Below are 56,003 nucleotides of genomic sequence, written 5' to 3'. Positions count from 1 at the left end.
TGTTCGGGCCCATGTGGATCCCCGCACCAATGCGCGAGAACTCCGGGGCCTGTTCATAGATATCGACTGTGAAGCCGGCCTGCTGCAACAGCGTGGCGGCGGCAGCCCCCCCGAGACCTGCTCCGACGATGGCGATTTTTTGCGTGGTTGGCATGGCGCACTTCCTTCGTGTTTCGTGAATCTTCGGTAAGGGTCTGACGATCGAGCGTAGTCACTCATTCGCGTTTTTAAAGTGTATACGCTGAAAAAATTAAAAGTGAACTGCTTTTTGAAAAATAACTGTGCGACGTCGTAAATGGGTATGTCACCCACGGTAACCCTTTAATTAGTGGGATTGTGTGTATGGGTAACAAACTGGCTTGGGTATTGCAGTCGATCTGAATTTGATGTCTGATCGTATTTAATGAGTGTGTACGCTTTAAAAATTGCACTAATCTGAAGCGCGATGCCTTTCGATGGTGCGTCTGGCGAGATGCCTGATGCCCCGCCTCAAACGCCAGGAGAAAAGAAATGCCGGTAAGCGATTGCGAATTGACCCAGATGTTCGAGCACGTGCTGACACTGTCGAAAGTGGACGCGACCCAGAGCGTGGCGGTGCTCAAGAGCCACTACTCCGATGCGCGCACCGTGCGTGCGGCGATGGAGGCGGCGCAGCGCCTGGGGGCCAAGGTGTACGCGGTGGAACTGCCGTCGTTCAACCATCCCAAGGCCATGGGCAATGACATGACCGCCTACTGCGGTGACACCGCGCTGACCGGCAATCTCGCCGCGCAACGGGCGCTGGAAGCGGCGGACCTGATCGTTGACACCATGATGCTGCTGCACTCACCCGAGCAGGAGCAGATCCTCAAGACCGGCACGCGGATCCTGCTGGCGGTCGAACCCCCGGAAGTGCTGGCGCGCATGCTGCCGACGGTGGCCGACAAGGAGCGGGTGCTGGCGGCCGAGCAGGTGTTGAAGGCGGCGCGTTCGATCCATGTGAAGTCACGGGCGGGCAGTGATTTCCGCGCGCAGCTTGGGCAATATCCGTCAGTCACCGAGTACGGTTTCGCCGACGAGCCGGGGCGTTGGGATCACTGGCCCAGCGGCTTTCTGTTCTCCTGGCCGAACGAGGAAACCGCCGAGGGCACGCTGGTGATCAACGTCGGCGACATCGTGCTGCCGTTCAAGAACTACTCCCGGGAGCGCATCACTCTGGAGATCGAAAAGGGCTTCATCACCGGCATCCACGGGGGCTTCGAGGCCGAGTACCTGCGCGACTACATGAAGTATTTCAATGATCCTGAGGTGTACGGCATTTCCCACATCGGCTGGGGTTTGCAGCCTCGCGCCCAGTGGACGGCCATGGGCCTGCACGACAAGAACGACGGCATGTGCATGGACGCCCGGGCGTTCTACGGCAACTTCCTGTTCTCCACCGGCCCGAACACCGAAGTCGGCGGCACCCGCAAGACGCCATGCCACCTGGATATCCCGTTGCGGCATTGCGATATCTATCTGGATGATACGGCGGTGGTGGTGGGCGGGGATGTGGTGGCGCCCGAGGCCTCAAAAGCCTGAGGCATATCCCTGTAGGAGCGCGCTTGCCCGCGACCGCGGTGTGTCAGGTAAATCATCGCCGTTTGACACACCGCTGTCGCGGGCAAGCGCGCTCCTACAGGGCAATCGAGATTCCCCTGCAAGCCCGCAACCGTTAATGTACCGCCCATGTTAAAGCCGCCGAACGAGCCACCCGTGTCCACTGACAACCCCTCCAACAATAATGCGTCCTACACCTTCTCCGAGCAGGTCGGCCACCTGCTGCGCAAGGCTTATCAGCGGCACCTGGCGATCTTCCAGCAGAACGTCGGCGATTCGCAGCTCACCGCCGTGCAGTTCGTCACCCTCTGCGCACTGCGCGATCACGGCCCCAGCTCGCAGACCGAACTGGTCAAGGCCACTGCGGTGGATCAGGCCACCATTCGCGGGATCGTCGACCGGCTCAAGGCGCGCGACCTGATCAGCCTCGATCCCGACCCGCAGGACCGGCGCAAAGTCATCTGCAGCCTGACCGACAGCGGCCTGCAACTGGTGCAGGAAACCGTGCCCCGCGCGGCGCAGATCAGCGAACTGACCCTGAGCCGCCTCAACCCGGCCGAGCGGGTGGCGGTGTTGTTTCTGTTGCGCAAGTTGATCGACGAACCCGAAGAATAAAGCCTACGCCCCGTAGCAGCACGGCTTGCCGGCGGGGGCGGTGTATCCGTGACGAATCAGTCGCCTGACACGACGCCCCCGCCGGCAAGCCGTGCTGCTACGGATAAGGCGCGGGTAATCATTCCATCGGCACAAACTCCCGTTTCCTACATCCATTTCCCCACTGGCACGCTTCCTGCTCTCTTTTCATGAAGTAACCACTTCATCAAAAGCCAGAGACGGGCGGTAACACATGGGGAAGGCGATATGAGCGAGCCGCTGGCGGGGGAGAGGACCGTCGCGCTGAGGGTCAACGGTCAGACCGCGACGGTCACGGCGATGGCGGACACGCCGCTGCTGCTGATCCTGCGCAATGACCTGCAGCTCAACGGCCCCAAATACGGCTGCGGCCTTGGGGAGTGCGGCGCGTGCACGGTGATCGTCGATGGGGTCGCCGCACGTTCCTGCGTGTTCCCCCTGGCCGGCGCCGAAGGTCGGGACATCACCACCCTTGAAGGCATCGGCTCGCGCCAGTGCCCCCACCCGGTGCAACAGGCGTTCATCGACGAGCAGGCCGCGCAATGCGGCTACTGCATGAACGGCATGATCATGACCGCCAAGGCCTTGCTCGACCGCAACCCGCATCCCAGCGAGGCCGAGGTCCGCAACGAACTCTCGGCCAACCTCTGCCGTTGCGGCACCCACATCGAAATCCTGCGCGCGGTCATGCGGGCCGCCCGTCACCCGCTTTGAACCGGATGCACTCATGACCCAGACCACGCCCACTCGCGATTCCTTCCTGGCCAAAGACGGCGTGCTGCTCATCGTCGACGACATCCTGCCGCCCTCCGGCCCCGTCGCCAAAGGTGGCACGCCCACGGTCAAGCCCAAGGAACTGGGGCTGTTCATCGCCATCGATCAGGACAGTTCGGTGTATGCCTTCAACGGTCACGTCGATCTGGGCACCGGGATTCGCACCTCCCTGGCGCAGATCGTCGCTGAAGAGCTGGACCTTGGGATGGATCAGGTGACCATGATTCTGGGCGACACCGAGCGCGCGCCGAATCAGGGCGCGACCATCGCCAGCGCCACCCTGCAAATTTCCGCGATCCCGCTGCGCAATGCCGCCGCCGAGGCGCGCCGCTATCTATCGCAGGCGGCGGCGCAACGCTGGGCGCTGGACGCGGCCTCCCTGGTGATTGAACGCGGCACGATCAAGGCACCGGACGGACGCCACTGCCGATTTGGCGAGTTGCTGACGGGCGAGCATATCGAGTTGCGCATCTCCGGCAACGCACCGCTCAAACGGCTTGAAGACTACAAGCTGGTGGGCACCGTCGCCCCCCGCGTGGACATTCCGGCCAAGGCGACCGGCGAATTGACCTACGTTCACGACATGCGCCTGCCCAACATGCTCCACGGCCGGGTCGTACGCCCGCCCTACGCCGGATATGACACGGGAGCGTTCGTGGGCACCAGCCTGCTGGAGGTGGACGAGTCGTCCATCGCTCACATCCCCGGCATCGTCAAAGTGGTGGTGCTGGGGGATTTCATCGGCGTGGTGGCGATGCGCGAAGAGCAGGCGGCCAAGGCTGCGAAGGAGCTGAAAGTCAGTTGGAAGCCATGGCAGCATCAATTGCCGGACATGAGCGATGTAGAGCAGGCCATTCGCGACAACCCGAGCATCAAGCGGGTGGTGCTGGACAAAGGCGATGTCGATGCGGCACTGGCCGGTGCCAGCGAGCGGATGACGCGCACCTATCTGTGGCCCTACCAGCTTCACGGCTCCATCGGACCCTCCTGTGGGTTGGCGGACTACACGCCTGACGGCATTCGCGTCTGGTCCGGCTCGCAAAACCCACACATGCTGCGGGTGGATCTGGCCTGGCTGCTGGAATACCCCGAAGAGCGGATCGAGATCATTCGCATGGAGGCCGCCGGTTGTTACGGGCGCAACTGTGCGGACGATGTGTGCGCCGACGCGGTGTTGCTGTCCCGTGCCGTGGGCTTGCCGGTCAGGGTGCAACTGACCCGCGAGCAGGAGCACGCGTGGGAGCCCAAGGGCACGGCGCAATTGATGGAAGTCGATGGCGGCATCAATGCCGACGGCGGTATTGCCGGTTATGACTTCACCACCAGCTATCCGTCCAACAACTCGCCGACCCTGGCGCTGCTGCTGACCGGGCGGGTCGAGCCGGTGCCGGTGATGTTCGAAATGGGCGACCGCACCTCGATCCCGCCCTATGACATCGAGCACATGCGCGTGGCCATCAACGACATGGCGCCCATCGTCCGTGCCTCGTGGATGCGCGGCGTGTCGGCGTTGCCCAACACCTTTGCCCATGAGTCCTACATCGACGAACTGGCGTTTGCCGCCGGGGTCGATCCGGTTGAATACCGCCTGCGTTACCTGCACGACGAGCGCGCCGCCGAACTGGTGCGCTCCACCGCTGCGCGGGCCGACTGGTCGCCCCGGACACAGCCGATGCAGATCCCCGAACAAGACGGCGTGTTGCGCGGGCGCGGGTTCGCCTACGCCCGTTACATTCACAGCAAGTTTCCGGGCTTTGGTGCGGCGTGGGCGGCGTGGGTGGCCGATGTGGCGGTGGACAAGCACACCGGCGATGTCTCGGTGACGCGGGTGGTGATCGGCCACGATGCCGGGATGATGGTCAACCCGGCCGGGGTGCAGCACCAGATTCACGGCAACGTCATCCAGTCCACCAGTCGCGTGCTCAAGGAGCAGGTGACGTTCGAGGAATCGACCATCGCCAGCAAGGAGTGGGGCGGCTACCCGATCCTGACTTTCCCGCAGGTGCCCAAGGTCGATGTCATGATGATGCCGCGCCAGGCCGAGCCGCCCATGGGCGCGGGTGAGTCGGCGTCGGTGCCCAGTGCGGCGGCCATCGCCAACGCGATCTATGACGCCACCGGCATTCGTTTTCGCGAGTTGCCGATCACGGCGGAGCGGGTGTTGGCGGCATTGAAGAATGCCGGTGACGAGTCCAACGCCAACCCGCCCGAGTCACCCAAAGCCAGGCGTTCGAAATGGCTGTTCGGCTCGTTGTTCGCAGCCTTCGGGGCGGTGCTGGGCATGGCGGCAACGGCATTGCCCTGGCGCGCCGAAATCGCCCCGATCACGCCGCCCGCCGCAGGCACCTGGTCGGCGGCGACCCTGGAGCGCGGCCGTTTGCTGGCGTCGGCCGGGGATTGCGCGGTGTGCCATACGGCGCCCGGCGGAGTGAAAAATGCCGGCGGCCTGGCAATGCAGACGCCGTTTGGTACCCTTTACAGCAGCAACATCACCCCGGACCCGGAGACCGGCATCGGCAACTGGTCCTATCCTGCCTTCGAACGGGCGATGCGTGACGGGATCAGTCGTGATGGCAAACACCTGTACCCGGCATTTCCCTACACGGCGTTTCGCAATATCGACGATGCCGACATGCAGGCGCTGTATGCCTACCTGATGTCCCAGGCGCCGGTCAGGCAGGTGCAGCCGGCCAATGACATGCAGTTCCCGTTCAACATGCGGCCCTTGATGGCGGGCTGGAACGCGTTGTTTCTGCGCAAGGGCGAGGTGCAGTCCAGGCCTGAACAGAGTGCGCAGTGGAATCGCGGGCAGTACCTGGTCAACGGGCTGGGGCACTGCGCAGCGTGTCATTCGCCGCGCAATTTCATGGGCGCGGAAAAGGGCGGCACTTCGTTTCTGGCCGGCGGCATGGTCGATGGCTGGGAGGCGCCGGCGCTCAACAGCCTGTCGAAGTCGCCGACGCCCTGGACTGAAGACCAGCTGTTCAACTACCTGAGCACCGGTTATTCCGACGCCCATGGCGTGGCGGCGGGGCCAATGGGACCGGTGGTGTCCGAGTTGTCGAAGCTGCCCAAGTCGGATGTGCGGGCGATGACAGTGTATCTGGCGTCGCTCAATGATTCGGCGCAGGCGGCACCGCAGACGGCAACAACGGTACAGCCAGTTGTTTCTGCGCAGTCCTTGAGCAACGGCCGGCGGGTGTTCGAGGGTTCATGCCAGGGCTGTCACGCCGACGGCGCAGGGCCGAAGCTGTTTGGCGTCAGCCCGTCGCTCGCCAGCAACTCCAATGTGCACAGCGCATTGCCGGATAATCTCATCAAAGTGATCCAGCAGGGCATCGCCAACCCGGCCACGCGGGATCTGGGTTACATGCCGGGATTCAAGGACAGCCTGAGCGATACGCAGATCAGCGACCTGGCCGCCTACCTGCGCAGCCGCTTCGCGCCGAATGAGCCGCAGTGGACGGGATTGCCGGAAAAAGTCGCGTACCTGAAAGCCAATCCCGGTACTCATTGACTACCACAATCCCCGTAGCAGCACGGCTTGCCGGCGGGTGCGGTGTGTCTGCGACGAAAATGTTGTCTGACACACCGCTCCCGCCGGCAAGCCGTGCTGCTACGGAAGTGATTCGCTCGCAGGCACCACCCGCACCCCGCGCACCACCAGATCCTGAATGAACGCCAGCCAATCCTGGCGCTGTCCCTGGCCGCCCATGTCCTGGCCCAGAAACGAGGTCAGGGTGTGCAGGTTGGAGTTATAGAAATAGCAGAGCGATGCGATCATCAGGTAGACGTGCTTGAGGTCGACGTCACTGCGAAACAGGCCCTGCTGCTGGCCGGCCTCGATGATCGGCTTGAGCACGCCCACCGCTTCTCCCGACAGGCGGCGCAGCTCGCTGGACTGCTTGGCGTGCTTGCCCTTGTGCAGGTTTTCGATGCTGAGGATGGCGACGAATTCCGGATGCCTGACGTAGTAGTCCCAGACGAACGCCACCAGTTGCCGCAGGGTTTCGACGGGCGTGGCGGGGTCGAGTTGCAGCTGGCTTTCGGCCTGGTTGAACTGCTCGTAGGTGTGCTCCAGCACTTTGACGAAGAGTTTTTCCTTGCTGCCGAAGTAGTAGTAGATCATCCGGTCGTTGGACTCGGCCTCGGCGGAAATCTTCTCGATACGCCCGCCCGAATAGCCATCGCGGGTAAAGACCGTGATGGCCGCCTTGAGGATGCGCGCCCGGGTTTCTTCGGCTTGCTGGGCGCGGACGCCAGTGTTCTTGCTCATGGCGATCAGAGGATTCGGTACAGCAGGCGTTCGACCCGCACGCGGCTGACCCGGCGCAGGAAGGTCCGCACGCCCAGCGGGTACTCACTCAGGGTATCGAGCTCATCGAACTTGCCGACGCGGTGGGTGTTGCGCATCAACAGCGCAAGCTCGCCAGCGCGCGGCTCGAGCCATTCGCCCTTGGGGTCGTCGATCAGCACGGCGTTTTCCAGATCCAGCTGGAAGGCGCGGGGGTTGAGGTTGTTGCCGGTGAGCAAGGTATAGCGCTCGTCCGACCACAGGCCCTTGAGGTGGAACGTGTTGTCGCCGTCCTTCCACAAATGAATGTTCAGGTCGTGCCTGGCCACCGAATTCTGGTGCTTCTGCATGAAGCGGCGCAGGCTGATTTCGTACAGGTACGGCAGCGCGGAAATGACCTTGAACGGCTCCTGGGGCGGGATGAAGAAGTCGTTGGCGGTCTTGTCGCCAATGATGATGTCGACCTTGACCCCACGCTTGAGCGCCCGGTTGATCTCGCGCTTGACCACCAGCGGCATGTTGAAATACGGCGTGCACAGGGTCAATTGATGGCGGGTGGCGGCGATCAGGTCGCACAGCACTTTGCTCAGCGGGTTCTTGTTGCCGATGCCCAGCAGCGGGATCAGGCGCATTTCACCGTTTTCCCGCACGCCTTCGTTGATGTCGTAGCTGGCGCGCTTGAGGCGCTGGCGGAACTGGCGGATTTCCCCGCGAATGCTGCGCGAGGCCGGCGGGGAGGGCAGGTCCAGGCGATGCACGGCGTCAGATGGCAGGATCTGTTCACGCACCAGGCGCAGGAACGAGTCGGCCAGCTCACGATTTTCCAGCAACTGGTAGCGATCCAGGCGGTATTTGCCCAGCTTGTGCAGGTAGACGTTGTTGATGCTGGCACCGGTGTAGATCACGCAGTCATCGATGATGCTGCCCTTCAAGTGCAGCACGCCGAACAGCTCGCGGGTCTGCACCGGCACGCCATAGATCGGCACTTCGTGCTCGTGCTCGAGGTTCTGCGCCTGGTACCACGCCGAGTTGCCCGCCTGTTTGCCGGCACCGATCAGGCCCCGCTGGGCGCGGAACCAGTCCACCAGTACGACGATTTCCAGCGCCGGGTTGGCAGCCTTGGCAGCGTACAGCGCGTCGAGGATTTCCTGGCCGGCTTCGTCCTGCTGCAGGTACAGGGCAACGATGCAGATGCGCCGGGTCGCCTGGGCGATCTTCTCCAGCAACACGCGCCGATAGTCGGCCGCGCCCGGCAGAAGGGTGATGGCCTGGCTGGACGATTCAAAGCCGCGCAGCGCTGCAAGGGTAGAGCGTCGGAAGGGAGCCCGCATAAGCCTCTCGATGGGTCGAATCAACAGCGCACGAGCTTACACCAGAGTGCGCCTATTGGTGCCTTTGGCAGCAGCTTCGTTGAGTTGTTCAGCGGATTTTCAGGAAAAGGCCGGCCCACTCTCGACTGTAGGAGCGCGCTTGCCCGCGATTGCGGTGTGCCTGCGACAATTGTTTTGCCTACACACCGCTGTCGCGGGCAAGCGCGCTCCTACGAGGGACATCTGTCTCTAGACCTTCAACACCAGCTTGCCGTTGTTCTCGCCTTTGAACAGCATCTGCAGCGTTTCCGGAAAGGTCTCCAGCCCTTCAACCACATGCTCTTTGCTCTTCAACTTGCCCTGAGCCAGCCAGCCGGCCATTTCCATGCCCGCGCGGCCAAAGTGCTCGGCGTGATCCATGACCACGAAGCCTTCCATGCGCGCACGGTTGACGAGCAGCGACAGGTAGTTGGCCGGTCCCTTGACGGCTTCCTTGTTGTTGTACTGGCTGATTGCACCGCAGATCACCACCCGTGCCTTGAGCGCCAGGCGGGTGAGCACGGCGTCGAGGATGTCGCCGCCGACGTTGTCGAAAAATACATCGACGCCTTTCGGGCATTCGCGCTTGAGGGCGGCGTGGATGTCTTCGCTCTTGTAATCGATGGCGCCGTCGAAGCCGAATTCCTCGATCAACGTTTTGCATTTGTCCTGGCCGCCGGCAATGCCAATCACGCGGCAGCCCTTGATCCTGGCGATCTGCCCGGCAACGCTGCCCACGGCGCCCGCCGCACCGGAAATCACCACGGTGTCACCGGCTTTTGGCTGGCCGATTTCCAGCAGGGCGAAATACGCCGACATGCCGGTCATGCCCAGTGCCGCCAGATATACCGGCAGCGGCAGCAGCTTGGGATCGACTTTGTGAAAGCCTTTCGGCTCGCCAACGAAGTAATCCTGAACCCCCAGAACACCCTGAACGTAATCGCCCACGGCGAATTTCGGGTTGTGCGACTCAACGACCTTGCCCACACCCAGCGCGCGCATCACCGCACCCAGTTCGACTGGCGCAATGTAGGACTTGCCTTCGTTCATCCAGCCGCGCATGGCCGGGTCCAGCGAGAGGTATTCGCTCTTGACCACGATCTGGCCGTCCGTGGCTTGCCCGACAGGTGCGGTCTGGAAAGTGAAATCATCGCGGCTGGCAGTGCCAACCGGACGGCGGGCCAGGAGGAATTGGCGATTGTTCAGGGCGGTCATGGCAGGTTCCTGGATGAATAGGGAAACGCCAGTGATAGACCGCCAATGCCATTACGGCAAGCAATGACTGTTCTACGAATGCGCGTCGATAGAGTTCGATGATGCGCACCTCGGGCAACATCACCACAACCGATGATGATGCAAACGCCCGTTTGATAGTGCTGACGGCCGCCTCCAGCCCATGACTAAACTGCCCTCCATACCCGTACGCGCTGCGTATTCCAACAATAAAGGACGACTCCATGAGCATGACGTTTGCAGGCAAAGTGGCCCTGGTCACCGGCGCTGCCGCAGGGATTGGCCGCGCCACGGCGCTGGCCTTCGCCGGACAGGGTTTGAAAGTGCTGGCGGTGGATCTGGACAGCGATGGCGGGGAGCAGACCGCCGAGCTGATTCGCCAGGCCGGTGGTGAGGCGCTGTTCCTGCGCTGCGACGTGACCCGCGAGGCCGAAGTCCGGCAAATGGTGAGCGACGCCGTGCAGGCCTATGGCCGGGTCGATTATGCGTTCAACAATGCCGGGATCGAGATCGAGAAGGGCAAGCTGGCCGAGGGCAGCGAGGCAGAGTTCGACGCGATCATGGGCGTGAACGTCAAGGGCGTATGGCTGTGCATGAAATATCAGTTGCCGGTGATGCTGGCCCAGGGCGGTGGCGCCATCGTCAACACCGCCTCGGTGGCGGGCCTGGGGGCGGCGCCGAAGATGAGCATCTATGCGGCGTCCAAGCACGCGGTGATCGGCCTGACCAAATCAGCGGCCATCGAGTACGCCAAGAAGCAGATTCGCGTTAACGCAGTGTGTCCGGCGGTGATCGACACCGACATGTTCCGCCGCGCCCACGAGGCCGATCCGCGCAAGGCCGAGTTCGCCGCGACCATGCACCCGGTAGGGCGCATCGGCAAAGTCGAGGAAATCGCCAGCGCGGTGTTGTACCTGTGCAGCGATGGCGCGGCTTTCACCACCGGGCATTCGCTGGCGGTGGATGGCGGCGTAACGGCGTTTTGATCTTGTCGCTAAAGGTTACCGGCGGCGGCGCCTATGAGATCGCCCCGCCGGCAAGCCGTGCTGCTACGGGATGTGAGGTGAGGCGGATTTTGTGAGCGCACCGGGCCCCCGTAGCAGCCTGGCTTGCCAGCGGGAGCGATCTTGAGCGGGGCGCCGAATTCTGGCACTCCAACCCTCAGGCATCCAGCGCCTTGAGCAAGGTCTTGCCGGTGTCGAGCAACTCGGCCGTCAACTCCTCATCCTTGACCGCCCGCGACAACCCGATCGCCCCCACCAGCGCGCACATCGCCAGCAGCGCCTGTGAGCGCTTCTTCGCCGGCTGTTTACTGTTCGTCAGCGAGGTAATGACGGCCAGTTCATTCTGCAATTCCCGAGTGTAGAGTTCACGGATCGGGTCACTGCTGCGCGCGACGTCATTCATGACTGCGGCCAGGGCGCAGCCGGATCCGGGATCATTCAGGTGGCGTTCGCTCAAGTAGCTTTCCACCAGATCGCTCAGGGTCAGCGTGGACTCGGGGGCGGTGTACTTTTCCAGCGCCTTGGTGCGTTTGTCGAAGGCGCATTGCAGCGCTTCCTCCACCAGTTTCTCCCTGGATTCGAAATGCTTGTAGAAGCCGCCGCCGGTCCGGCCTGCTTCCTTCATCAAGTCCGCAACACCGATGCCGTTCAGGCCAACCTCGCGAAAACGCTCGGCCGCCAGATTGACGATATGGTCATGGATGATGGCTTTGTCTGCCTGCGAGCGCGACATGGGGAGGTCTCCGGTAATCACTTTTCACCACAATATGGTGAGCGATCATACGCCAAATGACGATAGATAAAATTTTAATTTGGAGTGTGGACGAAATCTTAAATAAGAGTATGGTTGTAATCCATAACGTTCTGGCAGGTGCCAGGCGTCGATCCCACCCATCCCACTCGATGCAGTGAAAGGAGCAATCATGACGGTCAAAGGCAAAACCATTCTGGTCACCGGCGGCAACAGCGGCATTGGCCTGGCCACCGCCCGGCTGCTGCTGGAAAACGGCGCACGCGTGGCGATCACCGGCCGTGATCAGGCCAAGCTCGATTCCGCCGTGGCCGAACTGGGCGGCGATGTACTGGGCATTCGTGCCGACGTGAACAACCTGGCCGACATCGAAGTGGTGGTGAAGGCGCTGGGTGATGCGTTTGGCACCCTGGATGTGGTCTTCGCCAACGCCGGTATCTCTGGCGCCACGCCACTGGGCAACACCACGCTTGAGGCGTTCGAATCGATCGTGCGCACCAACCTTACGTCGGTGTTCTTTACCGTGCAGGGCGTGTTGTCGCTGCTCAAGGAGGGCAGTGCGGTGATCCTCAACGGCTCGGTGATGCGCGAACTGGGCTCGCCCGGCTCCTCGGCGTATTCGGCCACCAAAGGGGCGATCACCTCGATGGCCAAGGTCTTCGCCTCGGAACTGGCACCCAAGGGCATCCGGGTCAACACGGTCATTCCCGGCGCGACCCGCACGCCGATCTGGAGCCGCGGCTCACGGGCCGGCGCGACCATCGACGCCACTGAAAAAGCCATGTCGCCGCGCATTCCGATGGGACGCTTCTCCGATCCCGCAGAGCTGGCCCAGGCCGTGATGTTCCTGGCGTCTGACGCCTCCAGCGGCATGACCGCCGCCGAAATCGTGGTCGATGGCGGCAACATCGGCGCGCCATGGGGGATTCCGCTGTTTCGCGGATGATCGCCCACTTCTCCGTGCTCGCCCGCTGTTCTGTAGGAGCGCGCTTGCCCGCGACCGCGGTGTGTCTGTGATAACTGTCTCGCCTGACACACCGCCGTCGCGGGCAAGCGCGCTCCTACAGTACCCATCGCTCCCACGTTAATCAGCTAAGCTGCTGTGGCTGCTTATCTTCAGGGAGCTCTGATGGATCACCTGTGGTTCGCCTATCCCCTCGTCAGCGCATCTGTGCTGCTGGTCATCGATCTGGTGCTCTGGCAATGGATGCACCCCCGGCTATTACGGCGCAAGCTGGTCTGCCGGCTGGTGCTGTTCGTGCTGTTCAGCATGGCGTTGCTCGATGGCGGGCTGAGCCCCCTTTATCAGGTGCCGGTGGAATGGTCGGTGCCGCGTCATGTGTTGGCCACCATCCTGACCATCGCCTGGTGGCTGTTCGGTGCCCGCACGCTGACCGTGCTGGTGGTGGTCGTCATGGAGCCGCGCATCGGTGGCAAAGGCCATCTGTTGCAGGACGTGATGGGCGCCATCATCTTCCTGGTAGCGGCAGTGGCGGCGGCAGGCTACGTGCTGGACCTGCCGGTCAAGGGCCTGCTGGCGACGTCGGGCGCGGTGGCGATCATCTTCGGTCTGGCGGTCCAGAGCACCCTGGGCGACGTGTTTTCCGGCATCGTGCTCAACGCCACCAAGCCGTTCCGGGTCGATGACTGGATTCGCGTCGACGACATCGAAGGCAAAGTCATCGAGATCGACTGGCGCTCGACCCACCTGCTGACCTCCGAAGGCAGCATGGCGGTGATCCCCAACGCCATGGCGGCCAAGACCCGAATCGTCAACTTCAGCCGCCCCGATCACTTTCATTCCGTCAGCCTGACCATCGAATTGCCGACCCGCCTGCGCCCGAGCCTGGTGCTCGACTCGCTGGACAAGGCCATTCTCGGCTGTCGGGAGCTGCTGGCGCAGCCCAAGGCGTCGGCGGTGGTGGTCAAATCCGGCCTGCGCAGCGTCGAGTACGAAGTCACCGGCTACGTGAAGTCCCGCGACCGCCGCTCCGCCGTGCGCAACCAGCTCTACGACCTGATTCACCGGCAACTGGCGTCCGCCGAAACACGGCTGGATCAGTCCCGAGCCGCCACGCGGCAATCAGCGGTGCTCAACACCGTCGGCGCGTTGCGCATGCTCAGCGACGAAGACCGCGCCCAGCTTGAACAGCACATGCGCCTGGGATCTTATGCGGCAAAGGACGTGGTGCTGGCCGAGGGGGTGGTGCCGGATGCGCTGTTCATTATCGAGTCCGGGGTGATGTCGGTGTCGATCCAGCGTCCGGACGGCTGGGTGGAAGTAGGGCGCATGGGGCCGGGCGAGGTGTTTGGCGAGACCGGATTCGTCGACGGCACACCCACGGTCGGCCGGTTTTGCGCCTACACCGATTGCATGATCTACCGCATCGACAAGGCCGACCTCGAGCCCTGGCTGCAAGAGCACGGTGAGATGATCGGTGCGCTGGCGGGGCTGGCGAAATTCCGCAGCAAGGCCCGGGCGGCGATGCTCGAAACCAAACCGGTCATCACCGACCCGAGCGGCTTCATGAGCTGGCTGCGCAAGAGCGTCACGCGGTTCCAGATCAATCGAGGGCCAGGGCCGACTGACAAGATGAGTTGAAAATGCCTACGCCATCGACGCCAGTTTGTGCGCGAGGCTTCAGGCATATCCGACCAGCCGCAGCGCAAAGAGCGACTGGATTCGATCAAGGGAGTGCTCTAAATTGCCGGTTCATTCAAAAGCCAGCCGAGTTGTCCAAATGTCTGTTGCCCGCCCGACTCTCAATCCCCACGTCCTGCGCGCTGGCGATGCCGTTGCCCTGGTGACGCCTGCCGGCCCGGTGGCCGAAGCCCGGGTGCAAGCGGCGGTGCGTGAACTGACCGCATGGGGGCTCAAACCTCGGATTTATCCCCACGCGCTGGATGCCGAACACTACCTGGCGGGCAGTGACGCGAACCGCGCAGCGGACCTGAACGACGCGCTGGCCGACCCGGAGATTCGCGCCGTGCTGTGCAACCGCGGCGGTTACGGCGTGCAGCGGATCATCGAACACCTGGACTACGACGCCGTGCGCCGGGATCCGAAGCTGGTGGTCGGGTTTTCCGATATCACCGCGCTGCACGCCGCGCTCTGGTCCCGTACCGGGCTGGTCACGGTCCACGGTCCGGTGGCTGCACAACTCGAACGTGGCGGTCTGTTCGCCAGCACCCTGAAACACGCGCTGATGAGCACCGAGCCGATGGTGGTGCTCGCCGATCAGGCCGAGCCGACCTTCAGCGTGCGCACCTCGGGTGTCGCCGAAGGCACATTGCTGGGCGGCAACCTGAGCATGCTCAGTACCTGCGTCGGCACGCCGTTCATGCCGAACCTTGAAGGCGCGATCCTGCTGATCGAAGACGTGGGCGAACTGGCCTATCGCGTCGACCGGTTACTAACCCACCTGGGCAATTGCGGGATTCTCAAGCAGCTGGCGGGCATTGCCGTCGGCCAGTTCAGCGAGCCAGGGCATGGCAACAATGCAATTCGGCCGCCTGAAGTGCTGATGGAGCGCCTTGGTGGCCTGGGCATTCCCGTGCTGGGTGGCCTGTCCATCGGTCATGGTGACCGCAACCACGCTGTGGCGTTGGGCAGCCACGCGGTACTCGATGCGGATACAGGAACGCTCACCGTGGCTCCGGCCACGCGATAACCGGTCTTTGCACGAGCGTTACCGGCGCACATATGTCACCTGAAGGCGGGGTTTCGCCCCGCTGTGGCGCGTTACCTTTCGTCGCATTGGAGCGTGGATTTCGGCGTTTTCAGTTCGCCTGTCCCTGCTGAAGATTCTGGAAGCGCCGATAACCATTCTGGAAGCGACGTTGGCGTAGCTATTTGCCATTATTCCGACGTCAAAAGCTTGTTTTGCCGCGATCCCGTTGCGAATCTGCACGAAAATTGAATGGTCATGCGAAAGAACATGGCCTCCGTGTGTGCGCCTTTTTGCTGTGACTGGGGATGATCCTATGATTTCGGCCGTGCAATCGCGTTTTGCCAACTTGGGAATGGCAAAGAAACTGGGGATCGGATTCTTTCTCGTTCTATTGCTCACTGCGCTGGTCGCCGCCATCGGCGTCTGGTCGCTGCGCTCGATCAGCGTGCACTTCGACAGCCTCAAGGAGATGACCGCGCTCAACTCGGGGCTCAATCGCGTACGGTTGCTGGAGCAGGCGTTCGCCTTGCACGGTGACCCCAAGGTGGTCGATGAACTGCACACCGGGCTGGACGGTTTGAATGCTCAGGCCGAACAGCTCAAATCCACGTCGGCGGTCAACCAGCAGTTGATGGGGCAGGTCCAGCTGTCGCTTGCGGCCTACCGCAAATCCTTCGATGAATTCGTCAGCATCAGCCAGAGCAAGGACCTGGCCCTGGACATGGCCAGTTGGTCGGTCTCCAGCGTTGCCAACAACCTTGACGTCCTGCAGGCAGGGCTTGCGGACGACGGCGCCTACGGCCTCAAGGATTCCCAGGGGCAACAGGGTGGTGAGTTCATCGAGCAATCGACCAAGGTCAGCCAGATTTCCAAACTGATGATGCAGGCCATGGACGAGGCGCGGGTGCGTCTGGACAAGAGCCGCAAGACGGCCTCCGGCGATGAGGCCAATAGCGGCAAGATCGAACAGGCGGTGCAGGCCAAGGAACTGGCTGAAGAGCTCAAAGGGGTGATCAAGGACGCCGGTTACCTCACCGTGCTGACCGAGGTCAGCGGGCACATCACCAACTTCGGCGAGAAACTGGACGAATACACCGGGCTTCTGGCGAACGAGGCCAAGGTCTCGCAGACCCTGGCAACCAACGCCAGGGCCGTGGTGGATCAGGTCAACCAGGCGTATGACGCCGAGGATCAGTCGATGCTGGGCGAGCTGTCGGCCAACTCGCTGAAGATCATCGGCTCCTCGATCATGGCGCTGGTGGTCGGCCTGATCGCATCCATCGTCATCACGCGGATCATCGTTGCGCCCCTGCGCACTGTCATCGCCACTGCCCAGCGAATCGCGTCGGGTGACCTGAGCGGCACTGTGCAGGTGACCCGCAAGGACGAGATCGGCCAGTTGATGCAGGCCATGCAGCAGATGGGCGCGGGCTTGAGCGGCATCGTCAGCGGATTGCAGGCCGGTATAGAGCAGTTGGCAACGTCCGCCCATTCGCTCTCGGCGGTCACCGAGCAGACCAACCTGGAAGTCAGCAGCCAGAAGGAAGAAACCGAGCAAGTGGCCACGGCCATGAACCAGATGACCGCCACGGTCCACGACGTGGCGCGCAACGCCGAAGAAGCGGCCCAGGCCGCACAGACCGCCGACAGCAAGGTAGACAGCGGTCAGGCCGTGGTGCGCCAGAGCATGCAGCGCATCGAGCAGTTGGCGACATCGTCCAGTTCGGCGAGCCACAGCATCGAGGACCTGAGCGATGAGATCCAGAACATCGGCAAGGTGCTGGGGGTTATCAAGAGCGTGGCCGAACAGACCAACCTGCTGGCGCTGAACGCCGCCATCGAAGCCGCGCGGGCGGGCGAGCAGGGCAGGGGCTTTGCGGTGGTGGCCGATGAAGTGCGGGCGCTGGCCAAGCGCACCCAACAGTCCACCGAAGAAATCGAACGCCTGGTGACCCGCCTGCAAAGCGGCGCCCAGGCCTCGGTGGCGCAGATCCAGAGCAGCGGCGAGCTGGTCAAGCTGGCGGTCAGTGATGCCCTGCAAACCGAAAGTGCGCTGGGCAGCATCGCGGCGGCCGTGTCACTGATTCAGCAGATGAACCAGCAGATCGCCGCCGCAGCGGAGGAGCAAAGCTCTGTAGCCGAAGAGATCAACCGCAGCGTGACCAGTATTCGCGCCAGCGCCGATCAGTCGGCACTGGCCATGCAGGGCAATGCCGCTTCGAGTATCCAGCTGGCATCGCTGGGTATGGAGTTGAAGGGCATGGTGGGGCATTTCAGGCTGTAACCCAAACCCCTCGTAGCAGCACGGCTTGCCGGCGGGAGCGATGCATGAATTCGTCGAGCGGCAGTTATTTGCGATAGTTCAGAATCAACAACGTCAACACCCCCGCCACGATCCCCCAGAACGCCGAGCCGATGGAGAACAGCGTCAGCCCCGACGCTGTCACCATGAAGGTAATCAGCGCCGCTTCACGCTCCTTCGGCTCGTTCATCGCAACCGTCAGGCCATTGATGATCGAGCCGAACAGCGCCAGCGCTGCGATCGACAGCACCAACTCCCTGGGAAACGCGGCGAACAGCGCAGCCAGTGTGGCGCCGAAGATCCCGGCAATGGCGTAGAAAATCCCGCACCAGATCGCTGCCGTGTAGCGTTTGTTGCGGTCTTCGTGGGCGTGCGGCCCGGTGCAGATCGCGGCACTGATGGCGGCCAGGGTAATGCCGTGGGCACCGAAGGGCGCGGTGATCAGCGAGATCAGTCCGGTGGCGGTAATCAGCGGAGAAGCCGGCACGTCATAATGGTCAGCGCGCAGGACCGCCATGCCCGGCATGTTCTGCGATGTCATCGCCACCACGAACAGCGGAATGCCAATGCTGATGGTTGCCCCCAGGGAGAACGACGGCGTGGTCCAGACCGGCACTGCCACCTCAAGGGTGAAACCGCTGAAATTCAGCATGCCGAGCATGGCCGACAGCGCAACGCCCACCAACAGGGTCACCAGTACGGCATAGCGCGGCGAGAAGCGTTTGACGATCAGATAGGTGAAAAACATGCTCAGCACCAGGCCCGTGCGGTGCTGCGCGGCGACGAAGATTTCGCTGCCGATCTTGAACAGAATCCCGGCCAGCAAGGCTGCGGCCAACGAGGTGGGCAGGCGCTTGACCAATTTTTCGAAGCTGCCGGTGATCCCGCAGATGAACACCAGGATCGCGCTGGTGATGAATGCGCCGATGGCTTCGGGATAGGCAACGTGCCCCAGGCTTGCAATCAGCAAGGCCGCGCCCGGCGTCGACCACGCCACACTGACCGGTGCACGGTATTTCAGTGACAGGCCGATGCTGCACACCGCCATGCCCATGAACAGCGCCCATATCCAGGAAGAAATCTGCGCCGACGTCAGCCCCGCCGCCTGACCGGCCTGGAAGATCAACACCAGCGAACTGGTCACGCCAGTCATCATGGCGATAAAGCCCGCGACAATGGCCGAGGCCGAAGTGTCGCTCAACGGGCGCAGCGGTGTATGGGTCACGTCAGTCATGCGGTCTATCCTTGGAACGGCCAATTCTCAGATCAGCAAGCCTATACGCAGTTGTCACATTTCGTTGCGATACAGCCACAAACGTTATGGTCGGCACAGTTTCCATCAGGCGGGGCACCTCAGAGATCCTCGACGCCGGCAAGCCGGACTGCTACCGCCATAGCTGACCCCAATCCCGTAGGAGCGCGCTTGCCCGCGATGGCGATCTTGCGCACGCCCCCGCCGGCAAGCCGTGCTGATACGGGTCGGTGTTGTGCTTTAGACGACCAGGGATCAACCGCGATTCAGCGTCTTGCCCAGCACCTGATTCACTGCCAGCCACCCATCCACCGCCTCCCGCCCGGCCTCGGCGAACACCCGTTGCAACAGCTTCACCTGCTCACGACGCAACGACTCCTCAAGCTTCGCGCCCTCGCCAGTCAACTCCAGCAGCCGCTTGCGCTTGTCATCCTCGGGCGTCACGCTGCGCACCAACTCCATCTCCAGCAACTGGCGCAGCGGCGTGTTCAGCGCCTGCTTGCTCACCCCAAGTACCCCCAGCAGTTCCTTCACGCTCAAGCCCGGATATCGCGCAATGAAAAACACGATGCGCTGATGCACGCGGCTCAAGCCTCGCCGGTCGAGCATTTCATCGGCCTTTGCAGTGAACGCCTGGTAGCCGAAGAAAAAGGCCTCCATGGCGATTTGTTGCGTCGATGAATTTTTAAGGTCAAGCATATTGACGTATCCGGGCAAGTCGTCGTAATTTCGGTCAAACAGTTTGACCTATTTCCAACGATGTCTGCCAGCGGTGATCTCATGGCTTTTTCCGAACGCGTCACCCGTTTGAAGAGTTCCTTGATTCGCGAAATCCTGGCCGCTGCCCAGCGCCCGGAAATGATGTCCTTCGCCGGCGGCCTGCCCGCCGAATCGATGCTGCCCCACAGCGAGTGGGCCGACATGCCGCGCAGCATCGGCCAATACGGCATGAGCGAAGGCGAGCCGCAGCTGCGAGAGGCCGTTGCCGAGCAGGCGCGGGCGCTGGGTATCTCCTGTGAAGCCAGCCAGGTGATGATCGTCAGCGGCTCGCAACAGACGCTGGATCTGGCCGCCAAGCTGTACATCGACAAAGGCACGGAGATTCTTCTGGAAGGGCCGACCTACCTCGCGGCGTTGCAGATTTTCCAGCTGTTCGGGGCCAATTGCCTGACCGTTCCGCTGCAGGCCGAAGGACCGGATCTGGACGTCCTGCGCCAGCGTCTGCAGCAGCACAAGCCCTCATTTGCCTACCTGATCCCCACCTTCCAGAATCCTTCGGCCGTGCGTTACAGCGAGGCTGCCCGGGACGCGGTCGCAGCTCTGCTGGACGAATACGGCGTGACGTTGATCGAAGACGAACCCTATCGCGAGCTGACCTTCGACGGCGGCAGCGCGCGCCCCATTGTCAGCCGCCTGAAAAGTGCCAGCTGGATCTACACCGGCACCGTATCGAAAACCCTGATGCCGGGGCTGCGGGTGGGCTATTTGATCGCCTCCCACGACCTGTTCCCGCACCTGCTGAAACTCAAGCAGTCCGCCGACCTGCATACCAACCGGGTCGGTCAGTGGCAGGCGTTGCAGTGGATCGGCAGCGAGCGCTACAACCAGCACCTGCTGGAACTGCGCGGCTTCTACCGAACCCGGCGCGATCAGTTCGAAGCGGCTTTGCAACGCCACTTCAGTGATCTGGCCGAATGGAACAGCCCCCAGGGTGGCTTGTTCTTCTGGCTGACACTGCGCAACAAGCTCGACACCCGCACCTTGCTCGACCGGGCACTGGCGCAAAACGTGGCCTTCATGCCCGGTGAGCCGTTCTTCACCGATCCCGAGGCGAACCCCGGGTATTTGCGGCTGAATTTCAGCCACATCGATCCGGCCCGGCTGGACGAAGGCCTCAAGCGGCTGGCGGCAGTCATTCGTGAAGCACAGACTGACATGGCAGCCTGATACAGTATTGAAACAGCAGATTCCAGGGAGAGCAGCGATGTACAAGGTTTACGGCGATTACAATTCGGGCAACTGCTACAAGATCAAGCTGATGCTCAACCTGTTGGGCGCACAGTACGAATGGGTGCCGGTGGACATCCTCAAGGGCGAGACCGAAACCGAGGCGTTTCTGGAAAAGAACCCCAACGGCAAGATTCCGGTGCTGGAACTCGACGACGGCACCTGCCTGTGGGAGTCCAACGCCATTCTCAACTTCCTGGCCGAAGGCACGCCGTACCTTCTGACCGAGCCGCGTCTGCGCACCCAGATGCTGCAATGGCAGTTCTTCGAGCAGTACAGCCACGAGCCGACCATCGCCGTGGCGCGTTTCATCCAGTTCTATCTCGGGCTGCCTGAAGAGCGTCTTGAGGAATATCAGATCCTGCAAAAGCGTGGCTACAAGGCGCTCAAAGTGATGGAGAAGCAACTCAAGCAGACGCCGTTCCTGGTCGGCGAGCAATTCTCCATCGCCGACATCGCGCTCTATGCCTACACCCACGTGGCCCACGAGGGCGGTTTCGACCTGTCGCCGTTTCCGTCGATCCAGCGCTGGTTGACCCAGGTTCGGCAGCAGCCGGGTTATGTGGGTATGCTGGACTGACGATCAAGCTACAGAGGGAGTATTGGATGCGTAACAGGACGATAGTGCTCGGGGCCTTGATGGCCTTGAGCATGGCAGCCCAGGCAGAGGATTGCAGCAGCACCCAGGCCTCGATGAACGAGTGTGCGGGTAAGCAATACGCGGCGCTGGATGCCGAACTGAACAAGCAGTACAAGGCGCAGATGTCTTATCTCAAGACGCCGGCGCAGAAGAAAGCGTTGCAGGAAGCGCAGAAGAAATGGATCGCCTTCCGGGATGCCGATTGCCTGTATCAGGTTGGCAGGCGCGAAGATTCAGGCTCGATCTGGTCGCTGGAACAGTCCCAGTGCCTGGCCGATCAGACCAGAGTGCGGGTCGAACAGTTGAAAGCGTTCGTGGCGTGCCGGCAGGAAGGCTGCCCGAGGTAATTCTCAACCCGTAGCAGCACGGCTTGCCGGCGGGGCGGTGTGTCAGGTTCACAAATAGTGACTGAAACACCGCTCCCGCCGGCAAGCCGTGCTGCTACGGGACGGGAGACTAGACAGTGGCGAAACGCTTTTCCAGGTAATCGATGATGACCTTGGAGTCGTACATCCACACCGTCTGGCCTGCTTCTTCGATACGCAGGCACGGCACCTTGATCTTGCCGCCTTCATTGAGCAGGGTCTGACGGTCCAGCTCGTTGTTCTTCGCATCGCGCAGGGCCACCGGTACGTTCAGCCGGTGCAGGGTGCGGCGGGTCTTCACGCAGAACGGGCAGGCGTGAAACTGATACAGCGTCAGGTCCTTCGCCTGTGTCTCGACCGCAGCCTGCGCTTCTGGCGTGCGTTTCTTCTTGCCGGGACGCGTCAGCCAGTCGCCCAGAATGACCAACTGGCCCAGGCCGACCCTCAATGCCTTCATCAACATGCTTGCAACCTCTTCAGAACGCCCGCATCACTTGATCAGGCTGAGGAACTCGGTGCGCGTGGCGGAGTTCTCGCGGAATTCGCCCAGCATCACCGAAGTGATCATCGACGAGTTCTGCTTCTCGACGCCGCGCATCATCATGCACATGTGCTTGGCTTCGATGACCACGGCCACGCCCAGAGCGCCGGTGACCTGCTGAACGGCTTCAGCGATCTGGCGGCTGAGGTTTTCTTGGATCTGCAGGCGGCGGGCGAACATGTCGACGATGCGCGCGACCTTCGACAGGCCCAGCACCTTGCCGCTCGGGATGTAGGCCACGTGGGCCTTGCCGATGAAGGGCAGCAGGTGGTGTTCGCACAGCGAGTACAGCTCGATGTCCTTGACCAGCACCATTTCGCTGTTGTCGGAGCTGAACAGCGCGCCGTTGGTGACTTCTTCCAGCGTCTGCTCGTAGCCGCGGCACAGGTATTTCATGGCTTTGGCGGCACGTTTCGGGGTGTCGAGCAGGCCTTCGCGGGAGACATCTTCGCCAAGTTGACCAAGGATCTCGGTGTAGTTCTGTTCCAGTGTCACAGGGTTGTGTTCCGTGTGGGTTCAAGAAAAACGCAGGCTTGGTGGCCAGCAAAGGCGCACATAGTAGCCTAGCTGGGCGGGGAGGGGTACGGCAGGCGACCGACAAGCGATGGACAAGCCTGCGACACGTAGTCACCCAAACGTGATGCCGACAACCTTTACCTAACCTTTACCCTGCAAAAATGTCGAAATGTGTCCGCTTGGTGTCTGAGTTAATGGGTGATAGATGCCCGGATGAAGAGAGTAATCATAATGTTTAGCCGAATCGCGAAAATCGCACTGGTGATCGCCTTGATGTCATCGGTTTCGGGATGTTTTTTTGGCCCTGGATGGGGCCGTCACGGCGGCTGGGATCATCGCCACTATGATGGTGGCCACTATTATGAAGGGCGCGGAGGCTATGGGCCGGGACCTGGCTACTATCGTCGCTGATCTATTCTCGTCGGGTCGGGTAGCGATGGCTTGATCCCGCATTCCGCTCTGAATAAAGGCCGCCAGGGAAGTGTTCTTCCTTAGCGGCCTTTTTCGTTTCCGGATGGCGCCAGGTATCGGTTTCGATACCAGTGCGCTACCAAGTGGCGACGCAGTTTGGCGCAGGTGTGCTGTCAGACTTGGCAGGTGATGAATGCCTGATTTCTAGAGAGTAACGAGTATGTTGAGTCGTATTGCGAAAGTCGCGATGGTCATCGCGGTGATGTCGGCGATGTCCGGTTGCTGGCCGTTCTGGGGCCCGGGCGGAGGAGGTCACGGTGGTGGCCATGGCGGCGGTGGCGGCGGGCATTATGAAGGTGGCGGCCCGGGTGGCGGTGGCGGCCCAGGCGGCGGTGGCCCGGGCCCGCGCTGACGTTCGACTTCTACTCGTCCCGCCCTTCCATCATGGTGCGCTTGAGCATCACGTACACCGCTCCGGCGCCGCCATGCTTGGCCAGGCACGAGGTAAAGCCCAGCACCTGCGGGTGCTGGCGCAGCCAGGTGTTGACGTGGCTCTTGATCATCGGCCGCTTGCCGTCCAGGCGCACGGCCTTGCCGTGGGTGATCCGCACGCAGCGAATCTCCAGCTTAGTCGCCTCGGCGAGAAACTCCCACATGGTTTCCCGCGCCAGCTCCACGCTCATGCCGTGCAGGTCCAGGCTGCCCTCGAAACTGATCTGCCCCAGCTTGAGCTTGCGCATCTGACCTTCCTGAACCCCGTCGCGGGCCCAGTTGAGCGTGTCTTCGGGACCCACATCGATCACGAACTGGTCGGAAAGCCCGTCCACGGTGATGGTGGCGTCCGAGCGCACGGAAGCTGCCTGCCGAAGTTTGGCCAGATTCTTACGGTCGGTCTTGGGTTTGCCTACATCGGCGTGTTCAGTCTTGATCGGCTTTACGCCGCGAATCTCATTTCTGAACAGGGAAAAATCGTCGTCTTGCATGTCGGTCTCCGCGAAGGACGCCAGTTTAACCAAGTCACGCCGGAAACGGCGCGACTAATCCATGGAAAACGGCTGCGGAACACGTGGGAGGGGTCAGTCGTGTTTCTTCATCAAGTGCGCGGACATGCTCAATTCTCCGGCGCGACGACGGCGCCGGCGGCTGCGGCGCCACATCCAGACACCGATGTAGAGCAGAAACAGACCGATCACAATGGTAACCACTGCGCCCGCCGGGCTGGCGTTGAGTTCGCCGAGCGCGTCAGGGTGTCCGATCAGGCTGGCCACGCCGGCCATTGCCAGCAGCACGCCTGCTGTCGCGAGTAGAGCTGATATGGCCGCGCCAATGCGCATGCGCCAGTTGCTCTGGCCCTTGGGGCGCAGGCGACGGGCATCGAAACCATCGGATATCTTCATCCCGACTTCCTCTATGGGTATCGGCGCTCTGACCAGCCTGGGCCAATGTGGTTCCCGCCTGGTCGGCGCTCGGAAGCAAACACCAGTGATTAACGGATGGGCGGTTATGTGAAGGGGATCACACGCCTGATGAGGTTATTTGTACGCTTTTTCTTCAGGAACTGCCGGAAAATGATGCAAGTCGTTTACGACATCGCGGATCAACGGGTCAGTTCCTGATGAGGCGGGGGCAGTCAGATCAGGTCGGCAGTCATCGCGAGCTTGGCGAAGTTGTCGTTCATGATCGCCATTTCTGCCTGTTGCACGAGCTCTGCCTTGATGACGCCAGTCGGGGTCGGCAGGTCGCGAGTGGCGCAGGCGTCCTGGACCAGCGTGCAACGGAAACCGTATTCCTTGGCCGCACGCACGGTGGTGCTGACGCTTGAGTGGCTCATGAAGCCGCAGACCACCAGATCCAGGCGGCCGAGGCTTTCCAGCAGGCCGTGCAGGGTGGTGCGATCATCGTTGAGCACGGTGCCGTTCAGGGCATTGGGCAGGCGCTTTTCGATGATGATTTCGTCGGCTTGCGGCTGCAGTTCCGGCACGAATTTTCCGCGCTCGCCTTGTGGGTCGAACATGCCGCCGACGGTGCCCAGGTGGCGTACGTGAATGATCGGCGACTTGGCCACACGGGCAGCGGCAACCAGTTGCACGATGTTGTCGATCGCGGCCTGAACCCCGGTCAGGGCCAGTGGACCGCTCAGGTATTCCTTTTGCGCGTCGATGATGATCAGCGTGGCATTGCTCAAGGTGGCCGCCGCGTATTCACGGCCACTGAGTTGAAACATGGTCTTGGGACCGGTGTTTGGAACAGACATCTGGGGCTCCTTCGAGTGGGGCTTTTGCCACATTGTCCACTGGCAGAACGATTCTGTGAATCTCAATGCTCACAGGCGTCGTTTTTTTGCCGGGCTTCAAGCCGTCGAGCAGGTCGCGGTTACTGTCATATTGCCTGCAAAATCATCGAAAGGCTGTGGAAAGTTTCAACAGGCCGACCCGTGTCGGGCTCAGGCATCGTGTCTTGGCCGGATGGCTGATAGAATCGCCCGTCGTTTTTTCAAGGAGTCTTACGTGATCACTTCCCGCCTGCGCACCCTGCGCGATCATATCCGTTGGGCCGTCAGCCGCTTTCACGGGGAAGACCTGTTCTACGGTCACGGCACTGACAACGCCTGGGACGAGGCCCGCCAACTGGTGCTGGGCGCCTTGCACCTGCCTTGGGAAATCTCCGACAACTACCTGGATTGCAACCTGGAAGACGACGAGCTGGTCAATGTGCAGCGCCTGATCAAGCGCCGTATCGACGAGCGCGTTCCCACCGCCTACCTGTTGGGCGAGGCCTGGTTCTGCGGGATGTCGTTCATTGTCGATGAGCGTGTGCTGATCCCGCGCTCACCTATCGGCGAGTTGATCGAGAACGGCTTCACGCCCTGGCTGGCCAGCGAGCCTGCGCGAATCCTGGACCTGTGCACCGGTTCCGGTTGCATCGGCATCGCCTGCGCCGATGTGTTCCCCAATGCCGAAGTGGCCTTGGCCGACCTGTCGTTCGAAGCCCTTGAAGTGGCCAACCAGAACATCGAGCGCCATGGCCTGGATGGACGTGTCTACACCGTTCAGGGCGATGGTTTCGATGGTTTGCCGGGGCAGCGTTTCGACCTGATCGTGTCGAATCCGCCTTATGTCGATGCCGAAGATTTCGCCGACATGCCCGATGAGTATCAGCACGAACCGGAGCTGGCGCTGGCCTGTGGCGATGATGGCCTGAACCTGGTGCGGCGCATGCTGGCCCAGGCGGCGGATCACCTGACCGAGAAGGGTCTGCTGATCGTGGAAGTGGGCAACAGCCAGGTGCACGTCGAGGCGCTGTACCCGGAAGTGGACTTCGCCTGGCTGGAGTTCCAGCGGGGCGGGCACGGGGTGTTCATGCTCAGCGCTGAACAGTGCCGTCAGCATCAGGCGATCTTTGCCGCGCGGGTGTAAGCCAATGCGCTACCGCTTGTAGGAGCGCGCTTGCCCGCGATTGCGGTGTGTCGGTGCCAAATGTGCTGACTGACACGCTGCGGTCGCGGGCAAGCGCGCTCCTACGGCTGTTTAGATCAGCGATGCGTCGCAATCCAGATCAACAGCCCCGCCTGGAATACCGCGAAGGTCACCAGGCACGCGATGGTAAAGCGTAACCCGCTGTCGTCGCGCTTGTATTTGCCGACCTTGTCTTCGGCTTTCTTGATCAGCACTTCCTGTTCCTGAATCTTCTGCTCGGCCTGTTGCAGCATGTGCGCGGTGTCGAGAATCTCCACGACCTGCACTTTATCGGCGTTCCAGGTGCCGTTCAGGTTGCCGACCTTGACGTCCTTGATCGTTCCCTTGAGGTGCTGGGCATCGGCGTAGGCCACTTCGAAACCCAGCGCCTTGAGGAACTGGTCGCGGCGCAGGCGGGTGTCTTCGTTGAGCGCATCCTTGTTGGCCAGGGCGGTGCCGGCGATTTGGTAGTCAGACCAGCGCTTCTGGGCCCAGATCACACCCTGGGCCGCCATGAAGCGCCCCAGCCCACGATTGCAGGGCTCGATCTGCAGACCCGATTCCGGCCCGATGCGCACTGTGCGGTTGGCGTGGTCGACCCAGATGTCCAGCTGGTTCTGTTCCTTGCGGGTCTTTTGCCCCGGCAGGTTGTAGCTCATGCGCAGGAGGCTGAAGTCCTTGTTGCTGCGCTCGGCGCGCCCGAATTCGACGAACCGCAGTGGACGGGTGCCGGTGGCACGGTCGGTGGGCAATGGCGCCAGGCGCAGCATCGAAAAGTGTTCGGCGGATACGTTGTCCCACAGCACGGCCACGGCGACTTCACCTTCACTGGCGACGGCCTGGGCGGGCGCTTGATCCTCGATAATTGCTTCTGTCATCACGGCGATCCTGTTCTAGACATTGCTCGGCAAACACAATGCCAGCATCCCGCTATCGGCCAATTTTGCCGAAGCTGAAGGGGGATCGTTGCTGATCGCTCATGACGCTCCGCGTTGGGGGGGGGACGCTGATGTCGGGTGTATATCCGTTTTCGCGGTGGTTGGAATTAAGGGTTTCGCCCCTTACGGGCGACCTACTTTCTTTCGGGAAAGTAGGCAAACCATTTGCTCCTGGCTGGGGTCCTCCTTCGTCGGACTTCCCTCGACTCCGGCGCCGTTCCGGGGGCACGCCATGATGGGCCATCCATGGCCCGCACGGCTTTCGCGGCTCCTGCCGCTCATCCCCCTGCACGACGCCTGCGCTCGGCCTGGCGCCTTTACGTCGCGTTTGGCGTCGTCTGCACCATCGCGCATGAAGATCAAAAGCAAGAGCCTGGTTTGATCTTTCCCGTAGCAGTCCGGCTTGCCGGCGTCGGCGCCCTCAAAATCGCCGACGCCGGCAAGCCGTGCTGCTACGGGTCGGTGTTTACATCTGTAGGAGCGCGCTTGCCCGCGAAGGCGTCCTTGAGATCACCCCGCCGGCAAGCCGGACTGCTACGGGACGTGCAATCAGGCAGCAGGCACCGAATCGATGAATTTCATAATGCGGTCCGACAACTCGCTGGACAGCGGCAGCTGCGGGTCCTTGTAAGAGGCCAGTTGGCGTTTCATGTCCATGGGCACGATGCGCAGTACGTGGTTCATGCCGTCGATTATCGCCAGTTGCGAATCGGGCTTGGCCTTTTGCAGCAGCTCGGCATCGCCGACGCCGACCTGCATGTCGTTGCGGCCCTGGAGGATGAGGGTGGGGATTTTCAGTTTGCCGAAGGCGGCCGCCGGATTCTGGCGGAACAGGGAAATCAGGTAAGGCTGCACGCTGGGGCGAAACACCACTTGCAACGGCTCAGGCACATTGTCGTCGGTCTTGCCGGCCTTGATCTCTTCGATCAGCTCTTCACTGCGCGCCAGCAGGGGAGGCGGCAGCCGGTATTGCAGTTGCTCGCGCACCACCTGGTCCACCGGGCGGCCAGTGCCTGCCACGGAAATCAGGGCGCTCGCGCTGGCGCGCTCGGCAGCCAGCGATGCCACCAGCGCGCCCTCGCTGTGCCCCATCAGGATCAGTTGCCCCAGGCGCGGGTCGGCCTTGAGTTTCTCGCTCCAGGCCACCGCGTCGTCGACGTATTTCTCGATGGACAGGTCGCGTTCGTCAGGGGTGGCGGGGCGGCTGGCGGCCACGCCGCGCTTGTCGTAGCGCACGCTGGCGATGTTGTGCCGGGCCAGAATCAATGCCAGACGTTTCATGCTGTCGTTGCGTCCGCCGTCCGGATTGTTGCCGTCACGGTCGGTCGGGCCTGATCCGGCAATGATGAGCACCACCGGCACCGGCTTGTCGGATTTGGGCAAAAGAAGCGTGCCGAACAGCTCGCCCGTGCCGGTGTCCAGGCTGATGGGGCGTTGCAGCACGACCGGCGTGCCAGCGTGGGCCAGAGAAGTCAGCAGTGTGAGGGTCAAAGCGATTACTCGCAGCGGCATCAAGCCGCGGATCAGGGACATACCACGTAGCATCGCAGGGCCATCATCAATAAAGTGTGAAATTGGACGCGGTCAATTGAATAAGGTTCGCGCGTGATCTGTACGCAGACCCTGCGTATACTGGCGCCCTCGTGTTTTTGGTCGATTTATCGGAGCCTCCCGCATGTCCGGCAATACCTACGGCAAGCTGTTCTCTGTCACCACCGCCGGCGAAAGCCATGGTCCGGCGCTGGTCGCTATCGTCGACGGCTGCCCGCCGGGTGTCGAACTGTCGCTGGAAGATCTGCAGCGTGACCTGGATCGCCGCAAGCCAGGCACCAGCCGCCATACCACCCAGCGTCAGGAGGCCGATGAGGTCGAAATCCTGTCCGGCGTGTTCGAAGGCAAGACCACCGGGACCTCCATCGGCCTGTTGATCCGCAACACCGACCAGAAGTCCAAGGACTACTCGCAGATCAAGGATCTGTTCCGTCCGGCCCACGCCGACTACACCTACCACCACAAATACGGCATCCGCGACTACCGTGGCGGCGGCCGCAGCTCGGCCCGCGAAACCGCCATGCGCGTGGCCGCCGGTGCCATTGCCAAGAAATACCTGCTCAGCCAGGGCATCACCGTGCGCGGCTACATGAGCCAGTTGGGCCCGATTGAAATTCCGTTCAAGGGCTGGGAGTCGGTGGAGCAGAACGCCTTCTTCAGCCCCGACCCTGACAAGGTGCCGGAACTGGAAGCCTATATGGACCAACTGCGCCGCGATCAGGATTCGGTGGGCGCCAGGATCACCGTCGTCGCCGAAGGCGTGATGCCGGGCCTGGGCGAGCCGATCTTCGACCGCCTGGATGCCGAACTCGCCCACGCCCTGATGAGCATCAATGCCGTGAAAGGCGTGGAAATCGGCGCAGGTTTCGCCAGCGTTGCCCAGCGCGGCACCGAGCATCGCGACGAGATGACGCCTGAAGGTTTCACCTCCAACAATGCCGGCGGCATCCTGGGTGGCATCTCCTCGGGGCAGCCGATCGTTGCTCATCTGGCGCTCAAGCCAACGTCCAGCATCACCACGCCGGGCCACTCCATCGACGTCGATGGCAACCCGGTCGAGATGATCACCAAGGGTCGCCACGACCCGTGCGTGGGGATTCGGGCCACGCCGATCGCCGAAGCCATGATGGCCATCGTGCTGCTCGACCATCTGCTGCGTCATCGTGGCCAGAACATGGATGTCCGTGTGAATACGCCGGTTCTGGGCCAGCTGTAATGCCCCCGGCCGTTGCCGCTGCCAGGGTCCTGTGACCGTGGCAGCGCTGCCTTACTGGCGCCTGTCCAGTTTCTATCTGTTCTATTTCGCCTTGCTGGGCTCCACGGCGCCTTTCCTGTCGCTGTATTTCAATCACCTGGGTTTTCCCGCGGCACGCATCGGCGAGCTGGTGGCCATTCCCATGCTGATGCGCTGCGTGGCACCGAATATCTGGGGCTGGCTGGGTGACTACACGGGGCGGCGGCTGGCGATCGTGCGGTTCGGCGCCGTTTGCACGCTGGCCTGTTTTTCGCTGATCCTCGTCGACAAATCCTATGCCTGGCTGGCCATGGTGATGGCGCTGCATGCCTTCTTCTGGCACGCGGTCCTGCCGCAATTCGAGGTCATCACCCTCGCTCACCTGCAAGGCCAGACTGCCCGTTACAGCCAGATCCGGCTGTGGGGCTCGATCGGCTTCATTCTGACGGTCGTGGGTCTGGGGCGTTTATTCGAGGTGTTCAGCCTGGATCTCTACCCCCAGGCACTGTTGCTGATCATGGCGGGTATCGTCGCCAGCAGCTGGTGGGTGCCCAATGCCCAGCCTGCGCACTCGAGCGTGCGGACGGCAGGCGAGGGGTTTGTCCGGCAGTTGTTGAGCCCGGGCGTGCTGGCCTTTTATGTCAGCGTGGCGCTGATGCAACTCAGCCACGGCCCGTACTACACCTTCCTGACTCTGCATCTGGAGCACCTGGGCTACAGCCGGGGAATCATCGGCATATTGTGGGCCGTGGGCGTCGTCGCCGAAGTGCTGATGTTCCTGTTCATGAGCCGTATCCTGCAAAGCGTCAGCGTTCGTCACGTGCTGGTCGCAAGTTTCGCCCTGGCGTCGTTGCGCTGGTTGCTGCTGGGCAATTTCGCCGATCACCTGTCAATCCTGATCTTCGCCCAATTGCTGCACGCGGCTACCTTTGGCAGTTTCCACGCTGCGGCCATCCATTTTCTGCAACGCAGCTTCGGCCCCCGCCAGCAAGGCCAGGGACAGGCGCTGTACGCGGCGCTTTCCGGCACCGGTGGCGCCGTGGGTGCGCTGTACGCAGGTTACAGCTGGAACGCCCTTGGCCCAGGCTGGACCTTTGCCATTGCGAGCCTTGCGGCGCTGACCGCTGCGATCCTGGCCGCCGCCCGCATGAAAGCCGACTGACTATGAGGAAACCACGCCAATGAGCATTCTGTCCGTCTACTCCGTATCATCGCCTGACCTGCCGAACAAGGTCCTGACCCATCTCGAAGACATCGCCTCGACGCTGGCCGACCACGGCATCCTCTTCGACCGCTGGCAGGCGACCACCAAGGTTGTGGCCGGTGCCAGCCAGGAGGAAGTGATCAATGCCTATCGCCAGTCGGTCGATGAATTGATGACCGGGCGCGGCCTTGAGGCCATCGAAGTCATCAGTGTCAACGCGGGTTTTGGGCAGCAAGCCGAACTGCGCGCCAGCCTTCTCGACGAGCGACTGCACGACACCGATGAAGTGCGGCTTTTCGTGGCGGGCCGTGGGCTGTTGTCCTTGCACATCGGTGATTTCGTCTACACCGTGCAATGCGAAAAGAACGACCGGATCAGCATCCCCGCAGGCACCCGACACTGGTTCGACCTGGGCGAACAGCCGCATCTGGTGGCCATTCGTCTTTTCGCCACCTCACAAGGTGCGGCGGCAAAAATCACCGGTGACGCCATCGCCAGTCAGTTTCCTCGCCTAGACGATTGAAACGCTCGCGCGATTGAAATTCCCGTCTCCCTGAATCGCTCGCCCATTGAAAGTTGCGCAGCCCGAGGCGCAACTTCTCGAACGTCAAAGTGTTCAATCTCGTACAACTTCGTGCAGGGGTTGATGGTGCAATGTTGGCCATTTTTGCGACTTGGTCGACAAAAATGTAAGCGCGTTTTGGATATTTTGTAAGACATTGCCTGTTTATGAGTCAGGCAAGACTGTTTGTTTTGCACCGTGTGTTTAACCCTTCCAGTCTGTGTAACCCTTGTCCTGTCGAAGCCTGACAGCCCTTGAACGTACCGTGCCCTTGCAGCCTTTTTGCAGGGCCTGGCGCGTCCGGCCGGCTGCAATCAACTTCAAACTCTAAAAGAGCATTCAGGGACGACAGTTGACGTTTTATACGGAGGGGAAAATGAAAAACGTGGAAACAGGGACATTGAGTCCGTTGATTCAGCAGATGGTCAGCAGCGTTACCGAACAGGATGGCGATGCGGCGATTGCCAACGCGCTCGACTGGCTCAGGGAAGAGTGTCGCTGTGAGCGGGCGATGCTGTATCAATACCGTGAAGGCGCGTTGCTCAGTTGCATCACATCCAATGTCGACCCTTACTGGAAGGACCTCTACGTTCAGGGACGGCTGATGATCGAAGATCCGGTCATCCGTTGTTTCCGGCACACCATGGGGTTTCTGGACTGGATGCAGGCGTTCCAGACCTACCCGCCATCATCGGCCTATCTGGCAGCGGTGCAGGATTGCCAGTTGTTACCGGCCTTTTCGTACGGCTACAGCAGTGAAAACCGCGCCAACCGGGGCGTGATTACCGTCTGCTCGCTCAATGGCATGGAGCGGCCGCTTACCCACAACGATCGCTATCTGCTCACAAGCCTGGTGCCGATGCTGCACGTCGCCGGCAAAGGCCGGCAACTACTGACAAGGGCGTTGACGCCCAAGGAGCTCGAAATACTCAAATGGGCCAGGGAAGGCAAGACGGCGTGGGAGATCGGCCTGATCAAGGAGGTTTCCGAGGCGACGGTCAAGCATCATTTCAAAAGCATCTACGCCAAGCTCGGTGTCTCGAACCGTGCGCAGGCCGTGGGTGAGGCCCTCTGCCGAGGCATTCTTCGCTGACCCGGCACCCGTCGGCGTCGCGTTGCAGCGTGCAATGAATTGCACGCAAAAAAAACCGCGATGGCTCAGGTAGCGATCGCGGTGTTTCAAAAGGGATGCTTCGGCAGTGCGGCAGGCCCGACTCAGCGAGTGTGATAGGTCGGCAGGTCGAAACGGTGCTGGCTTTGCAGCATCGAGATGGCCGGCAGTTCACTCGCCTGAGCGGCCAGGTCGCGACGAATCGCGCTGATGACCCATTCCAGCTGAACCGGTGTGTGCAGTTGGGCGTAAGACACTGAACGGCGAATCTGTTTGCCCTCACCGTTACGAAGTGAAAGCAGCACGCCACCATCCGGACGCGGTTGGGTGGTGACTTCAAAATCGGAAAAGACAGAAGCGAATTTCTCTTGGATGAAAGTCATGTCTAGCGGCTCCATTGCTCAGTGATAACAAGCTTGGGAGTACTAGTGCAGTGACTGTGCCATTATTGATAAATAAAAAAACCTTTATAAATCAATGAGTTAAAATTTTGATCAGGACCGGGTTTCGTGCATTTTGCATGAATGGCCATCTGCGCATCCTGCATTTTGCCGCAAAAGGCTGACTGTATACGTGGGCGAGGAGGGGAGATGGAGCGCTGTTGAGAATTATGACCGCGACGTCCCGGAAATATTTCGTGTGGTTTCAGCAATTTTTCAACCGGGTCGATAAACGGCATTTTCTATGGGCACTATGCGAAAGGTTCATGGCGAGACAACTCTTGAGCTGTCATCGTTGTCGACATCAGCGCAGGCAGTGCATTTCTGAACCTGCGAGACGAATCGACCGAACAGACGCGCATACAAGCAGCGCTACAGGAGTAGAGCAATGTCCGATACCCCCAATGCCCCAGGTTCCGCCACCCGCATGACCGATGACGAGGCGCTGGAATTTGCCGAGCAGGTATTTGACCGCGCCCGGGCAGGCGACGCTGTGATGCTCGACCGCCTTCTGGAGAACGGATTGACCCCCAATCTGCGCAACCACAAGGGCGATACGTTGTTGATGCTCGCCAGCTATCACGGCCATCAGGATGCCGTGAAAGTGTTGCTCAAACACCACGCCGACCCGGAAATCCGCAATGACAACGGCCAAAGCCCCATTGCCGGTGCGGCTTTCAAGGGCGATCTTGCGGTGGTGCAGCTCCTGGTGGAGGGCGGTGCGGATGTAGAAGGTGCATCCGCCGACGGGCGCACGGCGCTGATGATGGCAGCCATGTTCAACCGCACGGCGATTGTCGACTACCTCATTTCCAAAGGCGCCAACCCCCACATCACCGACGCCAAGGGCGTCACGCCACTGATGGCTGCCCAGACCATGGGCGCCACCGAGACTGCCGAGCAACTGACTCGCCTGGGGCGCTGATCCGCAGCGGTTCAATTTGCAACAGATGCGCGGGTCAATTTGATAGAGGTGCGGGGGATTTGCGGCTATCCTTCGCGCCTGTTTTTTCAGCTCGGAATTGCCCCGCCATGAAAGCCTCACTCATCGAATTCATCAGCAAGATCAGCTCCGGCTGCATGAGCGACGAGGAAATCGAAAAGATTGCCGACGAAGCCGCCCAGGCCTACGCCGATCCCGACGCCTTTCTGGCCGCCAACCCCGACATCAACTACGACGATACCTTCCCCATCCCGCTGGGTGAATGGATCGTGATCGGCAGCCTGCCGGAAACCGTGATGTTCCAGGCTGACACCTTCATGGACCTGTTCAGCGAAATCACGGCCTCGTTCGGCCCCGGCGTCGCGTTCAATATAAAGCCAAAGCAGCTGGCGAAAACCGAACCGCTGACCGCCATGAACCGCATCCAGATCCAGATGGGCAGCATGAACAAGGAAATGGGCGGCTATGTGGTGATGAACATCAGCGAGCCTCTGGACGACGAACTGCAGACCGTACTGGTCTACGGCAATGACCAGGCGCGGGTCATGGAACTGGGCGTCGAACTGGGCATTCTGATCGAGCCGACCCTTGAGGCGCTCAAGGCGCAGGAGTGAAGGCTTCGAGGGCGTTTTGAAATATCTGCCGACGAACGGAACCGTCGCCAAGTGCCACTACTCCTAATAGGGGCAAGCCCTCAATAAGGAGCGACACCATGGGTTCCACCTTTAATGGTCTGATTGGCCTGATCATTCTGGCTCTCGACATCTGGGCCATCATCAACGTATTGAAGAGCGGCGCCGAAACCGGCATGAAAATCCTCTGGGTGCTGCTCATCGCGCTCCTGCCGGTACTGGGCCTCATCATCTGGGCCATCGCCGGTCCTCGCGGCAACGTGCGGATCTAGCCTGCTGCCAATTTCCCTGGAACACCGACGCCCGATTGGCTTGCCAGCAATCGGGCGTTTTCATGGGGTTTCCCTACACGTAATGTTACGTTTACGTAACTTAAATGTAAAAATGTCATATCCGCATAACATGGACTTGTGATGGGTTCCTGTTACGTATACATTCCATTGACCTTTAATTGTTATACAGGCATAACAAATGGATGCCTTGCTCATCGTTGAGCGTCTGGGACGTCAGATCGCGGATATGCGCAGAGCTCGAGGCCTCACCCTGGTTCAGTTGGCCGCACAGTCGGGGCTGACTCGCCAGAAACTGGCAGAGATCGAGAAGGGCAGTCCCACCGTATCCATGAGTGCCTACGCCAAGGCGCTCGCCGCTCTGGATGCGGAAATCAAGACAGTGCCCGCCCGGCGCCCGTCGTTCGAGGAACTGCGTGAGGTGTTTCGATGAAGCCACTGGATCGCGTGCGCATCCATACGCCGGAGGGGGAGAGCGGCGAACTGTCTCTGGCCGACTCCGGCGACTACCTGTTCCGGTATGGACTGGACGCCAGGCCCGGCTCGCAGATCAGCCTGACGATGGCTGTGCGTGATGCTGCTTTCACGTCGCGAACGCTGCATCCGGTCTTCCAGATGAACCTGCCCGAAGGCTATGTCCTCGAGCAACTGCGCAACCGACTGGCCAAGACCACGCCGATCAACCCCATGTTGCTCATGGCATTGACGGGCAGTGGCTCGCCGGTGGGGCGGCTAGCCGTTCAGTCGCCAGCGATAGATCAACTCCTGGGCGAGGGCCGTCAGGCCAAGGGCCGAAGCCTGGGGCAGATCCTCAGTTGGGATGGCGCTCACGATCTTTTTGCCGAGTTGGTGGACAGCTACATCCTGCGCACCGGGATTTCCGGCGTCCAGCCGAAGGTCCTGGTGCCAGAGCAGGATGAGGGGCCGGATCCGAAAGCGACCTTGCTGATGCCGGAACTGATAGTGAAGTCGGGCAGGGCGGATTTTCCGGGATTGGCCATCAACGAATTTGTCTGCATGGACGCTGCACGCAGAGCGGGCATGCCGGTGCCGGAGTTCTACCTTTCGGACAACCGCCAACTGTTTGTCATGCGCCGTTTTGACCGCGAACACGACCAGCGCCCCATCGGATTCGAGGACATGGCGGTATTGATGGGGCTGGGAACAGAGCAGAAGTACGATTCGAGCTACGAAAACATATCCCGGGCGATTGGCCTGTTCTGTGCCCCGGAACATGTGGCGTCATCCCGGGAGCAGCTCTTCGACATCGTCGCCTTGAGCTGCATGGTCGGCAATGGCGACGCCCATCTCAAGAACTTCGGACTGCTGTATCGCGACCCCTTGGGCGCAGATGCCCATCTGGCGCCCGCGTACGATATCGTCAACACGACGGCCTATATCGAAGAAGACAGCCTGGCGTTGCGTCTGGCGGGATCGAAGAGTCTCTATGCCTCGCGGTTGGGGATCCTTGACCTGGCATCCACGTGCAATATCTCCAAACCCCGGCCACGCATCAGACGGCTGATTACGGCAGTGGAGGAGTCACTGGAACACAATGCTGCACTGGCTGAGCATGCCCCCAAGGTCTTTGCGGCAATCGGATATGCGTTGAAACTTTTCGATGACTCTTTCGAATGAGTTGTTTGTAAGAAAATATTAGAACACTGTCCAAACAACGGAATTTTCACTGCATCTTCGTGAAAATCCGCAGCGCCTTGTCTGTGCCCAGTCCCACCGGCGGGACAAATCGGCGGAGCGTTGATGAAGAATGCAGCGCATCGGTGATAAAGCGCAGGCGTTCACGTAGTATTTGCCCCCCGCGACCGGACCTGCATTGCAGCTGCGGACGCGTAGGCTTTCTGAACCTAAACCTGAATCCAACGGATCCCAAGACACATGGCCAAAACGGACGCCCCGGCGCGCGCGCCGCAACCTACCGTCAAATCGCACCTGGCTTACACGCTGTTGAGTGGCCTGGCGCTGATGGTCCTGTACACCCTGCTGCGCGTGGCGCTGCTGGTCTACAACCGTGAAGGGATCGGCGCCACGCCGGCCTCGACGTTCATCGAGGCTTTCGGCAACGGGCTGCGTTTCGACCTGCGCCTGGTGGTCTACATCCTCATCCCGCTGCTGCTGGCGCTGTTCAGCGCACGGTTGATGGCTGCACGAGGTTTCTTCCGATTCTGGCTGACGCTGGTGGCGAGCCTCACCACGTTCTTCGGCCTCATGGAGATGGACTTCTACCGTGAGTTCCACCAGCGCCTGAACGGCCTGGTGTTCCAGTACGTCAAGGAAGATCCGAAAACCGTTCTGAGCATGATCTGGTACGGCTACCCGGTGGTGCGCTACCTGTTGGCGTGGGCGCTGCTGACCTGGCTGCTGAGCCTGGTGTTCAAGGGCATCGACCGCCTGACCCGGCCGCGTGGCGGCTTCAACATCGGCAGTTCCAGCAACCGCATCGTTGCGCCATGGTACACCCGCGTCGGCGTGTTCGTGCTGTGCCTGGTGGTGGCGGTGATCGCTGCGCGCGGCACCTTGCGTCAAGGCCCGCCGCTGCGTTGGGGCGATGCGTACACCACCGAATCGAACTTCGCCAACACCCTGGGCCTGAACGGTACGCTGACACTGATCGCCGCCGCCAAGAGCCGGATGTCCGAAGACCGCGACAACATCTGGAAAGCCACCCTGCCAGTCGCTGAGGCGCAGCAAACCGTGCGCGACATGCTGCTGACCGCCAACGAGAAACTGGTCGATCCAGGCACCGCCGCCGTGCGCCGCGAGTTCACACCGCCTGCCAGCAACACGCTGCCGATCAAGAACGTCGTGGTGATCCTGATGGAAAGCTTCGCCGGGCACTCGGTGGGCGCGCTGGGCGACGAATCGAATATCACCCCGTACTTCGACAAGCTGTCCGAGGAAGGCCTGCTGTTCGACCACTTCTTCTCCAACGGCACCCACACCCACCAGGGCATGTTCGCCACCATGGCGTGCTTCCCGAACCTGCCGGGCTTCGAATACCTCATGCAGACGCCTGAAGGCAGCCACAAGTTGTCCGGCCTGCCGCAACTGCTGAGCGCGCGCAAATACGACGACGTGTACGTCTACAACGGCGACTTCGCCTGGGACAACCAGTCCGGGTTCTTCAGCAACCAGGGCATGACCAACTTCATCGGCCGCAACGACTTCGTCAATCCGGTGTTCTCCGACCCGACCTGGGGCGTGTCCGACCAGGACATGTTCGACCGTGGCGCCGAAGAGCTGAAAGCCCGCGAGGCCAAGGGCAAGCCGTTCTACGCCTTGCTGCAAACCCTGTCGAACCACACCCCGTACGCCCTGCCAGCGAACCTGCCGGTGGAACGCGTCACCGGCCACGGCACGCTGGATGAGCACCTGACGGCCATGCGTTATTCCGACTGGGCCCTTGGGCAGTTCTTCGAGAAAGCCAAGAAAGAGCCTTACTACAAAGACACCTTGTTCGTTGTAGTCGGTGACCATGGTTTCGGGAACAACGAGCAGATCACTGAAATGGACCTGGGCCGTTTCAACGTGCCGATGCTGATGATCGCGCCGGGCCTGCAGGACAAGTTCGGCAAGCGCAGCAGCATCGTCGGCACGCAGATCGACATCGTGCCGACCATCATGGGCCGTCTGGGTGGCGACACCGTGCACCAGTGCTGGGGCCGCGATCTGCTGAACCTGCCGGCGGGCGACCTGGGCTTTGGCGTGATCAAGCCGTCGGGTAGCGAGCAGACGGTGGCGATCGTCACTGGCAACCGCATCCTGATCGAGCCCAAGGAAATGGAGCCGAAGGTCTACAGCTACGAGCTGGGCACCAAGCCTCATGCTGAACTGGTGCCGGACGCACCTGACGTCGCCGAGCTGCGCAAGAAGCTCGACAGCTTCCTGCAAACCGCGACCAAGAGCCTGTTGGACAACACCGCTGGCGTGAAAGACGCCAAGCCGTGATGGCGAGTCGTTGATTAGAAAAGGGGCCTTCGGGCCTCTTTTTTATTGGGCGCTCGTCAGCATTCCAATCGACCCGACACCCCGTAGCAGCACGGCTTGCCGGCGGGAGCGATCTTGAGGCCGCCCCCGCCGGCAAGCCGTGCTGCTACAGGACCGGATTGACCCAAAGATTTTGCCTTTGCCTTTGCCTTTGCTTTTGATCTGCATGCGCGATGGCACAGGCGCCGCCGAACGCGACGTTAAGGCGCCAGGCCGAACGGAGGTGTCGTGGAGGGGGATGAGCGGCAGGGAAGCCGCGAAAGCCGTGCGGGCCAGGGACGGCCCATCACGGCGTGCCCCCGGAACGGCGCCGGAGTGAGGGAACCGGGACGAAGTCGCGGCCCAGCCTGTCGCAAATGGCTTTGGTTACTTTCCCCGAAAGGAAAGTGACCCGCCGTAAGGGCGGAAGGCCGAATCAGCGTCACCCTCGTCAACGGATATGCTCACCAAATCATAAACCACCGTGACGCTCGAATTCGGGACATATCCGTTGTCGTGTTGGCTGGACTCTAGGGTTTCGCCCCTTACGGGCGACCTACTTTCTTCCGGGAAAGTAGGCAAACCATTTGCGACAGGCTAGGGTCCTCCTTCGTCGGACTTCCCTCCCTCCGGCGCCGTTCCGGGGGCACGCCATGATGGGCCGTCCCTGGCCCGCACGGCTTTCGCGGCTTCCTGCCGCTCATCCCCCTCCACAACGCCTGCGCTCGGCCTGGCGCCTTGACGTCGCGCCCTGTGTCGCCTGTACCACCGCGCATGAGGATCAAGAGCAGAAGCAAAAGCAAAAGCAAAAGCAGAAGCCTCGGTTTACTCCATCCCGTAGCAGTCCGGCTTGCCGGCGTCGGCGATCTTGGGGGTGCAAATGATCTAACGCCTCACGGCAAAATACCTTGAACAAATCCCAAAAAATCACAGTCCGATTTCGGTAGGCCAACGTGTGGCCTGACTGAGGAGACATTGATGAAAGTCTGGACTGTTTCGTTTCTGGATAAAGAAGGTGTGCAGCAGACCCTCGATCTTGAATCCGAGCTGCGTCCCAGTGAGGAAGAGGCCGCAAGGCGACTGCGCCCACGCCTGTTCCCGGTCACCAATGACCTGGACCTCAATGACCTGGAGGGGCGAACACAGGAGCCCACCGTCAAGACACTCAAGGAACAGAACGCCGTACAGATCATCTCCATCATCGAGGCGTCTTGAAACTTACTGAGCGACATACCGCAAACTGCCAATTGGCAACGCCCGGACAATGGGCGTAATCTGCAAACGAGGCCGGTGAGGCATCTACCCGAGTCACATCGCGCATGGGTGCCAGATTTGTAACAGCAACACCGGCCTTGCAGCGACATGCTTGAATCCCGGGCGGTGGATGACCCGCCGCTCAACGCCTCTGTTGCAGGGGGCGTTCAGGGATCGTTGAAACTCTATCTATCGTTGCATAGGAGGACGTTTCATGAGCACGACCTACCAGGAAGACATCAGCACCCACGTGCTGCGCCGCATGAAAGAAGGCGGTTTCGACTTCGCCCGCATCCACCCCATCGAGTTCTACGCCGTGTTTCCGGATGAGAAACGCGCGCGTCAGGCTGCGAGAAAATTCCGCGGCGAGTCCCTCAATACTCAAATCAACGCCCGTGAGGACGGTGCGTGGCACCTGCAACTGAGTAAATTGATGTACGCCACCTACGACGCCATAGGAGACTTCGAACAGGACTTTCAAAGCGCGATCATGGGCCTCGATGGCGAGGTCGAAGGCTGGGGCGTGAAGCAGGAGATCAAGCGGCTTCATTGACTCTGACATGGCACACGCCCCTGTAGCGGCACGGCTTGCCGGCGGGGGCGTTGTCTCTGGCAACCCAGCCATGAATGACATACCGCCCGCCAGCAGCCGTGCTGCTACTTGATGACAACCCACGCAAAAATCACGGAACTCGCCGAGACGCCATCAGCCAAAAACAGGGCAAAAAAAAGCCGCTCGAATGGGAGCGGCATAAAGGGAATTACGTTGAAAAATCCGGTAACACGAAAACGTCGCTCTTGCAGTCCGAAGTGACGTTTTTCTGCGTTGATGGGGCAATTATCAGCAAACAAACACCGGCCGGGAAATCATCTCTGGCTATGCTGGTAATAGATTTTCCAGTGACAGAACGCTTCGCCATGAAGCGTTGAAGAAATGGGTAGCCCGCTTGTTGCACAGGAATGGTGCAGGGCTTTCCGCAGTTTTATTCAACCTGTTGAAAATTAAGCGTTTATGCCGCTGGCACGGGCCTTGCGAAGGCCCATGGGTCCATGGTGACAAGGAGTACGGCATGATCCGCACCTTTTATGACGAGATGTACGATGCGAACGGCGCTGTCCGTGCGCATTATCGGGAATTCGCCCGCTGGCTGGGCGAAGCGCCACCTGAGCTACTGGCTCAGCGTCGGCGTGAGGCCGATCTTTTGTTTCATCGCGCCGGGATCACGTTCACGCTGTACGGAGACGAGCAGGGCACCGAGCGCCTGATTCCGTTCGACACGATTCCGCGCAGCATTCCGGCCAGCGAATGGCGCGTGGTCGAGAAGGGCTGCATCCAGCGCGTCAAGGCGCTGAACATGTTCCTCGCTGACCTCTACCACGACCAGCGCATCATCAAGGCAGGGATCATCCCGGCCGAACAGGTGCTGGCCAACGAGCAATACCAGCTGGCGATGCAGGGGCTGAATCTGCATCGCGACCTGTATTCGCATATTTCCGGGGTCGATCTGGTTCGCGATGGCGACGGCACCTATTACGTGCTGGAAGACAACCTGCGCACCCCAAGCGGCGTGAGCTACATGCTCGAAGACCGCAAGATGATGATGCGTCTGTTCCCCGAACTGTTCGCCGCGCAACGGATTGCGCCCATCGACCACTACCCCAACCTGTTGCTCGACACCCTGAAAAGCTCAAGCCCGCTGGACAATCCCAGTGTGGTGGTGCTGACGCCTGGGCGCTTTAACAGTGCGTTCTTCGAGCATGCTTTCCTGGCGCGGGAAATGGGTGTCGAACTGGTGGAGGGCGCGGACCTGTTCGTGCGCGACGACCGGGTGTTCATGCGCACCACCGACGGCCACAAGCCGGTGGACGTGATCTACCGCCGGCTGGACGACGCGTTTCTCGATCCGCTGGCCTTCAACCCAGAATCGATGCTCGGCGTGCCGGGCCTGTTGTCGGCCTACCGTTCCGGCAACGTGGTGCTGGCCAATGCCATCGGCACGGGCGTGGCCGACGACAAATCGGTGTATCCGTTCGTGACCGACATGATCCGCTTCTACCTCGACGAAGAGCCGATCCTGAAGAACGTGCCGACCTGGCAATGCCGCAAGCCTGAGGAACTGTCCCACGTGCTGGCCAACCTGGGCGATCTGGTGGTCAAGGAAACTCAAGGCTCTGGCGGTTATGGCATGTTAGTGGGGCCGGCTGCCACGGCGGCCGAGATCGAGGCTTTCCGCGCACGGCTCAAGGCCAAGCCCCACGCATACATCGCCCAGCCGACCCTGTCGTTGTCGACCTGCCCGACCTTTGTCGAAAACGGCATCGCCCCGCGTCACATCGATTTGCGCCCGTTCGTGCTGTCTGGCCGCGAAACCCGCGTCGTTCCTGGCGGGCTGACGCGCGTGGCGCTGCGTGAAGGTTCGCTGGTGGTCAACTCGTCCCAGGGTGGCGGCACCAAGGACACCTGGGTGGTCGAGGATTAAGGAAATCTGCCAATGCTAAGTAGAACTGCCTCGGATTTATATTGGATGTCGCGTTACCTGGAGCGCGCGGAAAACCTGGCGCGCATGCTCGATGTCAGCTATTCGCTGTCGTTGATGCCCCAGGATGGACGCGGCGACGGCCTCAACGAAATCGCCATGCCGCTGCTGATCACCGGCACGCTGGACGCCTATCTGGAACGCCACGGCGAATTGCACGCCGAGCACATGCTGCATTTCTTCGCCCTGGATTCGACCAACCCGGCAAGCATTTTCAGTTGCCTGGCGGCGGCGCGAGCCAGTGCCCATGCCGTGCGTGGGCGCATTACGGCGGACATGTGGGAAAACATCAACTCGACCTACCTGGAAATTCGCGGCATCGCCGAGCAGGGGTTGAGTCGCTATGGCATGAGCCGGTTCTGCGAGTGGGTCAAGGAGCGCTCGCATCTGTTTCGCGGTGCGACCTACGGCACGATCATGCGTAACGATGCGTTTCGGTTCATTCGCCTGGGGACCTTCATCGAGCGCGCCGATAACACCCTGCGCATGCTCGATGCCCGTTACGAAATGCTCGAACTGCGCGGCCCGGCCGCCGATGCTGCCGCCGACAGTTCGGCCGCCGGCTACTACCAGTGGAGCGCTTTGCTGCGCGCCCTGTCCTCGTTCGAGGCGTACACCGAGGTCTACCGCGATGCGCCGGGTGCGCGGCAGGTCGCCGAACTGTTGCTGTTGCGTGCCGACATTCCGCGTTCGTTGCGCGCCTGCCTTGAAGAACTGGACATGATCCTGGCCAGCCTGCCCGGTGCCAACGGCCGCCCGGCCCAGCGCCTGGCCGCCGAGCTGGATGCACGTCTGCGCTACACCGGGATCGACGAGATTCTGGACGAAGGCCTGCACGAATGGTTGAACGAATTCATTCCGCTTTTGGCCCAACTGGGTGACGTTATTTACACTTCCTATCTGGAGGCAGCATGAGACTGTCCATTAGTCACGAGACCACCTATCACTACGACGATCAGGTCCGCGCCAGCATCCAGTATTTGCGTCTGACCCCACACGACAGCGAGCGCCAGCAGGTGCTGAGCTGGCAGTTGGCATTGCCGCGCCCGGTGCGGGCGCAGGTCGATCCGTTCGGCAATATCCTGCACGTACTGACGCTGGACGAGCCCCATGAGGCCATTGTCATCGGCGCACGAGGGCAGGTGGAGATCGACGAGACGCGCGAGGCCGAACATGAAAGCCAGTCGTCGCTGCCGTTTCTGCGTTTCACCCGCCTGACGGAAGCGGACGAGGCGATTCGCCAGTTCGCCGTCAGAGAAACCAAAAAGCGCACCGATCGCACTGCGCTGATCGATCTGATGCAGGCGCTGAACCAGCACATCGCCTATACCCCCGGCGCCACGGCCGTGGACACCAGCGCAGCGCAGGCCTTTGCCAACGGGGCAGGGGTTTGCCAGGACCACACCCATGCGTTCCTGGCGTGCGCCCGCAGCCTGGGCGTGCCGGCGCGTTATGTGTCGGGGTATCTGTACAGCGACGGCAGCGAGCACCTGTCCGGCCATGCATGGGCCGAGGCGTGGATTGATGACGCCTGGTACAGCTTCGATGTGACCAATCAGCTGGCTATCCCTGAGCGTCATTTGAAGCTGGCGGTGGGCCTGGATTACCTGGATGCCTGTCCGGTACGTGGGATGCGTCGCGGTGGCGGTTGCGAGCAGATGCACGCGAAGGTGGCGGTGTCGCCTTCGGCGCCTGTGGCAATGCCCGTGGTGCAGATGCAGGTGCAACGCCAGTCGTGATGTAGGGTGAGTATCTCCCCGTAGGAGCGCGCTTGCCCGCGACCGAGGTGTGTCATGTGACGATCAGTTGTCTGACACACCGCCATCGCGGGCAAGCGCGCTCCCACAGGGATCAAGGCGCGGCTCTTCTTCCCGCCATATGCTTCAGATAACTCACCACCTGCCCCAATTCTTCATCGGACAGCACATCCTTCGAAATCGCCGGCATCTTCGCCTGTGGCCACTGCCGCAGATTCTGTGGGTCGCGGATGTACAGCTTCAAATAGTCGCCGGCAAAGTATTCGGTGGGGCTGTGCGGGATATTCAGATCCGGCCCCAGTTGTGAATCCCCCGCACCGTTGAGGCGATGACAGGCGAAGCAATTTTTCTGAAACAGCGCAAAGCCTTTGTTCACCGGATCGTCAGCCGACAGCTTGGGGTCGGGCAGCAGCGCCGGAAAACGCTCGGCCACGGAGGCCAGCAGGCGAATCCTGCCGACGGCGTAAGGCCATTGTTCGGGGCTGATCCTGCTGGCAGCCGGGTCGGTCCAGACCAGGTAGAAAGGCCCGGCTCCGGGTTTATCCTTGCTCAGGCCCGGCCACGGATGCGCAGGATCCTCCACGGCGAGCCAGGCCTGGGAGCCGGTCTTTTGCAGCAGTGGCGCGGCAGGCATCTCGGCGGCGAAGCCATCGGTGGCCACGGCCTGCAGATGGGCATCGCTGGACACGCCTTCCAGTAGCACGGAAACCGGCACTGCGCGGTAATGCATGTCACGTTTGTAGGAGACGTCCCCGGGTATGTCGATATCCCGGGCCTGGGGATGGCTGAGCAACTGGGCGGTGTCCCAGGTGTGCGTGCCATCGGCCATCTCGACAGTCAGTTGGGCAGCATGAAGCGGCATCGCCAGCAGTAAGCCGGCCAGCGACAGCAATGGGCGCAAGATGTGAGTTACTCCGTTAGATCTCAGCCGAATAATCTAGTGAGGTTTGGCAGGATCAACAAGAGTGTGGTGGCGAAAACAATCAGTCCCGCTTGACGTACTTTCGAATGCTTGAACATGGCGTATGCCTTCTTTTTGTTATTCCTGAGCGACAAAAGCTTCCCGCCCTCATAAAGAAGAAGCGGCAGCTGGCAAAGGTGAAATCCAAAGAGCAGGTGTCCCGACAAGTAGCCGGTGACGGGGCGCTGGAATGAAACTTTGTTATTGCGCCTCTGCTACAGACTTAACCTTAGAGCCCGCGTGCGACGCGGCTTAGATCGGTTTGATATGAATAATTCGATTTGGTTAGGAAGAATGGTGATAAAGCCTTTGGCCAGTATCCGACACTCCCTTGCTAGACGCCTTGGGCCAGATCAGGGGTTGTCCGATAGCTCACTACCGTTCGTCCGAGTCCGAAACTTCCTACAACGAGCTAACCTTCACCACAGTCAAGTGAACTGAGCACTTCGATCATTGAACACATCTGTGTGACGGTTATCGTGTCGACAGAATAAAAAATCCAGCAGGGCAGCGAGGGACACAATGACTGAGGCGTTTATTTACGATGCGTTGCGCACGCCACGAGGCAAGGGCAAGGCCGACGGATCGCTGTACAGCGTCAAGCCGGTGGATCTGGTGGCAGGGCTTCTGACCGAGTTGCAATCGCGCAATCGTCTGGACACCCGTCAGGTTGACGACATCGTACTGGGCTGCGTGACGCCGGTGGGCGACCAGGGCGCTGACATTGCCAAGACTGCCGCACTGGTGGCCGACTGGGCCATCGACGTGGCCGGAGTGCAGGTCAACCGGTTCTGCGCCTCGGGGCTTGAAGCGGTGAACCTGGGGGCGATGAAAATTCGCTCGGGCTTCGAGGACATGGTGGTGGTTGGCGGCGTGGAGTCCATGTCGCGGGTGCCGATGGGCAGCGACGGCGGCGCCTGGGTGCTCGACCCGCACACCAACCTGCACACCCACTTCACCCCGCAGGGCATCGGCGCGGACCTGATCGCCACGCTGGAAGGCTTCAGCCGCCAGGACGTCGACAACTTCGCCCTGCAATCCCAGCAAAAAGCGGCCCGTGCCCGCCAGGCAGGCGCGTTCAGACGCTCGCTGGTACCGGTTCGCGATCAGAACGGCGTGCTGCTGCTCGACCACGACGAATTCATCCGTGCCGATTCGAGCCTTGAAGGGCTGGGCGCACTCAAGCCCAGTTTCCAGGCCATCGGCCAGATGGGCTACGACGCCACAGCCTTGCGGGTCTACAGCCACGTCGAGCGCATCGAGCATGTGCACACACCCGGCAACAGTTCGGGCATCGTCGATGGCGCGGCGCTGATGCTGCTGGGCTCCGAGGAGAAGGGCCGGGAACTGGGGCTCAAGCCCCGCGCCAGGATCGTCTCGGTGGCGGTGACCAGCACCGATCCGACCATCATGCTCACCGGCCCCGCGCCTGCCACGCGCAAGGCCCTGGCCCGGTCGGGGCTGAGCATCGACGACATCGACCTGTTCGAAGTCAACGAGGCCTTCGCCTCGGTGGTGCTCAAGTTCATCAAGGACATGGGCGTCGATCCGCACAAGGTCAACGTCAACGGCGGCTCGATTGCCCTGGGCCATCCGCTGGGCGCCACTGGCTGCATGATTCTGGGCACCTTGCTCGATGAACTCGAAGCGCGGCAGTTGCGCTATGGCCTGGCGACCTTGTGCGTCGGCGGCGGCATGGGGATTGCGACCATTATCGAGCGAGTTTGATTGCCCGGTCCACGGGGTGATCATTGATGCCTATATAACAACAGTTTCAGGAAGAACGACCGCATGACTGATGCCATCCAGTACGAAATCGGGCCCGATCAGATCGTCACGCTGACGCTGGACATGCCTGGCCAGCAGGCCAACACCATGAACCAGACCTGGCGCCAGGCCATGGCGCAGACCGTCGCCCGGTTGCAGGCCGAGCGCGGCAGCATCCTCGGCGTGATCCTGCGTTCGGCGAAAACCACCTTCATGGCCGGCGGCGACCTCAACGAATTGATTCAGGTGGACAAGGCCCGTGCCCAATGGTTTTACCAGATGACACTGGACCTCAAGGCGCAGCTTCGGGCTCTGGAAACCCTGGGCAAACCGGTGGTAGCCGCGATCAATGGCGCGGCGCTCGGCGGAGGCTGGGAGCTGTGCCTGGCGTGCCACGGGCGTATTGCGCTGGATGACAGGCAGGTTCGCCTGGGCTTGCCGGAAGTCACGCTGGGCTTGCTGCCCGGTGGCGGCGGCACGGTGCGGCTGGTTCGCATGCTGGGGCTGGAAAAGGCGCTGCCCTTGCTCATGGAAGGGCGGGTGATGAGCGCGCAGCAGGCCCTCAAGGCCGGCCTGGTCGATCAACTGGCCAGCGATGGCGATGACCTGCTGCGCAAGGCCCGCGCCTGGATCCTCGCCAACCCGGCGCCGGTCAAGCCTTGGGATGCGCCGGGCTTCCAGATTCCCGGCGGCACGCCGTCCCACCCCAAGGTCGCGCAGATGCTGGCGATTGCGCCGTCGATTCTGCGCAGCAAGACCCAAGGCTGTTATCCGGCACCGGAGAAGATTCTCGCCGCCGCCGTCGAGGGCGCGCAGGTGGACTTTCACACCGCCGAGCAGATTGAGGCGCGCTACTTCACCGAGCTGACCACCGGCCAGATCTCCAAGAACATGATTGGCACCTGGTTCGCCCTCAACGAGCTGAACGCCGGAGAGTCGCGGCCCAAGGCGCCGCCGGTGTATCACATGCGCAAGGTCGGGATTCTCGGCGCCGGCATGATGGGCGCGGGGATCGCCTGCGTGACCGCAAGGGCCGGGGTCGATGTGGTGCTCAAGGACATCAACCTGGCCACTGCGCAGAAGGGCAAGGACTACACCGTCAAGGTGCTGGACAAACAGATCGAAAAAGGGCGGCTGACGGTCGAACAGCGCGATGCCATTCTGGCGCGGATCAAGACCACCGGCCGCGACAGCGACCTGGAAGGCTGCGACCTGATCATCGAAGCGGTGTTCGAAGACCGCGAACTCAAGGTCCAGGTCAGCGCCGCCGCCGAGCAAGTGGTGGTGCCTTACGCGGTGATTGCCTCCAATACCTCGACGCTGCCCATTGCCGGCCTGGCAAGCGCGGTGACCCGGCAGGAGCGCTTCATCGGCCTGCACTTTTTCAGCCCCGTGGACAAGATGCGCCTGGTGGAAATCATCAAGGGGCCGCGCACCAACGACATGACCCTGGCCCGGGCGTTCGACTTTGTGCAGCAGATCGGCAAGACGCCCATCGTGGTCAATGACGCTCGCGGCTTTTTCACCTCCAGGGTGTTCGCCACCTTTACCAACGAAGGCATCGCCATGCTCGGCGAAGGCATTTCGGCGGTGATGATCGAGACAGAAGCGCGCAAGGCCGGGATGCCGGTGGGGCCGCTGGCGGTGTCCGACGAGGTGTCGCTGAGCCTGATGAGCCACATTCGCCAACAGGCGCGCAAGGACCTGGCGGCTGAAGGCGTGACGATGGTCGAGCACCCGGCCAACGCGATGATCGATCTGCTGCTCAACGAGTACCAGCGCGCGGGCAAGGCGGCCGGCGGCGGGTTCTATGACTATCCCGAGGGCGAGCCGAAACGCCTGTGGCCGCAACTCAAGTCGCGCTTCGAGAAGCCTGGGGCGCAGATTGCCGGGCAGGATATCCGCGACCGGTTGTTGTTCATCCAGGCCATCGAGACCGTGCGCTGCATCGAGGACGGTGTACTGCGTTCGACCATCGACGCCAACATCGGCTCGATGTTCGGGATCGGCTTTCCGGCCTGGACGGGCGGGGCGCTGCAATTCATCAACCAGTACGGGCTCAAGGACTTCATCGCCCGCGCGCAGTACCTGGCCGAGCATTATGGCGAACGCTTCGAGCCGCCAGCGTTGCTGCTGGACAAGGCGCTGAACGGCAAGGTTTTTTGAATCCTGTAGGAGTGAGCTTGCTCGCGATAGCGTCCTTTCGGCCAGAATCATGTTGATCTGTCTAACGCTATCGCGAGCAAGCTCACTCCTACAGGGGCGTGTGCGTACTCTGGTCCACACGCCCCTTGCCTTGACCCCGGCTTCAAGGCAGGCTTGGCTGTGTGCATTTTCGCCTTGTCGCTTCAGGTATTTTTATGTCGTTACGCATCTGCATTCTTGAGACCGACGTTCTTCGCCCGGAACTGGTGGATCAATATCAAGGTTACGGGCGGATGTTCCAGTCGCTGTTTTCCCGCCAGCCCATTGCCGCCGAATTCGTTGTCTATAACGTGATGCAGGGCAATTACCCGCCGGATTCCGAGCAGTTCGATGCGTACCTGATTACCGGTTCCAAGGCTGACTCTTTCGGTACCGACCCATGGATCCAGACCCTCAAGACCTACCTGCTCGAACGCTACAAGCGTGGCGACAAGTTGCTGGGCGTGTGCTTCGGCCACCAGTTGCTGGCGCTGCTGCTGGGTGGCAAGACCGAGCGGGCGACCCAGGGTTGGGGCGTGGGCATTCACCATTACGACCTGGCCCCGGCCAAGCCATGGATGACCCCGGCGATGGACAAGCTGACGCTGCTAATCAGCCATCAGGACCAGGTCACCGCGCTGCCTGAAGGCGCGACGGTCATTGCTTCAAGCGACTTCTGCCAGTTCGCCGCCTACCACATCAACGATCAGGTGCTGTGCTTCCAGGGCCACCCGGAATTCATCCACGACTACTCGCGCACGCTGCTCGACATCCGTCAGGAAGCGCTGGGCGAGCAGGTGTACAGCAAAGGCATCGCCAGCCTTGAAGAAGACCACCACGGCGCTACCGTGGCTGAATGGATGATGCGTTTCGTGGCGAACAAGCCCCAAACGGCCTGACACCCCTCGATTCCTCGCGGCGCGCGCCCAACCTGTAGGAGCGCGCTTGCCCGCGACCGTGGTGTGTCAGCCTCCATTCGTGGCACAGGCAGACTGCCATCGCGGGCAAGCGCGCTCCTACACGGGGGGCCGTTTACAGCCAGCCCGACCGCTTGAAGCTGGCGAACAGCAGGGTGCAGCCCCCCAGAATCACCCCCAGCGCGATGAAGTAGCCGTAATGCCAGCTCAGCTCAGGCATGTTCTGGAAGTTCATCCCGTAGATCCCGGCAATCGCCGTGGGAAACGCCAGAATCGCCGCCCAGGCCGCGAACTTGCGCTGGGTCAGGCTCTGCCGCGATGACTCCAGCAACAGCCCGATCTCGATAGTCTGGCTGGCGATGTCCCGCAGGTTGGCCAGGTCTTCCATCTGGCGCTTGACGTGAATCTCCACGTCCCTGAAATACGGGCGCATGTTCTTGTCGATGAACGGGAAACTGAGTTTCTGCAATTCTTCGCCGATCTCCACCATCGGTGCCACGTACCGGCGTAGCCGCAGCAGATCCCGACGCAGGCTGTGAATGCGATGAATATCCGCCTCGTTCAGCTCGGTGCTCAGCACGCTGTGTTCAAGCTCTTCGAGCTCGCAATGAATGGCCTCGGTCACTGGCTGGTAGTTTTCGGTGACGAAATCCAGCAGCGCATAGAGCACGAAGTCTTCGCCGTGATGCAGCAGCAGAGGGCGGGCCTCGCAGCGTTGGCGCACCAGCCCGTAGGACTTGGAGTGGCCGTTGCGCGAAGTGATGATGTAACCCTTGCCCGCGAAAATGTGCGTCTCGATGAAGATCAGCTTGCCGTCTTCGCGGATCGGCGCGTAGGTGACGATGAACAGTGCATCGCCAAAGGTCTCGAGCTTGGGACGACTGTGGACTTCCAGCGCATCTTCGATGGCCAGTTCGTGCAGGTTGAACTGTTTTTGCAGCGTGGCCAGCTCCTGGGCATTGGGCTGCTCAAGGCCGATCCAGACGAAATGCCCAGGCTTTGCAGCCCAGGCCGCGCCCTCGTCGAGGGTGATGTTGGTGACCTTCTTACCTTCACTGTAAACCGCGGCAGCGACAACTCGGCCCATGGTGATTCACTTCTTCTTATCAGGAGGGACTGACACGCAGCTTAGCGCGCCTTCCTGATTCAGAGTCGGTGAAAATCAGTGAGTTCGGGTGTTTTGTGCAACTTGTTCAGCTGCGGTTTGGGAAGGCTGTGAGCGTGTCTGCAATTGCCCGTCCATCTGCTCGATGCACGCCTTCATCTGACTGTGGCACTGGGCGATCAGGTCAGGGATATCGGCATCGGTCAGGCGCGTGGTGGAGATCGCCGGCAAGGCGCGAATCATCACCTGGCCGCTGTCCCAGGCACCCAGGCGCATGTCGCGCACATAGGTGCTGACGCACACCGGAATGATCGGCACGCCGGCATCGACTGCCATTTGGAAGGCGCCGCGCTTGAAAGGCAGCAGACCCTTGCCCAGGTTGCGCGTACCCTCGGGGAAGACCCAGATCGAGGTGTCCTTGCGTTGCAGGGTTTCGGTGGTCTTGCGGATGGAAAGACGCGCACGCAGCGGATTGCCACGGTCGATCAGCACATTGCCCGCCAGCCAGAACAACTGGCCGAAGAAGGGCACCCATTTCAGGCTTTTCTTGCCGATGCACACGGTGCGTGGCGGCACGATGTTGCCCAGGATGAACAGGTCGTAGTTGGACTGGTGGTTGGCGACGATCACGCAGGGGCGGCTCTTGTCGAAATTCGCGCCCATTTCGGCCTTGAGGCGCAAGCGCAGAATCCACATGGCGGGCAATGCATAGAAGCGCGCGCACAAACGGCTGTTGTCCGGATTGAACGGGCGGCACAGGCCCAAGATCAACCCCAATGCGCCAGCCACGACAAAATGCACCGCCATCAGCAACATACGCAGGACAAACAGCATGCAGACCACTCTGGAAACAAAAAAGGTGGCGCAGTGTACGGATGTGCACTTGAAGGGGCAATTGCCATGCAGACGGGTGGCGGGGGAGAGGTTAAGCAGATGTTTCAAACACTCCATCCCGTAGCAGCACGGCTTGCCGGCGGGGGCGGCGCATCAGCAACACATTCGTCGCCTGACACACCGCTCCCGCCGGCAAGCGGAACGCCGCCCGGCCGGGCTGCTACGGACCGAGCTAGAACGAATGCTGCTTATCCAGTTCGATGGCCTTGTCCAGGGTTTCGAGGAAGTCCTTGCGCACTTTCAGCTTGGTCTGCTTGTGGGCCTTCATGTTGATCTTCTTCAACTGCAAGGCCACGGTGCGGGCGGTGTCGACCAGCTCTTCGGGGGCGACCACCTTGTCCAGGAAACCCGCCTCGACCGCAGCCTTGGGCGAGAACATCTCGCCATTGATCACCGAGCGGCCGAAGGCGCTTTTATTCAGGCGGTCACGGGCCAGCTCGATACCTGCATGGTGCATGGTCATGCCGATCTGCACTTCGTTCAGGCCGATGCTGAACGGGCCATCGACGCCGATGCGGTAATCGGCCGACAGCAGCAGGAATGCGCCCTTGGCCACTGCATGCCCGCCGCACGCCACGACGATCGGAAACGGATGCGACAGCATGCGTCGCGCCAGGGTGGAACCTGCGGCCACCAGGCCCAGCGCTGCTTCGGGGCTGGACGTCATGATCTTGAGGTCATAGCCGCCCGAGAGAATACCCGGCTGGCCGGTGATGATGACCACGGCGCGGTCCTTTTCGGCCTGATCCAGCGCGGCGTTGAACGCGGCAATCACGTCATCGCTGATGGCGTTGACCTTGCCGTTGCTCAGGGTCAGCGTGGCGACGCCGTCATCCAGTTGATAGGCGACCAAATCACTCATGGGGGCGAGTCCTTTTTGTTTTGAATTGGCGCAGACGTTACCCACCCGCAAGGGCAAGGTAAAGCGTAAAGGATGACCGACAAGTCAGGGTTTCGGGCCGCGCGCAGGGCAGTAAAGGTCGCGGCCCGAGGGGGGAGATTGAAGCGTTACTCCTCGACGTCGTTGAGTTCGCAGTAGTCGTCCCAGTCCATGTCCAGCGCTTCGGCAGCTTCCTTGTGGGCAGCCAGGCGCATTTCCTTGAGTTGCTCAGGGGTTTCGGCAATGAATTGCAGTGCAAGATCCCAGGTGGGGATGCCCAGATCTTCGGCTTCGTCTTCGAAAGCCCAGAGGATCTGCTGCTGTTGCTCCGTGGGGCTCAGTTGCTGGATTTCAGCCTGAAGGGTCGGGTTAGTCACGATGTACTTCGCCAGGGCAGCTTCGGTCCAGTCATTTGCGTTCATGCGAGGGTTATCTCCTGTGGTTCGAGCTGACGTTCTTCTTGTAACGATACTGACGTACGAACCGATTGTGCGTGAAGTAGCCGACGCACGCCAGCCGAAGCGAATCCGTCGGTCGGCGGTCGGGCTCCGGCCTTATGGCGCGGGCGATCACGAGGGCCCCATCGCGGGCAAGCGCGCTCCTACGGGATCGAGGTAAACCACAGGTAGCAGTCCGGCTTGCCGGCGTCAGCGATCTTGAAGACGTCCCCGCCGGCAAGCCGTGCTGCTACGGGGCGATGGGGTGCTTTAGATTTTGATCTGGCTTTTGATCTTCATGCGCGATGGTGCAGACACCGCCGAACGCGACGTCAAGGCGCCAGGCCGAGCGCAGGTGTCGTGGAGGGGGATGAGCGGCAGGGATGCCGCGAAAGCCGTGCGGGCCATGGATGGCCCATCATGGCGTGCCCCCGGAACGGCGCCGGAGTCGAGGGAAGTCCGAAGGACCCCAGCCTGTCGCAAATGGTTTGGTTACTTTGCCGAAACAAAGTAACGCGCCGTAAAGGCGCAAAGGTGAGTCAGCATCACCGCCGTGAACGGATATGCGCCTCGTTCACGCGTCACCCATCGACGCGGAGCGTCAAGAGCGCCGTTCCCACGCAGAGCGTGGGAACGATCAACGATCAGGCGATCAGATTCGATCAACCAATTGCCATCGGCTTCTTCACATTACGGTGCGCATTACTGCCCAGCAGCGGATGCGGACCATGATCCCCGTAGACCCCCACCGGCTCCGGGAACGTGCGCAACAGCGTGATGTACAACAGCGCCGCCAGCCCCAGCGTGATCGGCAGGCTGATGTCGATCCCACCGGCCAGATTCCCCAGCGGCCCCACGAACTGTCCCGGCAGATTGACAAAGCACAGGCCGATCGCCGCACTCGGAATCCACGCCCCCAGGCCGCGCCAGTTCCAGCCGTGCTCGAACCAGTAATGGCCGCCGCTCTGGCCACGGGTGAACACCTGCAGATCCGCCGGATGATAGAAGCCGCGACGAATGATCAGCCCCAGCACCATGATCACGATCCACGGTGAGGTGCAGGTCACGATCAACACTGCAAAGGTCGAAACACTCTGCACCAGGTTAAAGGCGAAACGGCCGATGAAGATGAAGGCAATGGCTGCAATCCCGATCAGAATCGTCGCCTGAGCACGGTTGAGCAGGCGCGGGAACATGCTCGACATGTCCAGGCCTGTGCCATACAGCGAAGTGGTCCCGGTCGACATGCCGCCGATGATCGCGATCAGGCACACCGGCAGGAAGAACCAGCTCGGCGACACCGCCAGCAGGCCGCCCACGTAGTTGTTGTCGGTGATGTACTGCGGCGCCTGAGTGGCGACGATGGTGGCCGTGCACAGACCGAACAGAAACGGAATCAGCGTGCAGACCTGCGCCAGGAAGACCGACGCCATGATGCGTTTTTTCGACGTGTGACGCGGGATGTAGCGCGACCAGTCGCCCAGGAACGCACCGAACGAAACCGGGTTGCTCATGGCCAGCAAGGCCGCACCGATGAACGCCGCCCAGAAGCCTTCCGAGCCTTGATTCACAGTGCCGGCGAAGCCTGCATCAAAACTGCCGCCAAAGGCGAAAATGCCCAGCAGGAACAACAGACTGGACGCGA

54 protein-coding genes and 1 pseudogene (2 of these 55 running past the window's edge) are annotated in these 56,003 nt (G+C 61.3%); 34 read left to right on the top strand and 21 right to left on the bottom strand.

Translation table 11 applies throughout. The features are described 5' to 3' along the window. Positions 1–154, bottom strand: the beginning of a protein-coding gene (locus tag ACIPO9_RS01545; RefSeq protein WP_400778455.1) for an FAD-dependent monooxygenase. It extends 995 nt beyond the left edge of the window; only the first 154 of its 1,149 coding nucleotides appear in the window; its start codon is at positions 152–154; its stop codon lies beyond the left edge, outside the window. 356 nt (positions 155–510) lie between these two features. Here ACIPO9_RS01545 and ACIPO9_RS01540 point away from each other — a divergent pair, with 356 nt between their 5' ends. The 4 genes from ACIPO9_RS01540 to ACIPO9_RS01525 all read left to right on the top strand — a co-directional run bounded on the left by ACIPO9_RS01540 (position 511) and on the right by ACIPO9_RS01525 (position 6,502). Next, positions 511–1,560 (top strand): 2,5-dihydroxypyridine 5,6-dioxygenase, encoded by a 1,050-nt coding sequence (locus ACIPO9_RS01540; protein ID WP_400778454.1) that lies wholly within the window; start codon positions 511–513, stop codon positions 1,558–1,560. A 147-nt stretch (positions 1,561–1,707) separates the two neighbouring features. Continuing rightward, on the top strand, positions 1,708–2,193 hold the full coding sequence (locus tag ACIPO9_RS01535) for a MarR family winged helix-turn-helix transcriptional regulator (RefSeq protein ID WP_400778451.1): 486 nt from the start codon (positions 1,708–1,710) through the stop codon (positions 2,191–2,193). Positions 2,194–2,439: 246 nt separating this feature from the next. Continuing rightward, positions 2,440–2,925, top strand: a complete 486-nt coding sequence (locus ACIPO9_RS01530) for a (2Fe-2S)-binding protein (RefSeq protein ID WP_400778448.1) — start codon at positions 2,440–2,442, stop codon at positions 2,923–2,925. A 13-nt stretch (positions 2,926–2,938) separates the two neighbouring features. Then, positions 2,939–6,502: a molybdopterin cofactor-binding domain-containing protein gene (locus tag ACIPO9_RS01525; RefSeq protein WP_400778445.1), complete on the top strand. Its 3,564-nt coding sequence runs from the start codon at positions 2,939–2,941 to the stop codon at positions 6,500–6,502. A gap of 99 nt (positions 6,503–6,601) precedes the next feature. Here the strand turns inward: ACIPO9_RS01525 and ACIPO9_RS01520 are convergent, their stop codons facing one another. The 3 genes from ACIPO9_RS01520 to ACIPO9_RS01510 form a co-directional block, all read right to left on the bottom strand. Further along, a complete protein-coding gene (locus ACIPO9_RS01520) occupies positions 6,602–7,261 on the bottom strand; it encodes a TetR family transcriptional regulator (RefSeq protein ID WP_400778443.1) in 660 nt (219 codons plus the stop codon). Positions 7,262–7,266: 5 nt separating this feature from the next. Further along, positions 7,267–8,610 (bottom strand): CDP-diacylglycerol--serine O-phosphatidyltransferase, encoded by a 1,344-nt coding sequence (pssA, locus tag ACIPO9_RS01515; RefSeq protein WP_400778440.1) that lies wholly within the window; start codon positions 8,608–8,610, stop codon positions 7,267–7,269. Between the two features lie 228 nt (positions 8,611–8,838). Further along, positions 8,839–9,843, bottom strand: a complete 1,005-nt coding sequence (locus tag ACIPO9_RS01510; RefSeq protein WP_400778438.1) for an NADP-dependent oxidoreductase — start codon at positions 9,841–9,843, stop codon at positions 8,839–8,841. 242 nt (positions 9,844–10,085) lie between these two features. Between ACIPO9_RS01510 and ACIPO9_RS01505 the strand changes: the two genes are divergently transcribed. Continuing rightward, a complete protein-coding gene (locus tag ACIPO9_RS01505; protein WP_400778436.1) occupies positions 10,086–10,847 on the top strand; it encodes an SDR family oxidoreductase in 762 nt (253 codons plus the stop codon). A 175-nt stretch (positions 10,848–11,022) separates the two neighbouring features. On the opposite strand, the gene ACIPO9_RS01500 is transcribed toward ACIPO9_RS01505, so the two are convergent. After that, the gene (locus tag ACIPO9_RS01500; protein ID WP_400778433.1) at positions 11,023–11,598 is read right to left on the bottom strand and encodes a TetR/AcrR family transcriptional regulator; all 576 of its coding nucleotides are present in this window, start codon (positions 11,596–11,598) and stop codon (positions 11,023–11,025) included. Between the two features lie 190 nt (positions 11,599–11,788). Here ACIPO9_RS01500 and ACIPO9_RS01495 point away from each other — a divergent pair, with 190 nt between their 5' ends. From ACIPO9_RS01495 to ACIPO9_RS01475, 5 genes and pseudogenes are all read left to right on the top strand, one after another. Next, positions 11,789–12,562: an SDR family oxidoreductase gene (locus tag ACIPO9_RS01495; RefSeq protein WP_400778430.1), complete on the top strand. Its 774-nt coding sequence runs from the start codon at positions 11,789–11,791 to the stop codon at positions 12,560–12,562. A 183-nt stretch (positions 12,563–12,745) separates the two neighbouring features. Then, positions 12,746–14,218 carry a mechanosensitive ion channel domain-containing protein gene (locus ACIPO9_RS01490; RefSeq protein WP_400778428.1) on the top strand — a complete coding sequence of 491 codons (1,473 nt, stop codon included), beginning with the start codon at positions 12,746–12,748 and terminating at the stop codon, positions 14,216–14,218. Positions 14,219–14,357: 139 nt separating this feature from the next. After that, positions 14,358–15,287 carry an LD-carboxypeptidase gene (locus tag ACIPO9_RS01485; protein WP_400778425.1) on the top strand — a complete coding sequence of 310 codons (930 nt, stop codon included), beginning with the start codon at positions 14,358–14,360 and terminating at the stop codon, positions 15,285–15,287. Between the two features lie 313 nt (positions 15,288–15,600). Further along, a pseudogene (locus ACIPO9_RS01480) lies at positions 15,601–16,710 on the top strand (HAMP domain-containing protein); the annotation flags it as partial. After that, on the top strand, positions 16,690–17,571 hold the full coding sequence (locus tag ACIPO9_RS01475; protein WP_400605148.1) for a methyl-accepting chemotaxis protein: 882 nt from the start codon (positions 16,690–16,692) through the stop codon (positions 17,569–17,571). The pseudogene ACIPO9_RS01480 and the gene ACIPO9_RS01475, both read left to right, overlap by 21 nt. 64 nt (positions 17,572–17,635) lie before the next feature. Here ACIPO9_RS01475 and ACIPO9_RS01470 read toward each other — a convergent pair whose 3' ends face one another. After that, the gene (locus tag ACIPO9_RS01470) at positions 17,636–18,823 is read right to left on the bottom strand and encodes a benzoate/H(+) symporter BenE family transporter (RefSeq protein ID WP_400778423.1); all 1,188 of its coding nucleotides are present in this window, start codon (positions 18,821–18,823) and stop codon (positions 17,636–17,638) included. Between the two features lie 273 nt (positions 18,824–19,096). Beyond that, the gene (locus ACIPO9_RS01465; protein WP_400778420.1) at positions 19,097–19,540 is read right to left on the bottom strand and encodes a MarR family transcriptional regulator; all 444 of its coding nucleotides are present in this window, start codon (positions 19,538–19,540) and stop codon (positions 19,097–19,099) included. Positions 19,541–19,621: 81 nt separating this feature from the next. Here ACIPO9_RS01465 and ACIPO9_RS01460 point away from each other — a divergent pair, with 81 nt between their 5' ends. Genes ACIPO9_RS01460 through ACIPO9_RS01450 form a run of 3 tightly spaced genes read left to right on the top strand, consistent with a single transcriptional unit; the run spans position 19,622 to position 21,835 of the window. Next, positions 19,622–20,788, top strand: coding sequence for a PLP-dependent aminotransferase family protein (locus tag ACIPO9_RS01460; protein ID WP_400778418.1), 1,167 nt, complete (start codon positions 19,622–19,624; stop codon positions 20,786–20,788). A 37-nt stretch (positions 20,789–20,825) separates the two neighbouring features. Further along, positions 20,826–21,428 (top strand): glutathione S-transferase family protein, encoded by a 603-nt coding sequence (locus tag ACIPO9_RS01455; protein WP_274132522.1) that lies wholly within the window; start codon positions 20,826–20,828, stop codon positions 21,426–21,428. A 26-nt stretch (positions 21,429–21,454) separates the two neighbouring features. Next, positions 21,455–21,835 carry a lysozyme inhibitor LprI family protein gene (locus ACIPO9_RS01450; protein ID WP_274132521.1) on the top strand — a complete coding sequence of 127 codons (381 nt, stop codon included), beginning with the start codon at positions 21,455–21,457 and terminating at the stop codon, positions 21,833–21,835. Positions 21,836–21,944: 109 nt separating this feature from the next. Here ACIPO9_RS01450 and ACIPO9_RS01445 read toward each other — a convergent pair whose 3' ends face one another. Both ACIPO9_RS01445 and folE read right to left on the bottom strand, forming a co-directional pair. After that, positions 21,945–22,316 carry a glutathione S-transferase N-terminal domain-containing protein gene (locus ACIPO9_RS01445; RefSeq protein ID WP_400778415.1) on the bottom strand — a complete coding sequence of 124 codons (372 nt, stop codon included), beginning with the start codon at positions 22,314–22,316 and terminating at the stop codon, positions 21,945–21,947. Positions 22,317–22,343: 27 nt separating this feature from the next. Next, positions 22,344–22,889, bottom strand: a complete 546-nt coding sequence (gene folE, locus ACIPO9_RS01440; protein WP_274132519.1) for a GTP cyclohydrolase I FolE — start codon at positions 22,887–22,889, stop codon at positions 22,344–22,346. A 652-nt stretch (positions 22,890–23,541) separates the two neighbouring features. Here folE and ACIPO9_RS01435 point away from each other — a divergent pair. Continuing rightward, positions 23,542–23,733, top strand: coding sequence for a hypothetical protein (locus ACIPO9_RS01435; protein WP_274132518.1), 192 nt, complete (start codon positions 23,542–23,544; stop codon positions 23,731–23,733). A gap of 10 nt (positions 23,734–23,743) precedes the next feature. Here ACIPO9_RS01435 and ACIPO9_RS01430 read toward each other — a convergent pair whose 3' ends face one another. The 3 genes from ACIPO9_RS01430 to ACIPO9_RS01420 all read right to left on the bottom strand — a co-directional run bounded on the left by ACIPO9_RS01430 (position 23,744) and on the right by ACIPO9_RS01420 (position 25,575). Further along, positions 23,744–24,304: a Smr/MutS family protein gene (locus ACIPO9_RS01430; RefSeq protein ID WP_274132517.1), complete on the bottom strand. Its 561-nt coding sequence runs from the start codon at positions 24,302–24,304 to the stop codon at positions 23,744–23,746. 93 nt (positions 24,305–24,397) lie between these two features. Beyond that, positions 24,398–24,718: a hypothetical protein gene (locus tag ACIPO9_RS01425; RefSeq protein ID WP_274132516.1), complete on the bottom strand. Its 321-nt coding sequence runs from the start codon at positions 24,716–24,718 to the stop codon at positions 24,398–24,400. Between the two features lie 233 nt (positions 24,719–24,951). Beyond that, on the bottom strand, positions 24,952–25,575 hold the full coding sequence (locus ACIPO9_RS01420; RefSeq protein WP_274132515.1) for a cysteine hydrolase family protein: 624 nt from the start codon (positions 25,573–25,575) through the stop codon (positions 24,952–24,954). Positions 25,576–25,828: 253 nt separating this feature from the next. Between ACIPO9_RS01420 and prmB the strand changes: the two genes are divergently transcribed. Then, the gene (gene prmB, locus ACIPO9_RS01415; RefSeq protein WP_400778412.1) at positions 25,829–26,737 is read left to right on the top strand and encodes a 50S ribosomal protein L3 N(5)-glutamine methyltransferase; all 909 of its coding nucleotides are present in this window, start codon (positions 25,829–25,831) and stop codon (positions 26,735–26,737) included. Between the two features lie 116 nt (positions 26,738–26,853). Here prmB and ACIPO9_RS01410 read toward each other — a convergent pair whose 3' ends face one another. Further along, positions 26,854–27,654, bottom strand: coding sequence for a hypothetical protein (locus ACIPO9_RS01410; RefSeq protein ID WP_400778409.1), 801 nt, complete (start codon positions 27,652–27,654; stop codon positions 26,854–26,856). A gap of 609 nt (positions 27,655–28,263) precedes the next feature. Then, complete coding sequence (locus tag ACIPO9_RS01405) at positions 28,264–29,259, bottom strand: alpha/beta hydrolase (RefSeq protein ID WP_400778406.1); 996 nt, start codon at positions 29,257–29,259, stop codon at positions 28,264–28,266. A gap of 130 nt (positions 29,260–29,389) precedes the next feature. Here ACIPO9_RS01405 and aroC point away from each other — a divergent pair, with 130 nt between their 5' ends. From aroC to ACIPO9_RS01385, 4 genes are all read left to right on the top strand, one after another. Continuing rightward, positions 29,390–30,481, top strand: a complete 1,092-nt coding sequence (gene aroC, locus ACIPO9_RS01400) for a chorismate synthase (protein ID WP_274132511.1) — start codon at positions 29,390–29,392, stop codon at positions 30,479–30,481. 37 nt (positions 30,482–30,518) lie between these two features. Further along, positions 30,519–31,661, top strand: a complete 1,143-nt coding sequence (locus ACIPO9_RS01395) for an MFS transporter (protein WP_400778403.1) — start codon at positions 30,519–30,521, stop codon at positions 31,659–31,661. Between the two features lie 19 nt (positions 31,662–31,680). Then, on the top strand, positions 31,681–32,226 hold the full coding sequence (locus ACIPO9_RS01390; protein ID WP_400778400.1) for a 1,2-dihydroxy-3-keto-5-methylthiopentene dioxygenase: 546 nt from the start codon (positions 31,681–31,683) through the stop codon (positions 32,224–32,226). A gap of 415 nt (positions 32,227–32,641) precedes the next feature. Further along, a complete protein-coding gene (locus ACIPO9_RS01385; RefSeq protein ID WP_274132508.1) occupies positions 32,642–33,358 on the top strand; it encodes a LuxR family transcriptional regulator in 717 nt (238 codons plus the stop codon). Between the two features lie 122 nt (positions 33,359–33,480). Here the strand turns inward: ACIPO9_RS01385 and ACIPO9_RS01380 are convergent, their stop codons facing one another. After that, positions 33,481–33,759 (bottom strand): DUF3509 domain-containing protein, encoded by a 279-nt coding sequence (locus ACIPO9_RS01380; protein ID WP_274132507.1) that lies wholly within the window; start codon positions 33,757–33,759, stop codon positions 33,481–33,483. A 445-nt stretch (positions 33,760–34,204) separates the two neighbouring features. On the opposite strand from ACIPO9_RS01380, the gene ACIPO9_RS01375 reads away from it, so the two are divergent. From ACIPO9_RS01375 to ACIPO9_RS01320, 12 genes are all read left to right on the top strand, one after another. Then, entirely contained in the window at positions 34,205–34,741 is a 537-nt protein-coding gene (locus ACIPO9_RS01375; protein WP_400603792.1) for an ankyrin repeat domain-containing protein, read from the top strand. A 107-nt stretch (positions 34,742–34,848) separates the two neighbouring features. Next, positions 34,849–35,373, top strand: a complete 525-nt coding sequence (locus ACIPO9_RS01370; protein WP_400778397.1) for a hypothetical protein — start codon at positions 34,849–34,851, stop codon at positions 35,371–35,373. Between the two features lie 98 nt (positions 35,374–35,471). Beyond that, complete coding sequence (locus tag ACIPO9_RS01365) at positions 35,472–35,663, top strand: PLDc N-terminal domain-containing protein (protein ID WP_166594949.1); 192 nt, start codon at positions 35,472–35,474, stop codon at positions 35,661–35,663. A 199-nt stretch (positions 35,664–35,862) separates the two neighbouring features. Then, positions 35,863–36,114 carry a helix-turn-helix domain-containing protein gene (locus tag ACIPO9_RS01360; protein WP_274132503.1) on the top strand — a complete coding sequence of 84 codons (252 nt, stop codon included), beginning with the start codon at positions 35,863–35,865 and terminating at the stop codon, positions 36,112–36,114. Next, positions 36,111–37,319, top strand: coding sequence for a type II toxin-antitoxin system HipA family toxin (locus ACIPO9_RS01355; RefSeq protein WP_400778395.1), 1,209 nt, complete (start codon positions 36,111–36,113; stop codon positions 37,317–37,319). Before ACIPO9_RS01360 ends, ACIPO9_RS01355 begins: the two co-directional genes overlap by 4 nt. A gap of 258 nt (positions 37,320–37,577) precedes the next feature. Next, complete coding sequence (locus ACIPO9_RS01350) at positions 37,578–39,647, top strand: LTA synthase family protein (RefSeq protein WP_400603785.1); 2,070 nt, start codon at positions 37,578–37,580, stop codon at positions 39,645–39,647. A 996-nt stretch (positions 39,648–40,643) separates the two neighbouring features. Next, positions 40,644–40,880 (top strand): hypothetical protein, encoded by a 237-nt coding sequence (locus ACIPO9_RS01345; protein ID WP_274136845.1) that lies wholly within the window; start codon positions 40,644–40,646, stop codon positions 40,878–40,880. 253 nt (positions 40,881–41,133) lie between these two features. Next, positions 41,134–41,472: a ribonuclease E inhibitor RraB gene (locus tag ACIPO9_RS01340; protein ID WP_274136847.1), complete on the top strand. Its 339-nt coding sequence runs from the start codon at positions 41,134–41,136 to the stop codon at positions 41,470–41,472. Between the two features lie 74 nt (positions 41,473–41,546). Further along, positions 41,547–41,849: a hypothetical protein gene (locus ACIPO9_RS01335; protein WP_274136849.1), complete on the top strand. Its 303-nt coding sequence runs from the start codon at positions 41,547–41,549 to the stop codon at positions 41,847–41,849. Between the two features lie 140 nt (positions 41,850–41,989). Next, entirely contained in the window at positions 41,990–43,399 is a 1,410-nt protein-coding gene (locus tag ACIPO9_RS01330) for a circularly permuted type 2 ATP-grasp protein (RefSeq protein WP_274136851.1), read from the top strand. Between the two features lie 12 nt (positions 43,400–43,411). Further along, positions 43,412–44,371, top strand: a complete 960-nt coding sequence (locus tag ACIPO9_RS01325; protein ID WP_400778393.1) for an alpha-E domain-containing protein — start codon at positions 43,412–43,414, stop codon at positions 44,369–44,371. Further along, positions 44,368–45,195 carry a transglutaminase N-terminal domain-containing protein gene (locus ACIPO9_RS01320; RefSeq protein ID WP_400778390.1) on the top strand — a complete coding sequence of 276 codons (828 nt, stop codon included), beginning with the start codon at positions 44,368–44,370 and terminating at the stop codon, positions 45,193–45,195. Before ACIPO9_RS01325 ends, ACIPO9_RS01320 begins: the two co-directional genes overlap by 4 nt. Before the next feature lie 112 nt (positions 45,196–45,307). Here the strand turns inward: ACIPO9_RS01320 and ACIPO9_RS01315 are convergent, their stop codons facing one another. Next, entirely contained in the window at positions 45,308–46,075 is a 768-nt protein-coding gene (locus tag ACIPO9_RS01315; RefSeq protein ID WP_400778777.1) for a c-type cytochrome, read from the bottom strand. Positions 46,076–46,696: 621 nt separating this feature from the next. On the opposite strand from ACIPO9_RS01315, the gene ACIPO9_RS01310 reads away from it, so the two are divergent. From ACIPO9_RS01310 to ACIPO9_RS01300, 3 genes are all read left to right on the top strand, one after another. After that, the gene (locus ACIPO9_RS01310; RefSeq protein ID WP_400778389.1) at positions 46,697–47,902 is read left to right on the top strand and encodes an acetyl-CoA C-acetyltransferase; all 1,206 of its coding nucleotides are present in this window, start codon (positions 46,697–46,699) and stop codon (positions 47,900–47,902) included. Between the two features lie 63 nt (positions 47,903–47,965). Continuing rightward, positions 47,966–50,107 carry a 3-hydroxyacyl-CoA dehydrogenase NAD-binding domain-containing protein gene (locus ACIPO9_RS01305; RefSeq protein ID WP_400778386.1) on the top strand — a complete coding sequence of 714 codons (2,142 nt, stop codon included), beginning with the start codon at positions 47,966–47,968 and terminating at the stop codon, positions 50,105–50,107. 194 nt (positions 50,108–50,301) lie between these two features. Continuing rightward, positions 50,302–51,024 carry an amidotransferase gene (locus ACIPO9_RS01300; protein WP_400778385.1) on the top strand — a complete coding sequence of 241 codons (723 nt, stop codon included), beginning with the start codon at positions 50,302–50,304 and terminating at the stop codon, positions 51,022–51,024. Between the two features lie 133 nt (positions 51,025–51,157). Here the strand turns inward: ACIPO9_RS01300 and ACIPO9_RS01295 are convergent, their stop codons facing one another. The 5 genes from ACIPO9_RS01295 to ACIPO9_RS01275 all read right to left on the bottom strand — a co-directional run. Beyond that, the gene (locus ACIPO9_RS01295) at positions 51,158–52,129 is read right to left on the bottom strand and encodes a magnesium and cobalt transport protein CorA (RefSeq protein WP_274136362.1); all 972 of its coding nucleotides are present in this window, start codon (positions 52,127–52,129) and stop codon (positions 51,158–51,160) included. Positions 52,130–52,204: 75 nt separating this feature from the next. Further along, the gene (locus tag ACIPO9_RS01290; RefSeq protein ID WP_274136361.1) at positions 52,205–52,981 is read right to left on the bottom strand and encodes a 1-acyl-sn-glycerol-3-phosphate acyltransferase; all 777 of its coding nucleotides are present in this window, start codon (positions 52,979–52,981) and stop codon (positions 52,205–52,207) included. Between the two features lie 232 nt (positions 52,982–53,213). Continuing rightward, entirely contained in the window at positions 53,214–53,903 is a 690-nt protein-coding gene (locus tag ACIPO9_RS01285) for a crotonase/enoyl-CoA hydratase family protein (protein ID WP_274136360.1), read from the bottom strand. 146 nt (positions 53,904–54,049) lie between these two features. Next, positions 54,050–54,343 (bottom strand): DUF6388 family protein, encoded by a 294-nt coding sequence (locus ACIPO9_RS01280; RefSeq protein ID WP_274136358.1) that lies wholly within the window; start codon positions 54,341–54,343, stop codon positions 54,050–54,052. A 677-nt stretch (positions 54,344–55,020) separates the two neighbouring features. Beyond that, positions 55,021–56,003 carry the 3' portion of a purine-cytosine permease family protein gene (locus ACIPO9_RS01275; protein ID WP_400603766.1) on the bottom strand. The gene runs 520 nt beyond the window's last position, so the window shows 983 of its 1,503 coding nt (coding positions 521–1,503); its start codon lies beyond the right edge, outside the window — the gene reads right to left on this strand; its stop codon occupies positions 55,021–55,023.

Origin of the sequence: Pseudomonas sp. NPDC090203 (assembly GCF_044746765.1) — a bacterium.
GTDB lineage: Bacteria > Pseudomonadota > Gammaproteobacteria > Pseudomonadales > Pseudomonadaceae > Aquipseudomonas > Aquipseudomonas putida_AD.
The sequence above is the reverse complement of the archived record's forward strand: the minus strand, read 5'-3'. Positions and strand labels throughout refer to the sequence as shown.

Bases quoted from the DNA above. Each gene is read 5' to 3' on its own strand.
- ACIPO9_RS01335 (WP_274136849.1), top strand. From the start codon at position 41,547: ATGACATACCGCCCGCCAGCAGCCGTGCTGCTACTTGATGACAACCCA.
- ACIPO9_RS01475 (WP_400605148.1), top strand. From the start codon at position 16,690: ATGCAGGCCATGCAGCAGATGGGCGCGGGCTTGAGCGGCATCGTCAGC.
- ACIPO9_RS01430 (WP_274132517.1), bottom strand. From the start codon at position 24,304: ATGCAAGACGACGATTTTTCCCTGTTCAGAAATGAGATTCGCGGCGTA.
- ACIPO9_RS01425 (WP_274132516.1), bottom strand. From the start codon at position 24,718: ATGAAGATATCCGATGGTTTCGATGCCCGTCGCCTGCGCCCCAAGGGC.
- ACIPO9_RS01300 (WP_400778385.1), top strand. From the start codon at position 50,302: ATGTCGTTACGCATCTGCATTCTTGAGACCGACGTTCTTCGCCCGGAA.
- ACIPO9_RS01495 (WP_400778430.1), top strand. From the start codon at position 11,789: ATGACGGTCAAAGGCAAAACCATTCTGGTCACCGGCGGCAACAGCGGC.
- ACIPO9_RS01460 (WP_400778418.1), top strand. From the start codon at position 19,622: ATGGCTTTTTCCGAACGCGTCACCCGTTTGAAGAGTTCCTTGATTCGC.
- ACIPO9_RS01535 (WP_400778451.1), top strand. From the start codon at position 1,708: ATGTTAAAGCCGCCGAACGAGCCACCCGTGTCCACTGACAACCCCTCC.
- ACIPO9_RS01330 (WP_274136851.1), top strand. From the start codon at position 41,990: ATGATCCGCACCTTTTATGACGAGATGTACGATGCGAACGGCGCTGTC.
- ACIPO9_RS01370 (WP_400778397.1), top strand. From the start codon at position 34,849: ATGAAAGCCTCACTCATCGAATTCATCAGCAAGATCAGCTCCGGCTGC.
- ACIPO9_RS01510 (WP_400778438.1), bottom strand. From the start codon at position 9,843: ATGACCGCCCTGAACAATCGCCAATTCCTCCTGGCCCGCCGTCCGGTT.
- ACIPO9_RS01410 (WP_400778409.1), bottom strand. From the start codon at position 27,654: ATGACAGAAGCAATTATCGAGGATCAAGCGCCCGCCCAGGCCGTCGCC.
- ACIPO9_RS01520 (WP_400778443.1), bottom strand. From the start codon at position 7,261: ATGAGCAAGAACACTGGCGTCCGCGCCCAGCAAGCCGAAGAAACCCGG.
- ACIPO9_RS01345 (WP_274136845.1), top strand. From the start codon at position 40,644: ATGAAAGTCTGGACTGTTTCGTTTCTGGATAAAGAAGGTGTGCAGCAG.
- ACIPO9_RS01485 (WP_400778425.1), top strand. From the start codon at position 14,358: ATGTCTGTTGCCCGCCCGACTCTCAATCCCCACGTCCTGCGCGCTGGC.
- ACIPO9_RS01390 (WP_400778400.1), top strand. From the start codon at position 31,681: ATGAGCATTCTGTCCGTCTACTCCGTATCATCGCCTGACCTGCCGAAC.
- ACIPO9_RS01365 (WP_166594949.1), top strand. From the start codon at position 35,472: ATGGGTTCCACCTTTAATGGTCTGATTGGCCTGATCATTCTGGCTCTC.
- ACIPO9_RS01360 (WP_274132503.1), top strand. From the start codon at position 35,863: ATGGATGCCTTGCTCATCGTTGAGCGTCTGGGACGTCAGATCGCGGAT.
- ACIPO9_RS01305 (WP_400778386.1), top strand. From the start codon at position 47,966: ATGACTGATGCCATCCAGTACGAAATCGGGCCCGATCAGATCGTCACG.
- ACIPO9_RS01490 (WP_400778428.1), top strand. From the start codon at position 12,746: ATGGATCACCTGTGGTTCGCCTATCCCCTCGTCAGCGCATCTGTGCTG.
- ACIPO9_RS01325 (WP_400778393.1), top strand. From the start codon at position 43,412: ATGCTAAGTAGAACTGCCTCGGATTTATATTGGATGTCGCGTTACCTG.
- ACIPO9_RS01435 (WP_274132518.1), top strand. From the start codon at position 23,542: ATGTTGAGTCGTATTGCGAAAGTCGCGATGGTCATCGCGGTGATGTCG.
- ACIPO9_RS01285 (WP_274136360.1), bottom strand. From the start codon at position 53,903: ATGAGTGATTTGGTCGCCTATCAACTGGATGACGGCGTCGCCACGCTG.
- ACIPO9_RS01385 (WP_274132508.1), top strand. From the start codon at position 32,642: ATGAAAAACGTGGAAACAGGGACATTGAGTCCGTTGATTCAGCAGATG.
- ACIPO9_RS01540 (WP_400778454.1), top strand. From the start codon at position 511: ATGCCGGTAAGCGATTGCGAATTGACCCAGATGTTCGAGCACGTGCTG.
- ACIPO9_RS01375 (WP_400603792.1), top strand. From the start codon at position 34,205: ATGTCCGATACCCCCAATGCCCCAGGTTCCGCCACCCGCATGACCGAT.
- ACIPO9_RS01470 (WP_400778423.1), bottom strand. From the start codon at position 18,823: ATGACTGACGTGACCCATACACCGCTGCGCCCGTTGAGCGACACTTCG.
- ACIPO9_RS01355 (WP_400778395.1), top strand. From the start codon at position 36,111: ATGAAGCCACTGGATCGCGTGCGCATCCATACGCCGGAGGGGGAGAGC.
- ACIPO9_RS01405 (WP_400778406.1), bottom strand. From the start codon at position 29,259: ATGCTACGTGGTATGTCCCTGATCCGCGGCTTGATGCCGCTGCGAGTA.
- ACIPO9_RS01420 (WP_274132515.1), bottom strand. From the start codon at position 25,575: ATGTCTGTTCCAAACACCGGTCCCAAGACCATGTTTCAACTCAGTGGC.
- ACIPO9_RS01315 (WP_400778777.1), bottom strand. From the start codon at position 46,075: ATGCCGCTTCATGCTGCCCAACTGACTGTCGAGATGGCCGATGGCACG.
- ACIPO9_RS01290 (WP_274136361.1), bottom strand. From the start codon at position 52,981: ATGCTGTTTGTCCTGCGTATGTTGCTGATGGCGGTGCATTTTGTCGTG.
- ACIPO9_RS01280 (WP_274136358.1), bottom strand. From the start codon at position 54,343: ATGAACGCAAATGACTGGACCGAAGCTGCCCTGGCGAAGTACATCGTG.
- ACIPO9_RS01310 (WP_400778389.1), top strand. From the start codon at position 46,697: ATGACTGAGGCGTTTATTTACGATGCGTTGCGCACGCCACGAGGCAAG.
- ACIPO9_RS01350 (WP_400603785.1), top strand. From the start codon at position 37,578: ATGGCCAAAACGGACGCCCCGGCGCGCGCGCCGCAACCTACCGTCAAA.
- ACIPO9_RS01525 (WP_400778445.1), top strand. From the start codon at position 2,939: ATGACCCAGACCACGCCCACTCGCGATTCCTTCCTGGCCAAAGACGGC.
- aroC (WP_274132511.1), top strand. From the start codon at position 29,390: ATGTCCGGCAATACCTACGGCAAGCTGTTCTCTGTCACCACCGCCGGC.
- ACIPO9_RS01505 (WP_400778436.1), top strand. From the start codon at position 10,086: ATGAGCATGACGTTTGCAGGCAAAGTGGCCCTGGTCACCGGCGCTGCC.
- ACIPO9_RS01530 (WP_400778448.1), top strand. From the start codon at position 2,440: ATGAGCGAGCCGCTGGCGGGGGAGAGGACCGTCGCGCTGAGGGTCAAC.
- ACIPO9_RS01450 (WP_274132521.1), top strand. From the start codon at position 21,455: ATGCGTAACAGGACGATAGTGCTCGGGGCCTTGATGGCCTTGAGCATG.
- ACIPO9_RS01445 (WP_400778415.1), bottom strand. From the start codon at position 22,316: ATGTTGATGAAGGCATTGAGGGTCGGCCTGGGCCAGTTGGTCATTCTG.
- pssA (WP_400778440.1), bottom strand. From the start codon at position 8,610: ATGCGGGCTCCCTTCCGACGCTCTACCCTTGCAGCGCTGCGCGGCTTT.
- ACIPO9_RS01455 (WP_274132522.1), top strand. From the start codon at position 20,826: ATGTACAAGGTTTACGGCGATTACAATTCGGGCAACTGCTACAAGATC.
- ACIPO9_RS01465 (WP_400778420.1), bottom strand. From the start codon at position 19,540: ATGCTTGACCTTAAAAATTCATCGACGCAACAAATCGCCATGGAGGCC.
- ACIPO9_RS01380 (WP_274132507.1), bottom strand. From the start codon at position 33,759: ATGACTTTCATCCAAGAGAAATTCGCTTCTGTCTTTTCCGATTTTGAA.
- ACIPO9_RS01500 (WP_400778433.1), bottom strand. From the start codon at position 11,598: ATGTCGCGCTCGCAGGCAGACAAAGCCATCATCCATGACCATATCGTC.
- ACIPO9_RS01320 (WP_400778390.1), top strand. From the start codon at position 44,368: ATGAGACTGTCCATTAGTCACGAGACCACCTATCACTACGACGATCAG.
- ACIPO9_RS01340 (WP_274136847.1), top strand. From the start codon at position 41,134: ATGAGCACGACCTACCAGGAAGACATCAGCACCCACGTGCTGCGCCGC.
- ACIPO9_RS01295 (WP_274136362.1), bottom strand. From the start codon at position 52,129: ATGGGCCGAGTTGTCGCTGCCGCGGTTTACAGTGAAGGTAAGAAGGTC.